Source organism: Methanobrevibacter sp., assembly GCF_045112895.1.
In the GTDB taxonomy this organism is placed as follows: Archaea; Methanobacteriota; Methanobacteria; order Methanobacteriales; family Methanobacteriaceae; genus Methanocatella.
In genome coordinates, this window is the sequence record NZ_JBGUIH010000023.1 from 57,376 (window position 1) to 114,001 (window position 56,626).

Annotated in this window: 63 protein-coding genes and 2 tRNA genes (2 of these 65 running past the window's edge); 44 read left to right on the forward strand and 21 right to left on the reverse strand. The window is 37.9% G+C overall.

Annotated elements, in window-relative coordinates:
* A protein-coding gene (locus tag ACJMLD_RS05115; RefSeq protein ID WP_405268713.1) for a DNA polymerase domain-containing protein crosses the window boundary here: on the reverse strand, positions 1–18 show its start. The gene continues 675 nt to the left of window position 1, outside the view; 18 of the gene's 693 nt are visible here — the first part of the coding sequence; it begins with the start codon at positions 16–18; the stop codon falls past the left edge of the window.
* Positions 19–198: 180 nt separating this feature from the next.
* Here ACJMLD_RS05115 and ACJMLD_RS05120 point away from each other — a divergent pair, with 180 nt between their 5' ends.
* From ACJMLD_RS05120 to ACJMLD_RS05150, 7 genes are all read left to right on the forward strand, one after another.
* A complete protein-coding gene (locus ACJMLD_RS05120) occupies positions 199–543 on the forward strand; it encodes a hypothetical protein (RefSeq protein WP_405268715.1) in 345 nt (114 codons plus the stop codon).
* Between the two features lie 83 nt (positions 544–626).
* Positions 627–1,100 carry a hypothetical protein gene (locus tag ACJMLD_RS05125; protein ID WP_405268717.1) on the forward strand — a complete coding sequence of 158 codons (474 nt, stop codon included), beginning with the start codon at positions 627–629 and terminating at the stop codon, positions 1,098–1,100.
* A gap of 9 nt (positions 1,101–1,109) precedes the next feature.
* Entirely contained in the window at positions 1,110–1,349 is a 240-nt protein-coding gene (locus tag ACJMLD_RS05130) for a hypothetical protein (RefSeq protein ID WP_405268719.1), read from the forward strand.
* A gap of 194 nt (positions 1,350–1,543) precedes the next feature.
* Positions 1,544–1,918, forward strand: a complete 375-nt coding sequence (locus tag ACJMLD_RS05135; RefSeq protein WP_405268722.1) for a 30S ribosomal protein S8e — start codon at positions 1,544–1,546, stop codon at positions 1,916–1,918.
* A gap of 106 nt (positions 1,919–2,024) precedes the next feature.
* A complete protein-coding gene (gene hypE, locus ACJMLD_RS05140; protein WP_405268725.1) occupies positions 2,025–3,047 on the forward strand; it encodes a hydrogenase expression/formation protein HypE in 1,023 nt (340 codons plus the stop codon).
* A gap of 9 nt (positions 3,048–3,056) precedes the next feature.
* Positions 3,057–3,455: an RDD family protein gene (locus tag ACJMLD_RS05145; protein ID WP_405268728.1), complete on the forward strand. Its 399-nt coding sequence runs from the start codon at positions 3,057–3,059 to the stop codon at positions 3,453–3,455.
* A gap of 31 nt (positions 3,456–3,486) precedes the next feature.
* Positions 3,487–4,125, forward strand: a complete 639-nt coding sequence (locus ACJMLD_RS05150) for a hypothetical protein (protein ID WP_405268730.1) — start codon at positions 3,487–3,489, stop codon at positions 4,123–4,125.
* Here the strand turns inward: ACJMLD_RS05150 and ACJMLD_RS05155 are convergent, their stop codons facing one another.
* Both ACJMLD_RS05155 and ACJMLD_RS05160 read right to left on the reverse strand, forming a co-directional pair.
* On the reverse strand, positions 4,126–4,590 hold the full coding sequence (locus ACJMLD_RS05155; protein WP_405268732.1) for a thermonuclease family protein: 465 nt from the start codon (positions 4,588–4,590) through the stop codon (positions 4,126–4,128).
* A gap of 6 nt (positions 4,591–4,596) precedes the next feature.
* The gene (locus tag ACJMLD_RS05160; protein ID WP_405268735.1) at positions 4,597–5,283 is read right to left on the reverse strand and encodes a PD-(D/E)XK nuclease family protein; all 687 of its coding nucleotides are present in this window, start codon (positions 5,281–5,283) and stop codon (positions 4,597–4,599) included.
* An 86-nt stretch (positions 5,284–5,369) separates the two neighbouring features.
* On the opposite strand from ACJMLD_RS05160, the gene ACJMLD_RS05165 reads away from it, so the two are divergent.
* Together ACJMLD_RS05165 and ACJMLD_RS05170 are read left to right on the forward strand one after the other, a co-directional pair.
* Complete coding sequence (locus ACJMLD_RS05165; protein ID WP_405268738.1) at positions 5,370–6,230, forward strand: radical SAM protein; 861 nt, start codon at positions 5,370–5,372, stop codon at positions 6,228–6,230.
* A 27-nt stretch (positions 6,231–6,257) separates the two neighbouring features.
* Complete coding sequence (locus ACJMLD_RS05170; RefSeq protein WP_405268741.1) at positions 6,258–7,529, forward strand: DEAD/DEAH box helicase; 1,272 nt, start codon at positions 6,258–6,260, stop codon at positions 7,527–7,529.
* Here the strand turns inward: ACJMLD_RS05170 and ACJMLD_RS05175 are convergent, their stop codons facing one another.
* The 5 genes from ACJMLD_RS05175 to ACJMLD_RS05195 are packed head-to-tail and all read right to left on the reverse strand — an operon-like array spanning position 7,530 to position 11,949.
* Positions 7,530–8,333 (reverse strand): winged helix-turn-helix transcriptional regulator, encoded by an 804-nt coding sequence (locus ACJMLD_RS05175; protein ID WP_405268895.1) that lies wholly within the window; start codon positions 8,331–8,333, stop codon positions 7,530–7,532.
* 59 nt (positions 8,334–8,392) lie between these two features.
* Positions 8,393–9,799: a single-stranded-DNA-specific exonuclease RecJ gene (gene recJ, locus ACJMLD_RS05180; protein WP_405268744.1), complete on the reverse strand. Its 1,407-nt coding sequence runs from the start codon at positions 9,797–9,799 to the stop codon at positions 8,393–8,395.
* Positions 9,800–9,804: 5 nt separating this feature from the next.
* On the reverse strand, positions 9,805–10,074 hold the full coding sequence (locus ACJMLD_RS05185; RefSeq protein ID WP_405268747.1) for a signal recognition particle subunit SRP19/SEC65 family protein: 270 nt from the start codon (positions 10,072–10,074) through the stop codon (positions 9,805–9,807).
* A gap of 11 nt (positions 10,075–10,085) precedes the next feature.
* Entirely contained in the window at positions 10,086–11,186 is a 1,101-nt protein-coding gene (locus ACJMLD_RS05190; protein WP_405268750.1) for a glycosyltransferase, read from the reverse strand.
* Positions 11,179–11,949: a uroporphyrinogen-III synthase gene (locus ACJMLD_RS05195; protein WP_405268897.1), complete on the reverse strand. Its 771-nt coding sequence runs from the start codon at positions 11,947–11,949 to the stop codon at positions 11,179–11,181. The genes ACJMLD_RS05190 and ACJMLD_RS05195 overlap by 8 nt, the downstream gene beginning before the upstream one ends.
* Before the next feature lie 163 nt (positions 11,950–12,112).
* On the opposite strand from ACJMLD_RS05195, the gene ACJMLD_RS05200 reads away from it, so the two are divergent.
* The 6 genes from ACJMLD_RS05200 (at position 12,113) to ACJMLD_RS05225 (ending at position 15,076) form a co-directional block, all read left to right on the forward strand.
* On the forward strand, positions 12,113–13,075 hold the full coding sequence (locus ACJMLD_RS05200; protein WP_405268753.1) for a methyltransferase domain-containing protein: 963 nt from the start codon (positions 12,113–12,115) through the stop codon (positions 13,073–13,075).
* 59 nt (positions 13,076–13,134) lie between these two features.
* Positions 13,135–13,599 carry a flavodoxin gene (locus tag ACJMLD_RS05205; protein WP_405268756.1) on the forward strand — a complete coding sequence of 155 codons (465 nt, stop codon included), beginning with the start codon at positions 13,135–13,137 and terminating at the stop codon, positions 13,597–13,599.
* Positions 13,592–14,107, forward strand: a complete 516-nt coding sequence (locus ACJMLD_RS05210) for a flavodoxin family protein (protein ID WP_405268758.1) — start codon at positions 13,592–13,594, stop codon at positions 14,105–14,107. Before ACJMLD_RS05205 ends, ACJMLD_RS05210 begins: the two co-directional genes overlap by 8 nt.
* A gap of 106 nt (positions 14,108–14,213) precedes the next feature.
* Positions 14,214–14,450: a hypothetical protein gene (locus ACJMLD_RS05215; protein WP_405268761.1), complete on the forward strand. Its 237-nt coding sequence runs from the start codon at positions 14,214–14,216 to the stop codon at positions 14,448–14,450.
* A gap of 35 nt (positions 14,451–14,485) precedes the next feature.
* Positions 14,486–14,689, forward strand: a complete 204-nt coding sequence (locus ACJMLD_RS05220; RefSeq protein ID WP_405268764.1) for a hypothetical protein — start codon at positions 14,486–14,488, stop codon at positions 14,687–14,689.
* Positions 14,690–15,076: a type II toxin-antitoxin system VapC family toxin gene (locus tag ACJMLD_RS05225; protein WP_405268767.1), complete on the forward strand. Its 387-nt coding sequence runs from the start codon at positions 14,690–14,692 to the stop codon at positions 15,074–15,076.
* Between the two features lie 30 nt (positions 15,077–15,106).
* On the opposite strand, the gene ACJMLD_RS05230 is transcribed toward ACJMLD_RS05225, so the two are convergent.
* From ACJMLD_RS05230 to ACJMLD_RS05250, 5 genes are read right to left on the reverse strand one after another with little or no spacing between them, the layout of a single operon-like run.
* Complete coding sequence (locus ACJMLD_RS05230; RefSeq protein ID WP_405268769.1) at positions 15,107–16,600, reverse strand: hypothetical protein; 1,494 nt, start codon at positions 16,598–16,600, stop codon at positions 15,107–15,109.
* A gap of 50 nt (positions 16,601–16,650) precedes the next feature.
* The gene (locus ACJMLD_RS05235; protein WP_405268772.1) at positions 16,651–17,649 is read right to left on the reverse strand and encodes an acyltransferase; all 999 of its coding nucleotides are present in this window, start codon (positions 17,647–17,649) and stop codon (positions 16,651–16,653) included.
* A gap of 8 nt (positions 17,650–17,657) precedes the next feature.
* Positions 17,658–18,362, reverse strand: coding sequence for a 2-C-methyl-D-erythritol 4-phosphate cytidylyltransferase (locus ACJMLD_RS05240; protein ID WP_405268775.1), 705 nt, complete (start codon positions 18,360–18,362; stop codon positions 17,658–17,660).
* Entirely contained in the window at positions 18,363–19,328 is a 966-nt protein-coding gene (locus ACJMLD_RS05245; RefSeq protein ID WP_405268778.1) for an NAD(P)H-dependent glycerol-3-phosphate dehydrogenase, read from the reverse strand.
* 16 nt (positions 19,329–19,344) lie between these two features.
* Entirely contained in the window at positions 19,345–20,178 is an 834-nt protein-coding gene (locus ACJMLD_RS05250) for a phosphorylcholine transferase LicD (RefSeq protein WP_405268781.1), read from the reverse strand.
* A gap of 139 nt (positions 20,179–20,317) precedes the next feature.
* On the opposite strand from ACJMLD_RS05250, the gene ACJMLD_RS05255 reads away from it, so the two are divergent.
* The 4 genes from ACJMLD_RS05255 to ACJMLD_RS05270 all read left to right on the forward strand — a co-directional run bounded on the left by ACJMLD_RS05255 (position 20,318) and on the right by ACJMLD_RS05270 (position 24,862).
* A complete protein-coding gene (locus ACJMLD_RS05255; protein WP_405268784.1) occupies positions 20,318–21,022 on the forward strand; it encodes a class I SAM-dependent methyltransferase in 705 nt (234 codons plus the stop codon).
* Positions 21,023–21,058: 36 nt separating this feature from the next.
* The gene (locus tag ACJMLD_RS05260; RefSeq protein WP_405268787.1) at positions 21,059–21,883 is read left to right on the forward strand and encodes a phosphorylcholine transferase LicD; all 825 of its coding nucleotides are present in this window, start codon (positions 21,059–21,061) and stop codon (positions 21,881–21,883) included.
* A gap of 29 nt (positions 21,884–21,912) precedes the next feature.
* Positions 21,913–23,400, forward strand: coding sequence for a sodium-dependent transporter (locus tag ACJMLD_RS05265; protein WP_405268790.1), 1,488 nt, complete (start codon positions 21,913–21,915; stop codon positions 23,398–23,400).
* Between the two features lie 190 nt (positions 23,401–23,590).
* Positions 23,591–24,862, forward strand: coding sequence for an ATP-binding protein (locus ACJMLD_RS05270; RefSeq protein WP_405268793.1), 1,272 nt, complete (start codon positions 23,591–23,593; stop codon positions 24,860–24,862).
* A 3-nt stretch (positions 24,863–24,865) separates the two neighbouring features.
* Here ACJMLD_RS05270 and ACJMLD_RS05275 read toward each other — a convergent pair whose 3' ends face one another.
* Positions 24,866–25,075, reverse strand: a complete 210-nt coding sequence (locus tag ACJMLD_RS05275; RefSeq protein WP_405268796.1) for a hypothetical protein — start codon at positions 25,073–25,075, stop codon at positions 24,866–24,868.
* A gap of 98 nt (positions 25,076–25,173) precedes the next feature.
* Here ACJMLD_RS05275 and ACJMLD_RS05280 point away from each other — a divergent pair, with 98 nt between their 5' ends.
* From ACJMLD_RS05280 to ACJMLD_RS05315, 8 genes are all read left to right on the forward strand, one after another.
* Entirely contained in the window at positions 25,174–25,539 is a 366-nt protein-coding gene (locus ACJMLD_RS05280) for a flagellar protein, FliL (protein WP_405268799.1), read from the forward strand.
* Positions 25,536–25,829 (forward strand): hypothetical protein, encoded by a 294-nt coding sequence (locus ACJMLD_RS05285; RefSeq protein ID WP_405268801.1) that lies wholly within the window; start codon positions 25,536–25,538, stop codon positions 25,827–25,829. The genes ACJMLD_RS05280 and ACJMLD_RS05285 overlap by 4 nt, the downstream gene beginning before the upstream one ends.
* A gap of 84 nt (positions 25,830–25,913) precedes the next feature.
* Complete coding sequence (gene purC / locus ACJMLD_RS05290; RefSeq protein WP_405268804.1) at positions 25,914–26,642, forward strand: phosphoribosylaminoimidazolesuccinocarboxamide synthase; 729 nt, start codon at positions 25,914–25,916, stop codon at positions 26,640–26,642.
* Positions 26,643–26,909: a phosphoribosylformylglycinamidine synthase subunit PurS gene (purS, locus tag ACJMLD_RS05295; protein WP_405268807.1), complete on the forward strand. Its 267-nt coding sequence runs from the start codon at positions 26,643–26,645 to the stop codon at positions 26,907–26,909.
* A gap of 8 nt (positions 26,910–26,917) precedes the next feature.
* Entirely contained in the window at positions 26,918–27,562 is a 645-nt protein-coding gene (gene purQ, locus ACJMLD_RS05300; RefSeq protein WP_405268810.1) for a phosphoribosylformylglycinamidine synthase subunit PurQ, read from the forward strand.
* Positions 27,563–27,571: 9 nt separating this feature from the next.
* Positions 27,572–28,288, forward strand: a complete 717-nt coding sequence (gene cobA, locus ACJMLD_RS05305) for a uroporphyrinogen-III C-methyltransferase (RefSeq protein ID WP_405268816.1) — start codon at positions 27,572–27,574, stop codon at positions 28,286–28,288.
* Between the two features lie 4 nt (positions 28,289–28,292).
* Positions 28,293–30,077: a glutamine--fructose-6-phosphate transaminase (isomerizing) gene (glmS, locus tag ACJMLD_RS05310; protein ID WP_405268818.1), complete on the forward strand. Its 1,785-nt coding sequence runs from the start codon at positions 28,293–28,295 to the stop codon at positions 30,075–30,077.
* A gap of 441 nt (positions 30,078–30,518) precedes the next feature.
* Entirely contained in the window at positions 30,519–32,339 is a 1,821-nt protein-coding gene (locus tag ACJMLD_RS05315; protein ID WP_405268821.1) for a hypothetical protein, read from the forward strand.
* On the opposite strand, the gene ACJMLD_RS05320 is transcribed toward ACJMLD_RS05315, so the two are convergent.
* Positions 32,340–33,557, reverse strand: a complete 1,218-nt coding sequence (locus ACJMLD_RS05320) for an MnmC family methyltransferase (protein ID WP_405268824.1) — start codon at positions 33,555–33,557, stop codon at positions 32,340–32,342.
* Positions 33,558–33,844: 287 nt separating this feature from the next.
* Here ACJMLD_RS05320 and tgtA point away from each other — a divergent pair, with 287 nt between their 5' ends.
* The 9 genes from tgtA (at position 33,845) to ACJMLD_RS05365 (ending at position 43,106) form a co-directional block, all read left to right on the forward strand.
* Complete coding sequence (gene tgtA / locus ACJMLD_RS05325; protein ID WP_405268827.1) at positions 33,845–35,824, forward strand: tRNA guanosine(15) transglycosylase TgtA; 1,980 nt, start codon at positions 33,845–33,847, stop codon at positions 35,822–35,824.
* 4 nt (positions 35,825–35,828) lie between these two features.
* The gene (locus ACJMLD_RS05330) at positions 35,829–36,491 is read left to right on the forward strand and encodes a class I SAM-dependent methyltransferase (protein WP_405268830.1); all 663 of its coding nucleotides are present in this window, start codon (positions 35,829–35,831) and stop codon (positions 36,489–36,491) included.
* Between the two features lie 10 nt (positions 36,492–36,501).
* Positions 36,502–37,929, forward strand: coding sequence for a flippase (locus ACJMLD_RS05335; protein ID WP_405268833.1), 1,428 nt, complete (start codon positions 36,502–36,504; stop codon positions 37,927–37,929).
* A gap of 53 nt (positions 37,930–37,982) precedes the next feature.
* Positions 37,983–38,056: transfer RNA gene (locus tag ACJMLD_RS05340), tRNA-Gly, on the forward strand.
* A 9-nt stretch (positions 38,057–38,065) separates the two neighbouring features.
* Positions 38,066–38,139 (forward strand) — tRNA-Gly (locus ACJMLD_RS05345).
* Between the two features lie 146 nt (positions 38,140–38,285).
* Positions 38,286–39,323, forward strand: a complete 1,038-nt coding sequence (locus ACJMLD_RS05350) for a hydroxymethylglutaryl-CoA synthase (protein WP_405268836.1) — start codon at positions 38,286–38,288, stop codon at positions 39,321–39,323.
* A gap of 12 nt (positions 39,324–39,335) precedes the next feature.
* Positions 39,336–40,493, forward strand: coding sequence for a thiolase domain-containing protein (locus tag ACJMLD_RS05355; protein WP_405268839.1), 1,158 nt, complete (start codon positions 39,336–39,338; stop codon positions 40,491–40,493).
* 25 nt (positions 40,494–40,518) lie between these two features.
* Complete coding sequence (locus ACJMLD_RS05360) at positions 40,519–41,442, forward strand: DUF1848 domain-containing protein (RefSeq protein ID WP_405268842.1); 924 nt, start codon at positions 40,519–40,521, stop codon at positions 41,440–41,442.
* A gap of 227 nt (positions 41,443–41,669) precedes the next feature.
* Complete coding sequence (locus tag ACJMLD_RS05365; RefSeq protein ID WP_405268845.1) at positions 41,670–43,106, forward strand: hypothetical protein; 1,437 nt, start codon at positions 41,670–41,672, stop codon at positions 43,104–43,106.
* 182 nt (positions 43,107–43,288) lie between these two features.
* Here the strand turns inward: ACJMLD_RS05365 and ACJMLD_RS05370 are convergent, their stop codons facing one another.
* The 5 genes from ACJMLD_RS05370 to ACJMLD_RS05390 form a co-directional block, all read right to left on the reverse strand.
* On the reverse strand, positions 43,289–45,046 hold the full coding sequence (locus ACJMLD_RS05370; RefSeq protein ID WP_405268847.1) for an MATE family efflux transporter: 1,758 nt from the start codon (positions 45,044–45,046) through the stop codon (positions 43,289–43,291).
* Positions 45,047–45,324: 278 nt separating this feature from the next.
* On the reverse strand, positions 45,325–46,575 hold the full coding sequence (locus tag ACJMLD_RS05375; protein ID WP_405268850.1) for a DUF3100 domain-containing protein: 1,251 nt from the start codon (positions 46,573–46,575) through the stop codon (positions 45,325–45,327).
* A gap of 160 nt (positions 46,576–46,735) precedes the next feature.
* Positions 46,736–47,629, reverse strand: coding sequence for a PhoU domain-containing protein (locus tag ACJMLD_RS05380; RefSeq protein ID WP_405268853.1), 894 nt, complete (start codon positions 47,627–47,629; stop codon positions 46,736–46,738).
* Between the two features lie 445 nt (positions 47,630–48,074).
* On the reverse strand, positions 48,075–48,638 hold the full coding sequence (locus ACJMLD_RS05385) for a sugar O-acetyltransferase (RefSeq protein ID WP_405268856.1): 564 nt from the start codon (positions 48,636–48,638) through the stop codon (positions 48,075–48,077).
* A gap of 53 nt (positions 48,639–48,691) precedes the next feature.
* Positions 48,692–49,666: an alpha/beta hydrolase gene (locus ACJMLD_RS05390; protein ID WP_405268859.1), complete on the reverse strand. Its 975-nt coding sequence runs from the start codon at positions 49,664–49,666 to the stop codon at positions 48,692–48,694.
* Between the two features lie 113 nt (positions 49,667–49,779).
* Here ACJMLD_RS05390 and ACJMLD_RS05395 point away from each other — a divergent pair, with 113 nt between their 5' ends.
* The 3 genes from ACJMLD_RS05395 (at position 49,780) to ACJMLD_RS05405 (ending at position 52,077) form a co-directional block, all read left to right on the forward strand.
* Positions 49,780–50,220, forward strand: coding sequence for a cyclophilin-like fold protein (locus ACJMLD_RS05395; protein ID WP_405268863.1), 441 nt, complete (start codon positions 49,780–49,782; stop codon positions 50,218–50,220).
* A gap of 106 nt (positions 50,221–50,326) precedes the next feature.
* Complete coding sequence (locus tag ACJMLD_RS05400; protein WP_405268866.1) at positions 50,327–51,364, forward strand: aldo/keto reductase; 1,038 nt, start codon at positions 50,327–50,329, stop codon at positions 51,362–51,364.
* Between the two features lie 158 nt (positions 51,365–51,522).
* Entirely contained in the window at positions 51,523–52,077 is a 555-nt protein-coding gene (locus ACJMLD_RS05405) for a flavodoxin family protein (protein WP_405268869.1), read from the forward strand.
* A gap of 25 nt (positions 52,078–52,102) precedes the next feature.
* Here ACJMLD_RS05405 and ACJMLD_RS05410 read toward each other — a convergent pair whose 3' ends face one another.
* Entirely contained in the window at positions 52,103–53,311 is a 1,209-nt protein-coding gene (locus ACJMLD_RS05410) for an MFS transporter (protein WP_405268872.1), read from the reverse strand.
* Between the two features lie 104 nt (positions 53,312–53,415).
* Between ACJMLD_RS05410 and ACJMLD_RS05415 the strand changes: the two genes are divergently transcribed.
* From ACJMLD_RS05415 to ACJMLD_RS05435, 5 genes are all read left to right on the forward strand, one after another.
* Positions 53,416–53,829: a winged helix-turn-helix transcriptional regulator gene (locus tag ACJMLD_RS05415; RefSeq protein ID WP_405268874.1), complete on the forward strand. Its 414-nt coding sequence runs from the start codon at positions 53,416–53,418 to the stop codon at positions 53,827–53,829.
* A gap of 59 nt (positions 53,830–53,888) precedes the next feature.
* Positions 53,889–54,467: a flavin reductase family protein gene (locus ACJMLD_RS05420; RefSeq protein ID WP_405268877.1), complete on the forward strand. Its 579-nt coding sequence runs from the start codon at positions 53,889–53,891 to the stop codon at positions 54,465–54,467.
* 32 nt (positions 54,468–54,499) lie between these two features.
* Entirely contained in the window at positions 54,500–55,390 is an 891-nt protein-coding gene (locus ACJMLD_RS05425) for an ABC transporter ATP-binding protein (protein ID WP_405268880.1), read from the forward strand.
* A complete protein-coding gene (locus ACJMLD_RS05430) occupies positions 55,383–56,165 on the forward strand; it encodes an ABC transporter permease subunit (RefSeq protein ID WP_405268883.1) in 783 nt (260 codons plus the stop codon). The genes ACJMLD_RS05425 and ACJMLD_RS05430 overlap by 8 nt, the downstream gene beginning before the upstream one ends.
* Positions 56,166–56,317: 152 nt before the next feature.
* A protein-coding gene (locus ACJMLD_RS05435; RefSeq protein WP_405268886.1) for an acyltransferase crosses the window boundary here: on the forward strand, positions 56,318–56,626 show its 5' portion. The gene runs 231 nt beyond the window's last position; 309 of the gene's 540 nt are visible here — the first part of the coding sequence; its start codon is at positions 56,318–56,320; its stop codon lies beyond the right edge, outside the window.

Below are 56,626 nucleotides of genomic sequence, written 5' to 3' on the forward strand. Positions count from 1 at the left end.
AACTATCTCATCGCACATTGATTTTAGTTTTGATTAACCTATTAATAATACTTTTCTAAATCAATTTTTCAATTTTATCTCAATTTTGTTGCTTTGAAATATCTTTATTTACTTTATAATGGCTTCAAATTACTTTTCAAATGCTCTAAGGCATTTTTTATATGTCAATGGTAACATATTATGTGTGAGGTTGATACAATGAAAAAAAGATTGATTTCAAGTTATGATGAGGTAAGCGATACCTTTGTTGGAAAAGTTGATGGCGAAAACGGTTTTTGTGCAGACTATGACATTTCAAACGGTGTGTTTCTGGGAATCGATGATGACCATTTCCCAAACTCAGTGTTTGTAGGAAATGCATCTGAAGTTTTGAACACTTCAAAGCAAACCTTGGAGCATTCGAATGTTAAAATCAGCATCGATTGCGACAGCATCTGCCTGTACTTCAACATGTTCATTGAGGATTTGAAGGTCTGCTCAATCAGATGCAGAAACAGTTACGGTATTCCAAATATCAGCTTTGAAATGGATAGCAACCACTAGGTTGCTATCTCAATTTAAGCAATATCTATTTAAGTATAGGCGCTCAAATAGTAATATCAATTACAAATTGTCGAGGTTATGTGATGGTAGAGATCAATTATTGTCCTTCATGCGGTAGCGAATTGTTAAAAGGAAGCTTCATTTGCCCTTCCTGTAATTTGGATATTGAAGAGCTGTTCGCCAAAGGCTATCTGCTTGCCAGCAATGAATTGGATAATTCAATAGAGTTGTTTGATGGGAATCTCGGCAATGTGATTATGGATGATGTTGATAGTATGGATGAAAAAATAAATTTCAAATCTGGTGATGAGATAGTCATTGTCATTCCCGAAGGTGCCGACGAGGATGAGATAGTAATCGATTTGGACGCATTGGGCATCGATGTTGAAAATCTGGACGATGATGTGAATATCATAATCCAAGTTGAAGGGGCCGAAGAGGTTGAAGAGGATATTCTTGACGATGAGGACTATCTGGATGAGCCAAATGAATGGTATTTCGATGATGACCCTTACGGAATAGTCTATTATGAGTTTCCAGAAGAAGATGATGATTAGGTGGAATTAATGGAAAAGAATGTTCCTTATTACATATTGGATGAAAATGGTGCTGCTGAAAGCATATCCTCAAATAAAGAGGCATATATTGATGATAATGACCTGAAGGAGTTATTGATTGATTTTTTAGGTGATGATGTTTCAAGCGAAGACATACAGAAAATTCTTGAAGCGGCATCCGATGAAAAGCTTAGTGAAGAGGACTTCGACAGGCTGGTCGATGAATTCATTTTGAAAAACAAGAAATGAATTTCCTATTTTTGGCCTTAAAAATAAAACATTTATATATAATGATAAATTAATATTTTATTATCATTATTCATTAAGGCTCTTTTTTTGCTCTCAAAAATTAAGCTATCATTTATCTTGCCGATAGTTTGATTGAAAAGAGGCTTGGTGGCAGCGATTACTAATTTATAGATTATATTTATTAAGGTGAAAAAATGTCAATTTCTCAAGGAAAATCAACAAGGAGTCCTTCCGGTGCAAGAAATGTTGCACACCGTGGAAAAAGGAAATCAGAATTAGGAAGAGACCCAGCGGAAACTAGATTAGATGAAAAAAAATTAAGAAAGATCAGAACCCGTGGCGGTAACGAAAAACTCAGATTAGCAACTGCTAACAAAATTAACGTAACTGACGCTAACGGAAAAACCAAAGTTGTAGATATCCTTAACGTAGTTGAAAACACTGCTAACCCTAACTACGTAAGAAGGAACATCATTACCAAAGGTGCTATTGTAGAAACCCCTGAAGGTAATGCTAAAGTAACATCCAGACCTGGTCAGGATGGAGTTATTAACGGAATTTTAATTTAAGATTAATTTCTTAAATTCTCTTTTTTTTTAAATTTTTTTTTAACTATATTAATATACTTGTTTTTACAAATATTATTTCATTAATTATTACTAATTAGGAGATATAATGTCAGACGATAAAATCAATATGAATCATGGTGCCGGCGGAGAAGTAATGGCAAATCTGATTGCCAGCACAGTTTTAGATAATATCACCAAAAAGAGTGTTAATGGTGGTATTAGTCTCGATGCCCTCGATGACGGTGCATCAATCCCTATTGGAGATGATTATGAAATTGTTTTTACAACTGATGGCCACACTATAGACCCTCTGTTTTTCCCTGGAGGTGACATAGGTAGGATTTCAGCTGCAGGAACAATCAACGACGTTTCTGTAATGGGAGCTCGTCCATTGGCAATTTCCAATGCAATAATCATGCAAGAGGGATTTCCGATAGATGATTTGGACAGGATAATGAAATCATTAAACGAAGCATGTGAAGAAGTTGATGTGGCGGTCATTACCGGCGATACTAAGGTAATGCCTCAGGATAAGCTTGAAGGAATTGTAATGGTAACTACCGGTATAGGATTGGCTAAAAAAGGCGAAGTAATTCGCGATTCAACTTTGCAGGTAGGCGATAAGATTATCATTACCGGTACTTTGGGCGATCATGGAATGAGTTTGATGTCATTCAGGGAAGGATTCGGTTTTGAAACTGATTTGAAATCTGATGTTGCTCCAATGTGGAATATTATTAAAAAGGCTTTGGAAATCGGTGGAGTTACCGCCATGAAAGACCCTACCCGAGGAGGCTTTGCAAATGCCATTAATGAGATGGCTTCAAAAGCGGGCGTTGGAGTTGTGCTTGAACAGGATGCAATTCCAATCAGGCAAGAGGTTCATGCGGTATCTGAAATGCTGGGCATTGATCCATTTGAAGTAGCTAACGAGGGAAAGGTCGTCATGGGTGTCAAGGCAGATAAGGCTGAAGAGATTCTTGAAGCTATCAAAGGCGAAAAATATGGTGAAAATGCAGCCATTATTGGCGAGGTTGTTGAAGGGGACTACGTTGTAGTAAACACCCCAATCGGTGGTGAAAGAATCCTCGAGGCGCCAATTGCAGATCCGGTTCCTAGAGTTTGTTAGGTGATAATTATGGTAAGTGTATTTACAAGAAGAGTTATTGCATACGTAATGGATTTCTTTGTAGTTTCAGCATTCATGTGGATTATTGCTTATTTGCTGTCCTTGATTATAGCGCCATATTATACATATACTGTCTATCAGTATTTCCCGTATATCCTGCCTGTTTTGATTCTGCTTTATTTCATATTATGTGAAAAGGCGGCAGGGGCCACTGTCGGCAAATCCTTGATGTATCTGCAGGTAAGGTCTAGAAACGGCTCATATATTTCATGGCCTCAGGCCATTGTGCGCAATCTGACAAAAATATACTGGTTCCCGATTATTTTTGACTGGGCTATTGGAAGAGCGCTAAATGCTGACAGGCTATTTAACAACATTACAAAGACCGTTGTAGTTGATGAGCTTTAAACAGCTCACTTTTTTAGTTTTTTGGATTAAAATGATAAAGAAAGTTCAGGTTCTCTGGTATCTAAACAAGGAAGATTTGGAAAACTATTGCATAGACTTTAAGGAATATAAGTCCCATAAGCTCGATGGATATGAAATCGTTGACGTTGATGAGGATTTGATTTATGACTTATGTGATAGGGACCCTGATAGGCTGGAACCGATAGGATACTTTAAAAACAGAAAGGAAATTGAAAACTATCTGTCTGATTTTATTACAAACAATGAATATGATTTGGAAATCGGTTCTCCTGAGCTTACAGGTAAGATTGATGCTGCCTGTGCCAGCATTGAATTTTCTGGCGAGGACTATTACATTTCAATCGGCGAGGGAATCGGAAGTGAAGGCAACAGGATAGCCAGCTGGTTTGATTCTCTTAAAAAGGAATATGACAGCGCTTCCAGAGACAATATCTGGGTCCTGATGGTTACGGGCTATGACCCTTATGACCTGTCGCTGACCGGCAGAACGTTATCATTTGTTTTGGCAGACATATTGAACGTGACGGAATCGTCACTTGACGGTCTGATTCCAAACAAGGGACGCATCAGCGTCGAAGAATGGAATGAAATATTGGAAAAAGTATATAAGAAAAATAAAATCTATTTAGGCTTGAATCGGGCTGTTTAGCTATACTTCTCCTTTTTCAAATTCGCTCGGCTCGAAATAGGATATTCTGGCCAAATCATTATCGAGCAGTTCTCTGTTTATGTCATCGCTGTCAGTGTAGACGATAGCCAGTGTGCGTCCGTACTTATCTTCAGGCTGCTCGTCGTCTATATCAAGATAAACCATTTTTCCAAGGCATTTGTCTTCAACGAATTTTTTTGCCTGGCTGTATCCTGGCTCTTCATTTGGCGTATCCACCTGAATCAGTTGGACTCTGCCGATGCCGTAGACTTGAATCGTATTTCCGTCAATGACTTCCAGGCATTTTCCCGCATTTTCATAGTGGATTGTTGTGTTGTTTATCGTCAATGTTCCGTTTTGGCTTTCGATGGTGTTGTTGTCCTGCATAAAGACATTTGCAGCAGTCAATGCCAGTGTAATTATGAATGCCGCCAATAGGATTAGGGATATTGTTTTTTTGTTCATGTTGATCTATTTTGCATGTTCGCATTTGCTTTTGAATCTGCAGGAATTGCATTTCCTATGGTTTTTTGTCGGTATGAATGGTTTTGAACCTTCAAACAGGCCATGCATCCTGTCGATTGTAAACCTTATTTCATTTTCAACATCCGGTGTGAATACTTCAATCCAGAACAGGTTATTGGTGCCCCGTTCCCTTAGAGCCCCCTTGATTTTCCTTTCGTCTCCTGTCATGTCCTTGAATGCAAGGCAGTATGCCCTTACCTGATTCATTGTGGATTGGTAGGGGGTCCTTCCAGGCTTGTCGTCGATTATCACGATTTCATCGGGCTTCATCCAGATTTCATCGATATATCCTCGGATTCCATATTCGGGGGCTATCACAAAGCATTCCCTCGACATGGATGCGTCCTTTTTGGATGCCTCGAGGGCATCTTCAAATGTGGACTGTTCCGAATCCTGCTTGAATATCTCTTCCAGCTGATGATGGATTTCACTTCCGTGTGTCATTTCAGGTGTTGCAGGCGTTTCTATGCCTTTCATGTATTGGAGATATAGCTGGTATTCGCAATATCCCTGCTGGTTGAGCCAACTAATCGGGAAATTGTTTTTTCCTTCAATTATTTGAAGGCCTTTGATTGAAGGATGCTCTTTAATATCATACTCCGTTGCATATCCTATAATGTTTTTTTGCTTCATAATTTTATTCTGTCCTTTTTGATATCTAATACTTTTCATATGCTCTGGCAATCCTATTAAATACCTTTAAGGCTAAAAGTAATTTCATGCATTACGTCAACTCCAAAAGCATACTGTCTTCAAAAAACGGAATGAATCTCTATAGGGGATGCACCCATGGATGCATATACTGCGACTCCAGAAGCGCCATATACAATATGGACCATGAATTTGAAGACATCGAAGTCAAGGAAAACTCTTTGGAGCTGCTTAAAAAGGAGCTTATCAAAAGGCCTAAGGCAATGATTGGAACCGGAGCGATGACCGACCCCTACATTCCCCTTGAAAAGGACTTGAAATATGTCCGGAGGTCTTTGGAGCTGATCTACCGCTATGGCTTTGGATTTACATGCATCACAAAATCTGATTTGGTATTAAGGGACTTGGACCTTCTTAAGAAAATCAATGAGAAGTCAAAGGCTGTCGTTCAGATGACCATAACCACTGCCGATGATGAGCTTTGCAGGATTCTGGAGCCGAATGTATGCACAACCTCCCGCCGATTTGAAGTTTTAAGGGCTCTGAATGAAAACGGCATCCCTACTGTCGTGTGGCTGTGTCCGATATTGCCTTACATCAACGATACTGCCGAAAACATCAATGGAATCCTCGATGGATGCATTGAAGCCGATGTCCATGGAATCTTATGCTTTGGTATGGGCCTTACCTTGAGGGATGGAAACCGCCAGCATTTCTATAAGAAATTGGATGAACACTTTCCGGACCTGAAGGAAAGGTATGTCAGGGAGTTTGGTGAGAGCTATTCGATTCCATCTCCAGATGAGAAGGAGCTGATGGAAATCTTCAAAAGAAAAACTGCAGATAATGGAATTCTCAACGATACCTATGAAATCTTGAACTATCTGGCCGAATTTCCACAGAAGTCCGTTCAGAGCAAACTACTTTAAATAACTTGTTTTTTAAATATTATATTAATGAATTTCAATGATTTCAACATTCAAGATGATATCAAAAAGGGCATTGATGATATGGGTTTTACAAATCCGACCCCAATTCAGAGGATGGCGATTCCCGATGCTTTGAGGGGCATTGACATTATAGCTCAGGCACAGACAGGTTCCGGGAAAACCCTGGCCTTTGCAGTGCCTGTCCTTGAAAAGATTTTCGTTCCGGACAGATCCCCTCAGGCCATCATATTGTGCCCGACAAGGGAGCTGTGCATGCAGGTTGCAGATGAGATTGCCAAAGCCGGCTCCAGAATAAAAAAGCTCAAGGTTTTGGCTGTTTACGGCGGCCAGCCTATTGGAAAGCAAACCCGTGTACTCAAAAAGGGAGTTCACATTGTTGTCGGAACGCCAGGCAGGGTAATAGACCACATCGAAAGGGGAAACCTGGACTTGATAGGCATTGAAAGCGTTGTTTTGGATGAAGCCGATGAAATGCTGGAAATGGGCTTTAGGGAGGATATAGAGAGAATTCTATCAGACACTCCTAGCCAAAGGCAGACGCTGCTTTTCTCAGCTACAATACCAAAGGAAATCAGGGACATTGCCGGAAAGTATCAGAAAGATCCTAAATTCATTAAGGTTTCAAACAGAAAGCAGAACATTCCAAAGATAACACAATATGCTTTCAAATGTGATATCAAAGACAAGTTTGAATCATTGACTCGTTTAATCGATGCATATAATGTTAAGCTGGTTCTGATATTCTGCAATACTAAAAAAAGCGTTGATTTTGTCAAAAAGCACTTGAAAAAGCAGGACTTCAAGGCCGATGCCCTTCATGGGGACATGACCCAGCAGGCAAGGGATAAGGTAATGAACAAGTTCAGAAACGGCAACATAGACATCCTGGTTGCAACGGACGTGGCGGCCCGCGGACTTGACATTGACGGGGTAGATGTCATTATTAATTATGATGTTCCGCAGAACTCTGATGATTACATCCACAGAATCGGGCGAACCGCTCGTGCCGGAAAAACAGGCTTTGCGTTTACCCTGGTATCAAAGGATGAGATGTCAAGGTTTGACAATATCAGAAAGTCAAATAGGAATATTGCATATAAGGATATCCCCACGCTTCGGGAGATAAACGAGATCAAATCAAATCTAATCTTAAATGAAGTAAAAAGTTCAAGGGATAGTCTGGATGAATACATTGAAATAATAAAAAAGAATGAAAATAAGGAATTTGGTTCAACTGAACTGGCAGCTGGACTATTAAAGAAAATGAGGGAAAATTAATTATTTTGCCCCATCAATAACATTGTATTTAATTTTTTCGGCTTCAAGCTCACGTGTAAAGGCTTTGCTCATGTCACCAACGCAAATCGCCAAGACGTTCAGTCCTTTGCGGGCGGCATTTGCAGTTGCTTGCGGTGCGGCGTATTCGATGTCAAGAGGCAGTCCTAATTTGTTTATGACGGCACGTGAAACGGTACCGGCTGCAGCCACCTTGTCGATTTTCTCGCCGCTGTTTGTTCCTTTGTCGTAAACGTTTCTGATTAGCTCTAAATCGCAGGCTTTGGAACCGCCATTCTTGATGGTCGGAACATTGATGACAGTAACTTCGCCGATGCTCATGTCAATAATGCCTGTGAGGTTGGTTAGTGACACATCCATGTTTGCTTCGGCATCGTCCAAGACAACACCTGTCGCATTTTCTTCTTTTTTGTGAGCGTATAATACTCCGTCTTCCATGAAAAGACCAACAATATCATCTTTTTTAAGGTCTTCTTTTGCAATAGCCGGCCAGATAGTTTTATAATGATTCATTGTTTCCAATACTGAATCAGAGTATTTCCTTAAGCTGATTGCATCTTTTTTAACTTTATCGATACCCGCTTGGGTGATTTTATAAGGTGATCTTCCGTCTTTTGAGGTGATGTATCCTAATTCGATTAGTGTTTTAATGTTTTCGGAAACAGCTTGTATTGTAATTCCCAGTTTATTAGCCAAATCTTTCTGTTTGAGGTGAGGGTCCTGTTTTGAAATTTCACTCAAAATTTGGAAATGTGTTAGTGCACCTCTTTTTTTAAATGCTTTCATCATATTCATTCCTCAATTAAAATTGATTAATCATATATTTCTTCTTTATATTATATATACTAATTAGTTATCACGCCATTTAGTTTAGCATTAAATAGTTCAAGGAATTCTGATTTTTTATCAATTGGAATGTAGGCGCCACATGCCATTGAATGCCCGCCTCCGGTTCCTCCAACTTCGCCTGCAACATCTCTTATGATGTTACCGAAGTGAATTCCGTCGTATGACAGTAATCTTGAACATCTGAGTGAAACTTTAAGCCCTTTTTCATCAGTTTGTGTAAAGCCTATAATTGGTTTTTTCCAGTTGCAGCTGCCTAAAATCATTCCTGTTACTGTTCCAACAATCTCAGGCTTTATTCCAGTGCCATCGAAGTACTGCAGATTTTCCATTTCAATGATGTTTGTTTCATCACTTTCAGTTATTCGTGCAATTGACTGAGCGAGGTTGCGTCTGTGATCCAAGCTCACAGCTTCAAGTTCATCAAGCGCTACAAATCTGTCCCCTTTTAAAACTTCCATAGCTATCTTCTCTTCGCGATTCCGGCCGCATGCGTTCATTGCTGTCGAAAATTCGGAAGCATCTCTTAGAAAGCTATCAGGGTCTTCTTTTAAAAATGTATAAGAGTCGCCAATGATTAGTTGAGGGATATATCTTACATATTTTCCCGGAACCACTTTTGAAAGCATTCCAACAAGGTATTGGTAGAGTTTTCCTTTTTCAGCCATTGTCAGCTCATTTAGGGTCTTCCTTTTATGTTTTTCATCGATTCCCAATTCTTCCAAAATGGCCATTGTTTCGGTCGTATTATTTGTAATTGGGAGTTTTACATCACTGAAATATGAAAGAGCTACAAATAAAGGCCTTGTATTTCTACCGTAGATGTTTAAATCATTTTTAGTTACTTCAAGGTATCCTCCGTCGATTGCGTCTTGCTGGATGATTTCGTTCAATCCTTCAAAATGCCCGCTTCTGGTGTTTTGCATGTCTCCGATAGCGGAAAGAACTCCAATCCAGCTTAAATCATCATATCCAAATTCCTTTGCTAAGAAGTAACATAGTCCTCCGCCGCATACATAATAAGACCCGTCAATACCGTGGTGTAGCGGATTAATCTCCAAATAGGTATAATCTTTGTCATTCCCGTAATCTAAGCCTCTTAATGGAGGGTGATGATCTAAGATGATGATTTTCTGACCTTCTTTTGCATTGGCATCTACTAATTGTCCTGAACCCAGGTCAGAAAAGATTGTAAGCTCATGTGTAAGGTCAATATTGTCTAAGACATCTAAATTCACGAATTCGATGTCATGCTCTTTATTTTGTCGGTCAAGTATGGTTGATAAAATTGCGCCTGAACAGATGCCGTCGCAGTCGATGTGTGAATACACCTTTATGTCGCTTGAATCTTCAATGATTTCCTTTGCCTGACGGTACTGTTCATGCATTTTCTGTGGTATTTGCATAGTAATCAGTTTCTAATCTCTTTTATTTTTAAGCTAACTTCACGTATAAGTTCCAATTTTGTTTTGTCCCATTCGACAAGGACTCTTCCGGATTTTTCATACCATTTGCCAGGATATGCGCTTTCCTTTTGGAGGCTGTATTTTAGTCCAAGTCTCTTCAGGGCTTTTTCTATCTCATTGATTGAAGGGTCCTTCACGCAATCTTCCTTTGCAATCTTGCGGCCCTCCTTAAGGGATAGGTTTTTGTTCAAGTATTGTGGCCATATTGTAATCATTTTTACACCTGTTATTTTTGAATCTGTATTTTAGCTTCAATGGCGGTTGTCATTGATGACAACAGCATTCTTGTTTTCAAATCGCTTTGATGAATCTCCTTAAGCTTGTTGACTTTGCTCAACAGCAGCTTGTTTTCCTCTTTTGTAAATGGGGAGTTCTTCCAGGAATTGGTCCAGTGAAGCAGATGCGGATTGACAGATACTGTCTGTACATATTTGGAGTACCCTTCAGTGCACTGCCTGCAGTAGATGTAGGATTCCATCAGCTCGTCGAGAAGCCTTACGTTGACTGTATTTGTAATGGATTTGTCGTCCGGCAAATCTCTGATATAGTAGTCGTAGCATATGAAGTTGTTTAGAAATACGATGCCGTCGGCGTGCAGCAGGGCTTCCAGGGAAAACGCCATGTCGTCTCCTGAAACGAAGGGCTGGAATGTGATGTTGTTGTCCATCAGAAGTTCCCTTCTGTATATTTTGCTCCATACTGCGGGAGCCATTTTAAGCAAGTCAGGCTCCTGTTCAATGTTGTCCACATGAATTGTGTCTATCGGTATGTTCCTTGGATAGGTAACCTCCAATGTCTTTCCGTAGAGGAACCTCTCTACAAAGTTGTCCCATACGAAATCAGGAATGTCCAGGAAGTTTGCGGTTTCCAGGTTTTCATCAGGATAGGCATTTTCCAGATTGTCCAAATACGGTGAAAAGGATTTCTGGACTTTGCCTCCATATTCGAATATCCTTCTGAAGCGTCCGAATGCGACATCAGCGTCATTGCTCTTGACTGCATTGAATAATGTCTCGCAGGCGTCAGGAGTATATCTGTCATCAGGATCCAAAAACATTATATAATCGCCTGTGCATGCCTTGAGGCCGGTATTGCGGGGAGTATAGGCAGCACCGCTGTTCTTTTCATGGTGGATTGCCACGCAGCAGTCGTACTTTTCGGCATATTCGTCGATGATCTTATCGGACCCGTCTGTTGAGCAGTCGTTAACCATGATGATTTCAAGCTTGTCTTGACCGATTGTCTGGTTGATGAGGGAGTCGATTCCTCCCCTGAGGTGAGGTCCGACATTGAAAATCGGCAGGATTATGCTTATCTTTTCACTCATTTTCTTCTCTCCATGTCTTGAATAACAGTTCCATCATGTCCGGAACAGTGTAAGTGTCTGGGTAGATGTGGGCAATATTGTACTTTTCCAAAACCTTTGCGGTAATCGGACCGATGCAGACTGTCAGCAGGTTTTCTGACAATAGTCCGGCTATTTTTTCCTTGTCCCTGACGATTTCAAAGAAGTTTTCAACAGTCAATGGGCTTGTAAATGTAATCGCATCAATTTCCCTATTTTCGATTTTTGATATCAGCTCTTCAACAGCATTTTCATCCATCGGGGAAAGTGATTTATATGCTTCGGCTAGGATTACGGTATTTCCAAGCTTTTCAAGCTCTTCCGGCAGAACGGCTCTTGCAGATGCTGTTCTAGGAATTCCAATGGTCTTTCCTGTAATCCCTCTTTTTGCAAATTCTTCAATCAACCCTTCGGCTGTAAAGTTTTCAGGCATCAAGTCAACGGTCATGCCTTCCTTTTCGGCCAGTTTTCCGGTTTTGTTTCCAATGACAGCTAATTTGCAATCTAAGCTTTTCAAAAATTCCGGATGGAATTTTTTAAGTGAAACGATTGTTGTCGGTGATGTGAAAATGATCCAGTCAAGCTCGTCCTTTCTTTCAACCAGGTCCTTTAGGGATTGCGTATTGACAGGTTTCAAGTCAAGGGTTGGTGCCAGAACAGCCTCACCGCCCAATTCCTCTACAATTTCACAGGCTTTTTTCGCTCTGTCTTTTGGTCTTGTTATTGCTACGACAGGTTTTGACATTAATATTACCTTCATCAGTTAATAATGTTATATATTTTAGTATTGCTTGTTTATATTATTTGTCAATTGAAAAATCATTGATATTAACATAGGTTTAGTTCGTATATTTATATTAATCTGATGACATATAATGAACTATATAGAGTGAATATGTGGTTATAATATGGATGATAATGAGTTTAAGCATAGGCACGAACTGAAATTCTGGTCAAAGAAGGTCATGGAGGAAAAGACCTTAAAGCAGATTTCCGGTGGTGCCCCATATGAGAAATTCTACATTGATGATTTTGACCTGACCCATGAGGACTATGAAGGCAAGTCAATTCTGGACATCGGATGCGGCCCAAGGGGAAGCCTTGAATGGGCTGACATGGCCTCATTGAGGGTAGGCCTCGATCCGCTGGTCAACGACTACTATAAGCTGGGCGGAGGAACACTGTTCCACAAGATGCACTATGTAATGGGATACAGCGAAAACATGCCCTTTGAAGATGAGACATTCGACTTTGTATTCTCCATAAACTCCCTTGACCATGTGGACGATCTGGATGAGACCATATCAGAAATCAAGCGTGTAGTGAAGGTCGGCGGAATCTGTGGCATCATTGTAGACGTAAATCACAAGCCGACAAAAACAGAACCATTGACCATTAATTTGAATTTGAAAGACAATTTCTTGGATGTTTTTGAGGTTGTTGAGGAAAGGGTCTATGAAACTGTCTTCAAGACAGGTTTTCGTGAAAACTTGGACAATCCTACCTTTTATGATTTTGACAATAAGGAAATCCGTCCTGGCATACTGCTTTTGAAATTGAAAAAAATTAAAGAATTTGAATCTGAAGGCAAAGGCGGCGCAAAGGCCAATGCCGATGTGTTCAACAGTTTGGCCGATGAAAACCTGAAGCTCAAAAAGGAAAATCTGAAATTCAAGAAGCAGAATTCGAAATTCAAAAAGGAAAACGCCAATCTCACCAAGGAAAACGAAAAACTCAGCAAGGAAAATGTAAAGCTCGGCAAGGAAAATGCAAAAATCAAAAAGGACTGTAAAAGTTCAAAAGAGGAATTGAAACTGTTCAAGAGAAGAAAGATTGTCAGGATAGTAGACAAGATTAAGGACCCTAAATAAATGTTGCAATTGTAAACAATTAAATAGCATCACCATTATATTAGTTATTAGGTGATAACATGACTAATGTATTGGTGGCATACTTTTCGGCCAGCGGAGTTACAAAAGGGGTAGCTGAAAAGATAGCCGATGAAAACGGATATGACATTTTTGAAATAGTTCCGCAGGAAATCTACACTCCAGCGGATTTGGACTGGACTGACAAGAACTCAAGATCAACAAAGGAAATGAATGACAAGGCTTTCAGACCGCCGATTGCAAAAACATGCGACGTTTCCACTTATGATACTGTCGCAATAGGCTTTCCGGTATGGTGGTATACCGCACCTACAATAATCAACACCTTCATCGAAAGCGTGAATTTGACAGGAAAATCAATTAAACTGTTCTGCACCTCAGGAGGGTCCGGAATCGACAAATGCGTAAGCGATTTGCAGGGCACCTATCCCGAACTCAATTTCACAAAGGGAATGAGATTCATGGGCGATGTCTCAAAAGCCAGGGAGTGGATTGAAGATGAGTAAAAAGGTAATTGTTATTAGTTCTTCACCAAGAATAGGTGGAAATTCAGATACTTTATGTGATGAATTCGTAAGGGGAGCGCTTGATGCGGACAATGCTGCCGTAAAATACAATCTGGAAGAAATCAGATTCCATTCATGCAAGGCATGCATGAAATGCAAGACCTCTGAGATGAAATGCTTCCAGGAAGATGGGCTTGCCGAAGTCCTTGACAAGATGATGGAAGCGGACGTAATAGTCTATGCAACCCCGATCTACTATTATTCAATGTGCGGAACCCTGAAGAGGTTCTTTGACAGATGCTATCCGATATTCAATCACTTGGAGGATAAGGATTACTACATCATAACATCAGCCGGATCTTCAAACGGAAATGCATTGACAGGAATCAGGGATTTTATAAGCTTTTCCAAAAATCCGACCGAAAAGGCAGTGTTTACTGTCATCGGTGATGCAAAATCCCAGCCGGAATTGCTGAGGGAAGTTTATGAGGCAGGATTTGACTGCTAATTTTTTCTTTTTTTCTTTAATTAATTTTTTTCTTTACTATTTTTTCAAAAATACATAAATATTTATATTTGGTTAGGTAATTAAATTATAGTTAGGAAGTGTTTTAATGGTTAGTGTAACAAAAATTTACGATAAATTTCAAACTGTTATTCCTCTTGAAATCCGCAATGAATTTAATTTGGACAAATCTTATAAAGTGGAATGGAGAATAAACGATAATGGAAAAGTTGAATTAGATTTTATTAAAGAATTAACATTGGATGAAATGATTGGCAAGTATTCTGCAGAAGAAAAAATTGATTCTGTTAAATTAAAACATGACTTTAAAAATAATAATTTGTAATTTCATGAAAACATTTATATAGTTAGGTGATTAATATGAAGTTAGGTGATACTGTGAATGTTTCTAACTATAAAAAAAGAAAAATATCTTCACCTAAAATTTTAGGAAAACATACAATGTATCGTAAAAAAACACCACAAAATAAAATCTGCCTGGATGATTTCATTGGAAAATTCAAGGCAAATGAGAAAATAAATAGCTTAAATCTAAAAAAAGACTTTAAAAGGGGTGTGTTTTAATTGATTTTTTTAGACACTACTTTTGTTGTGGGGTTATTTGTTTCAAATGATGATTGGCATGAATCTGCAGTTAAAGTTTACAATGAAATTAAGAATGAAGAATTAGCAATATCTAATTTAGTCATTGCCGAAACAGTTACAATATTGAAAAATAAGCTTAAAACAAAGGATATTCTGGAAATCTATAGGAATATTCCAAACTTTTTTCATGTAATTGATGATAATTTCTTGTATGATAAAGCAATGGATGAGTTTGTCAAATATGATTCATCAATTTCCTTTTTTGATGCAATGTATGTGGCAATAATGAGAAAAGAAGACATTATTAAAATTGCTAGTTTTGATAGTGATTTTGATAAAGTGGATAATATTATAAGATTATCTTAAAAATTAAAAATTAGGAAAGTAAAATCTTTCCTATCCATTAAATGGATTTGAACTGTCGTATTTTTGACCATCTACTGTAATTGAATACTCACCATATTCGATGTTGCCTGAAACGGTTAGGTCGGACACGGTGCTGTCGCCGGTCAATGTCCAGGTGGAGCCGTCAGCCACATCAACGGTAGTGTTGCCGGTTGAATTTATTGTTCCTTTAAATTCAGTATTTTTCATGGTCCAGTTCAGGGAGCTGATTGAGTCGACAATGACGTTGCCGTCTATTTTTTCGTTATTGGTGTTTAGTTCAGCTGTTCCGCCGTTGGAGCCTGTGTTTCCCCATTGGTTCTGGCTGGAAACTTCTAAAAATGTTCCGCTTCCGAAGCTCAATTCTGTATTGTCCAGATTGATGACGCAGGCGGTATTGGTTACATGAAGCATAGGGGCTTCTGCATAGACCGGTGAGTCTTCGGGAATTGTAAGTTTTGAGTTTTTGGCACAAAACAGTGATGTTCCCACATCAGCGTCTCCGCTCATGCTCTGATAGATGAACACTCCTCCCAGATCAACATAATTTGAACCATCCTGACGGTTTCCTCCACCGTAACCTTTCAAATCACAATCAGTAAGCTCAATTGAATTTTTACCTTCAATGCAAGCTATTTGGGATACGTAGGAAGTACCTTGTGTGTTTTCAAGTGTAATGTTTCCCGTTGAATAGATTAAAGGTGAACCCCTGCCGCTTTCCTTGCTGACGCCGGTGTTGATTTGTGAGTTTTTAACATGCACCTGTCCTTCTCCGCGGTCTGTTGCTAGGGCAGCACAGCTTTGCCCGTCGGTGTTTATAATTACATTCTCTGCATTGATGATGCCGTTGTAGGTTGCATCAAGGCCTCTTGACTTGTCTGAATGTGTTGTGATTTTCACGTTTTTGATTGTAGCTTCAGTAGTTCCTTCAACGCTAGCTTGGCCAGGCTCTCCTCCACCTTGGCCGTCAGGCATTTCTGGTGGCTGTCCTCCTCCGTTGCCTTCCGGCATTTCTGGTGGCTGTCCGCCATCACCTGCAGCTTCAGGAGGCTCTCCTCCTTCACCGCCATGGGATGAATCGCCGCTTCCTGAAACTTCGGCATTTGTCACGAAAATGCCGTTGGATCCTTTGGAATCGGTGTTTATCTCAACATTGGAGATGTCCAATGTGCCGTTGGTGTTTACAAGAATCGCAGAATTGGTTCCATAAAAATCAGCATCATCACCAGTAGATGCAGTGTCTCCTGTTTTGTTGACAATGGAGTCGATGAGCTTTAGGGTTCCTCCATTTTTAACAAGAATTGAATTGACATCTGCACTATCAGTGTGGTATAGTCCGTTGCTTTCATCCAAGTTTTCAGAGTCAACAACAAGGTTGCCCCTGTCCTCCAGTGCATTTGCATCAATGCTTGTTGAAGCATTGCTAGATGAGTTTGTGAGTGCAAAGGCGCATCCACAAATTATTAATAGGATTGCAATAACTGCAATGATGTATTTTCTGTTCATGAATTTAATTAATCCAATGTCCTATTTAAATTTTGACTAAAAGAAGGGAATCATGCACCGCTGAATATTTTGATGTATGGTATTTTGCTTAGGACATACGGCATCAGCCATGATAGGAATATTATCACTACAAACATCACAGGAAACATCATATGTGTCTGGGGATTGTGATAGGACAAGAATTTCACGACCAGAACATGTGAGAAGTACATTCCATAGCTGTAGAGGCTTAATGAAAGGATTATTTTTCCAATGAAGTTGTTCTTGATTGAGTCAAATCTATTTAATTTGTCTAAATATTGGACAAATAGGAATAATCCAGTGCCCATAAAGACTATCGGTACATTCTGATAGATTAAGCTAATCATATTGCTGCTTTGGTAATTGAGATAAACAAAAACGCTAAATGAAACCAGAAGGGTAACGAATCCCAAAAGGCAGACTTTAGCATCGCTCATTTTGAACTTCTTATTGGCCAAATAATATCCTAAAACCGGATAACCTACATAGCCAGCAAAGTAGCTCAAATCGAAATAGCTCCATAACGGGTATGAATCGAAGGTTTTAAGAATCATTATGATGAACCAGATTGCCAAAAAGTATTCCAAACCTTTCTCGCCATATTCCTTGACGAATGAATTGAGCACAGGTAGGAACAGGTAGATTCCAATCAGGACCCAGAAATACCATGTTATAGACGGCTCGCCGATAAAGACTTTCCACATAAATCCAGTATTGTAACCGTAATAGTATAATTGGCCTAGAATCAGAATAATCCAAAAGATGAAGGGGTAAATGATTCTTGCAAATCTCTTCTTTAGAAACTGGCCCAAATCAGGATACTCACGGTTTAAAAGAAGAGCGCCGCTAATCATTAAAAAGATGGGAACACCGATTCTTCCAATGTCATGGAAAGCCATCTGCGCGACCACTTGTGTAGTGCTTGTCAATGGACCGAAGAAATGGTCTACATGACAGATGATAACGGCTATTATTGCAAATGCTCTCAATGCATCATAGTAGAATATTCTTTCCTTTTTGGCTTTCATCTTATCATTTAATCTTTGTTTTCTGTTAGGTAAGCCTCGGCTATTATCAAATCAATATTTCTAGTAATCTTAAAATTGGCAGGTTCTCCTTCAAAGAGTGAAATATCGCCATCTCTTAAGAAAAATAACATCATGGCTTCATCTAATTTATTTATTTCCTCTTCATTTAAAGTGCTATATAAATCAATAAATCTATTAATCTTAAAACTTTGTGGAGTTTGGGAATGAACTAAATTTTTACGTAGGGGGATATCTGTCAGTTTTCCTTCTTCTTTGCTTTCAAAAATCACATCAATGGCAGGAATCACAGGACTTGCCGCATCATGAGCTTCAACATTAGTAATGCTTTTTTTTATCAGCTCCGGACTAACGAATATTCTTGGAGCGTCATGAGTTATTAGAATGGGATCTGCATCATCATAATGGGCTTTAACATACTCAATTGATTTTAAAATCGTACCATTTCGAGTTTCACCACCTTCAATGATAACAATTCGTTCATTTTTATTAAAATAATCTTCAACAAGCTTTTCTGTTGTTTCAATATAATCTTTAGGGGAAGATACAATTATTTTATCAATTTCATCGACTTTTAAGAACTTATCAATGGAATGAACTAAGATGGGTTTATCCCCTACAATTTCGAATTGTTTAGGCTTATCCAAACCCATTCTTGTTCCAATGCCTCCAGCCAGTATTGCCGCAAAAATCATTCATAAACCATCCCAAAATTTATTGAAGGCTAATCTAGGATTTTCTTTATCCACAATAACCTCATAAACAAAATCAACGGTTAGACTGTCAAGACCATATTTTTCACAAATGCCTTTCATAATCACGGTAGTGTTTCTTCCTTCGAATAAGATTCCTGATGACTGTTCATCTACAACAATGCCTTGACCATATAAAACGCCTAAAGTGTGATTCCTGCTCACAGATAAGGTTGATGCAGTGATTATATCTCCAAAACCACAATAATCGTCAACAGTATCTCTTTTCCCGCCAAGTGCTTCAATAATCTCTTTTACTTCACTATAACTTTTGGTAAACAATGCGAATCTTGCATTATCATTGATGTCCAATCCTTCACAGATTCCTTGGCTGATAGCCAATACATTTTTCACAATACCACAAAACTCAGTACCGATTACATCGGTATTTGCATTGACCTTAAATTTCTTTGTTTTTAGCACATTTTTGACAGAATTCAAATAGTCTTCATTGGAACAAGCAATGGTTGTTGCTGTAGATAAATTTTTCGCCATTTCAGAAGCGATATTAGGTCCGGATAAAGCAACAGCAGGTCTTCCGGTAACCTCTTCGATGACTTCAGTCATGCGCTTATTACTATTGGCTTCAATTCCTTTAGCTGTTGTTACTATTACACAGTCTTTAGAAATTATGTTATTTAGTTCACCAGTCACTTGCCTGACTGTAGATGATGGAATGCATAGGAAAACGATATCAACATCTTTTAATTTATCGTAATCATTTATGCCTATGATATTTTCTTTTAATTTTAAATTAGGATAATACTGTGAATTGTAATGGCTGGAATTGATTTCATCACATATTTCTTCTTTTCTAGCATATAAAAATAAATTATCTGCATTTTCCGCAATAGATTGTGAAATTGCGGTTCCCATGGCACCTGCGCCAATTACTCCGATATCTGTCATTTTATCACCTTTTTGTTTAATACTCGCCAAAGTCAATTTCCTCAGGAGCTGGACGGAATCTAGCTTCTTTTGGAGGCAATTTCATATAATCTCCATATGTTCTTGTTAACACTTTATCATAATCGTTTGGAATATTTACCTCAATGTCTTCAAATTGCGCTTTCTTTGGAGGTAACCAGTCAGTTTTATAGTACACTGGCATTTGGCATATTGCTGGGAAGTCACATACTTGTTCGCAGTCTTCATTTTGATATTTTCTGAATGTTTCTACACATTTCTTTTTAATAGTGTAAGGTGAAACAGGAATTATTTTTAATATATAATGTAACGTCTGTTGAATGATTTTTTTGATTTTAGATTTGTTATCAAACTTAATGAAAGCAAAGATTGTTAACTGATTAAGTGAAAAACTAGTCCATTTATGGATAAATCTTTTAATTTTGTTATTTGGAATATTATCTAAGATAAAAATATCAATAAAGATATTTGGAGTGTAATCTACTTGGTTTGCCCACCATTCTTTGAATAATGTATGTTTCAGTGTTAATCTATCAAATGTATGAAAATAAGTCTCTTCATTCAATACATCAAAAAAATTGTATCTTTCATCCAAATCGTTCTTTAAAATGGTTTCTAATTTATTAACATCTTCCCTAAACATGATTACATCAATATCGTCATCCCATGGAATAAACCCGCCATGTCTTATGGTACCTAATAAACTTCCACCATATATGAAGTAAGTTAAATCATTATCTTCACAAATCTTGATGAAATCTTTAAGAATCATCAATTGAACTTGCTGTAAATGTTTCAAAGTTTCATCATCGTATCTTTTTGACTTAAACATATAATATTCACCAATATTTGCATGTTGCATTTTCTTTAATTATTAAATTATATATATTAGCATCATTTATATAATATATATTGTTTATATTTATCAATTAGATTTTTTAATCAAAGATATTAATTTTGAGGATGTAATAATGGCAAGATTATATGGTGAACATGAAGATATTAATTCCAATAAGGTTAAAGGTTTTTTCAGCGATAGAGCTAACCGTGAATTAGAAAGCGATTTATCAATTGTTTTATTCCAAGATAAGGAAACTTCTGAAAAAAGACACATTGAAGAAAAAAATGCATTCCATGAACACATTGATTGTTCTGGTAAAAAGATTCTTGAAATTGGTTGTGGTATTGGTCGTTGGGTTGAAACCTTACATGATAAATGTGAGTCTTATATGGGAATTGATTATACCGAAGACATGATTGACATTGCCAATGAAACTATCGATTATGATAACTGCAAGTTCCAAGTCATGTCCGCTACAGATATTTGTGAAAATGAGTTATTAATCGAACCGCCATTTGATATCATAATCATCAGTGGAGTTTTGATGTATATCAACGATGACGACTTGATTAAAGTCATGGAAAACATTAATCGTGTCGGTTCTGAAAATAAAAAATTGTTTATTATGGAACCAATATCTCGTGAAACCAGATTAACACTTAAAGACTTTTATTCTGAAGGATTGGATGCCGATTACAACGCTATCTATAGAACTGAAGATGAATATGTCGAATGCTTTAAAAACTTGAATTATAATAAACTATTCTCAGATTATATTTTTGAAGATATAAGTCATCATAGTGAAACTACAAATAAATTCTTCATAATAGAATAAATCTGATTTACTTTTTTCTATTTTTGGGTGCTTTAAATGGATAATAATTCAAATGATGAAACATTAAATCATATTAAAAATGTTGAATTGATGATTTTAGAAGATTTCATTAAGATTTGTGATGAACACAACATTGAATATTATTTGATTTATGGAACTCAAATCGGAGCTATTAGACATCAAGGGTTCATTCCTTGGGATGATGATATCGATGTTATAATGTTTAGAGAGGATTATGAAGAATTCTTAAAGGTAATGGAAGAAAAGCCTAATGAAAAGTATACTATCTTTGATTCCAGATATGATAGTGAATATTTCTTCCAATTTGGTAGAATGTCATTGAACAGCACTTATTGGGCAGAATATTGGGATGAACAGGTTTCCTTTAAATTAGGCATTCATATTGACTTATTTATTTTGGACAATCTTCCAGACAATAAACTTAAAAGAAAATTATACATTCAAAGATGTTATTTATTGTCAAGGATGTATTCTATTTCAGTTTTAAGATTTAATAGTTTTTCTCCAGTCATAAACCTTATTTTGAATTTAGCTCATTCTTTTTTAAATTTTATTATGTTAAATCCCGATTATTTTCATAAAAAGCTTTTTAATCTATTTACAAAATATGAAAATAATAATGGGGAGTATGTCACTGATTTAACTTTAATTGAAAGAGTATCTTTTAGAAGAGATGATTTTAAACCATTTAAAAAAGCTAAATTTGAACATCTTGAATGCAATATTCCAAATAATGATTATAATACTTTAACTCCAATATATGGTGACTATATGCAGCTTCCTCCTGAAGAAGATTGTGTAGCCCATATTCTAAATGAAATTGATTTTGGCAAATATTAAACCTATAATTTAAAAGGAAAATTGAAACTATGGCAGATAAAAATGAATGGGGCAGCAACCTGTCGTTCATATTGGCGATGATTGGTTCTGCAGTTGGTCTTGGAAACATCTGGAGATATCCATATGTGCTGTATTCTAATGGTGGGGGAGCATTCTACATCCCGTACATTGTAGCAATTCTATTGATGGGAATTCCGTTTTTGATTCTGGAGTATGGAGTCGGTTACAACTACAAATCCTCCTTTGCAAAGGCAGTAAAAACTATCAATGCCAAATGGGAGTATGTAGGCTGGTTCCTGCCGGTTGCAGTATTCATGATTATGATTTACTACTCAGCTATTCTTGGATGGGATGGAATCTATATGATTTTAAGCTTCACAAAAGGCTGGGGAGCAGACCCTAACGCTTTCTTTACGACCACCCTTCTGCAGTCTACAGAATCGGTATCCGGACTGGCAAATTTCATTCCGGTGATTGCCGTTGCCATGCTTGTCGGGTGGATAATCATCTGGCTTATTTCTCATCGTGACCTTGAAAAGGGTCTGGGTAAGGTATCAAAGATTTTAGTCCCATTATTGTTTGTCATCATGGTTGTAATTGTTGGGTTTTCACTCACTCTGCCGGGCGCTTCAATTGGCCTTACTGTATTGTTCAGTCCTGATTGGTCGCTTTTAGGCAATTTCAACATTTGGATGGCTGCTTTCGGACAGATCATTTTCTCATTGAGTCTGGGAATGTCAATAGCATTTACCTATGCAAGCTATACCAAAGACGATTCCGATTTGATTACAAATACCATTTCCATCGCTCTTGCCAATTCGCTGTTTGAAAACTTCGCCGCATTGGGAGTATTTTCAATTTTGGGATATATGTCAATGCAGTCCGGAACTGCAGTATCCCAGCTGGTAACTCAGGGAACAGGCCTTGTATTCATCGCATATCCTACAGTATTTAATGTATTGGGCAACTGGGCATATGTATTAGGTCCATTGTTTTTCATAACAGTTTACCTTGCAGGCCTTACAAGTATTCTCTCCACAATCGAACCGTTATCTTTTTCAATCCAGAACAAGTTCGGACTTTCAAGATCTAAGACAATGACCATATTAATCATTGTAGGTGCGGCCATTTCAATGCTTTATGCAACCGCATTCGGCGGGTACCTCTTGGGTGTTGTCGATACGTTCGTCAATCAGATTGCAATATTGATGGGTGTTGTAATAGAATGTATCGTATTTGCATGGCTGTTCAATGCCGAAAAGCTAATCGGCTTTTTGAATGCAAGAAGCAAAACATTAAAGATAGGCAAATGGTGGCTTGTTATTGTTAAATACATCCTGCCGATATTCATAACAGTCATTTGGATTGGCGGAATGATTGATGTTGTAAGCAACGGTACATTTGAGCAGCTGGTCTTTACGATAATTTCTGCTGCGGTTTTATTGATTGCATCTTTGATATTCACCGTTCGTCCTGCTAAAAATCCGGATTGGGATAAGGCTGATGAGAGGGTATGAATATTTAAATTATTATATTTTTTCTTCTTTTTTCAATTATTGCTATCATTTCGTAAAATTGATTTTTAATCCAACAAAAATTATTTGCTATTTGAAATTAAATCTTATTTATGGTTTAATGTGAATATTTTAATTTTTATAGTTAAAGTATAAAATTATTTATAGTTAAAGTATAAACTGGAGAATTTAAATGAAATCAGAATATTTGAAACGCTACATCGATGAAGATTTAAAAAAATATTTGAATGCAGTTGGTGCAGTTCTGATTGATGGTCCTAAATGGTGTGGGAAGACAACAACTGCAAAACAACATGCAAATAGTGTTTTGGAACTACAAGACCCTGATAAAGCAGAATCTTATTTGGAATTAGCTAGTATCAAACCATCAAAATTATTGGAAGGCGATACTCCCCGCCTTATTGATGAATGGCAAATGGCTCCAGTAATATGGGATGCTGTTCGTTATAGTGTAGATAAACTTGGTGGTCAAGGATTATATATATTAACCGGATCAACAAGTGTGGATGAAAGTAAAATAATGCATTCAGGTACTGGAAGAATTCATAGGATGCACATGATGCCTATGAGTTTATATGAAAGTAAAGATTCAAATGGTAAGATATCTGTTATGGATTTATTTGATAATCCTGAATTGGATATTGATGGATTGACCTCTGATTTATCAATTGAAGATTTAATATTTGTTACTTGTAGAGGGGGATGGCCCGAAACATTGAACATCGATGATGATTCTTCAAAATTATTAATGGCATATTCTTATATTGAGAGTATTTGTGAAAGTGAAGCATCTACAATTGATGGGGTTAAACGTAATCCTGAAAGAGTAAAAGTTATTTTAAAATCCTATGCAAGAAATATTTCAACATTGGCCAGGGATAAAACAATCATGAAAGATGTATTTTCTCAATTTGGAGATATTAGTTATCCTACTTTTATTTCTTATGTCGATGCACTAAAAAGATTATATGTTATTAAGAATATTCAGTCATGGTCTCCAAATATTCGTTCATCAAGAGCTATTAAATCAACTCCTAAAAAAGAATTCATTGACCCTTCAATTGCTGTTGCTTCATTAGAACTAACTCCCGATAAACTATTATTTGATTTAAAGAGTTTTGGTTTTATCTTTGAAAATTTGTGTTTTAGGGATTTAGCTGTTTATAGTTATTCTCGTGGTGGGAAATTATATTATTATCATGATAGATATGATTTGGAAGTTGATTGCGTATTAACATTAAGTGATGGCAAGTATGCATTAATTGAATTTAAAGTTGGTCGTAATGAGATTGATGATGCAGCCAATAACCTTAAAAAATTAAAAAATGTGTTAATTGAAGATGGAGTTCAAGAGCCTAGTTTTTTAGCAGTTGTCTATGGGGGTGAATTAGCTTATACTCGCCGAGATGGCGTTAAAGTATTGCCAATAGGTTGTTTAAGATAAATATTAACTAATGAATTTATCGATAAGGCTTTGATTTTTTTCCTTAGGTTCCAAGGTGATGGTAATAGTACCGTTTGAATCCTCAAGGACCACTTCTTCAGTGTCATTTGAGGTTTTCTCGATATTATCCGCCTCGGTATAGCAAACGCCCATTATCAGGCCCAAAACGGCAAGCAGAAATATCAAAAGAATTGCGGTATTTTTCATGTTCATATTTAATAATATTTGATTTAAGGATATATAAATCCAATAGAAAAGTATTTTAATGGCCATACTCAAATAACTATTGAAAAGTTTAATGAGGTGATAATATGAAAAACGCAATTATAGTCTTGATAGGTGTTATCATAGCATTATTGATTGTTGGCGGAGCCATAGCATTAACCAATACAGGTTCTGACGATAACCAAACAGATGACACCAACGCTTCAGTAATTGAAGATGCAAATGACACTGTAAAAAACGCAACTTTCAGGGATGATTCCAACTCCTCATCAGATGATGATGATGTGTATGTTGTCAGTGAAGAGGTCAAGTTCAATGCACAGCAAGGTGAAGGATATTACCGTGAAGTCACATACAGCGACGGAGGTTTCCGTCAGTTTGATGTGGATACAGGCGAATTGATTGGTTCTTCATATGATTCAGATCAGGATAAACTTCCGAGCATGGAATGATTTCAATGATTTTAAGGGAGCTATTGGACCATTTCAATATTGAAGAATCATTCCCGAATTATCTTTTAGAGCAGTCCTTCAACGAAGTATTCCTTGACGGAAAGTTGTCTAAAATTGATAATAACTATAAGATAGTAGTTAAGACAAGGCAGGATGTTACCCATCAGATGTTTTTAAAGCCGGATGAGGAATATCCCGTACTCATCTTATCCGAACTTCCAAACGGCTCGTTAAACGGCATGAAATTCGGACTAACAAAGGATGATGTAACTTACATTAGCGAGTTGTAACTACTACTTTTTTTCTTTTTTTAACCTATTTTTATATAATATTAATGCCAAAAATTATATTATAATAATTTATTTGTTGATATCATGAACAAAAAAGAGTTAATCAATTCTGGAAAAGTAAAAAGCGTATACGCTACTGACAATCCTGATGAGGTCATCATCGAGTTTAGGGATGACATGACTGCAGGTGACGGTGCAAGAAAAGAGGTAATGAACAATAAGGGAGCTTACAATGCCGTAATCTCATCCAAAATCTTTAAAGTATTGGAAGACAACGGTGTCGAAACCCAATTCATTGACTTGCCGGAACCTAACGTAATGATTGCAAAAAAACTCGAAATGATTCCTATTGAAGTCATCGTAAGAAACATTGCTACAGGAAGTCTGGTGCGCAAATATCCGTTTGCAGACGGCACTAGATTGGATCCTCCTATCGTTCAGATGGACTTCAAGGCTGACGAATATCATGACCCTATGCTTAACGATTCCCTTATCAAGGCATTGGGCATAGCCACTCAGGAGGAAATCGACACCTTAACCGAAAAGGCATTGAAAATCAATGAGATTCTATCAGAATTCCTTAAGGATGCTGGAATTATACTTGTTGACTTCAAGGTTGAGTTCGGAAGGGACAGCGAAGGAAATATCCTTTTAGGTGATGAGATTTCTCCGGACAGCTGCAGATTGTGGGACAGCAAAACCCTGGACATGCTGGACAAGGAACTGTTCAGAAAAGGAAAGGACGATGAAGTTATGGATGCTTACATAGAAGTGTATAATAGAATTATTCCAGATGATGAAAAGGTGATTTAAGTGTTATTTGATATTGAAGTTAAGATCTCTTTGAAAAGCGGTATGTTAAACCCTGAAGCGACTACAATCGAAAGGTCTCTTGATTTGCTTGGTTATGAAGTTAAAAACGTAAAGACTGTTGAAATCATCAAATTCCAAATGGAAGGCGAAGACAGGGAAGCAATCAGGGAAAACGTAGTTGATATGTGTGAAAGATTGCTCTGCAATCCTGTTATCCATGATTATAAAATCAATGTCATTCCGCAGAACATGGCTTGCGGCAAATAGGTGATTGGATGAAAATTGGAGTAATTAGATTTCCGGGAACAAACTGTGACAGGGATGTTTTTCAGGCCTGTGAGCTTGCAGGACTTGAGCCGGAATACGTTTGGTGGAGCGAAGAGAAACTGGCTGACTTTGACGGCATTGTAATTCCCGGCGGATTTTCATATGGAGATTACCTGAGGGCAGGTGCAATGGCTTCAATCACACCGGTGATTGATGGAATCAAGGAATTGGTAAAGGAAGAAAAACCGGTTTTGGGAATCTGTAACGGAGCTCAAATTTTAGGTGAAATCGGATTGATTCCTGGAATTTTCATTACAAACGAAAACCCTAAATTCAACTGCGAATGGGTTGACTTGAAGGTTACAACCAACAGGACCCCATTTACAAAAGCATTCAAGAAGGACCAGAAGATTGCCCTTCCGATTGCCCATGCAGAAGGAAGGTTCTACACAGAAAACATGGACCTGCTGAAGGACCAGGACCAGATTGTATTGCAGTTCGAAGGCAAAAACCCTAACGGTTCAATGGAGGCAATCACAAGCGTATGTGATGAGTCAGGACTTGTAGTTGCAATGATGCCTCACCCTGAAAGGGCATGTGAGGAAATTTTCGGTTCAGATGACGGTTTGAACTTCTTTAAAGGATTTTTATAAAGTGATAAGATGGTAGTTTATTTGATTGGTGCAGGACCTGGAGATGCTGATTTAATAACTCTTAAGGCTGTAAAGGCTTTGAATAAAGCTGATGTTGTTTTATATGATTATCTGGCCAATGATGAAATATTGGCTCATGCTCCGGAAACTGCTGAGAGAATTTATGTAGGTAAGAAGGCAGGCGAGCATTACAAGACTCAGGATGAAATCAATGAGTTGATTGTCCAGCAGGCCAAAGCTCATGAGAATGTAGTGAGACTTAAGGGAGGAGATCCTTTTGTCTTTGGCCGTGGCGGAGAAGAGATATTGGCTTTGATGGAACATGATATCAAATTTGAAGTTATTCCAGGTGTAACTTCAGCTATTGGGGCGCCAACATATTTAGGACTGCCGGTAACTCACAGGGGAGTTGCGACATCACTTACAATTGTAACCGGCCATGAAGACCCGACAAAGCCTGAAAGCCAGGTTCATTGGGACTATACTGCCGATACATTAATTATTCTAATGGGAATAGGAAATATCAAGGAAAACACTGCCGAAATCATGAAATATCGTCCGGCTGACACTCCGGTATGTGCTTTGGAAAGCGGAACCCTGCCGAATCAGAATCTGGTGTTCGGAACATTGGGCGACATTTCAGATAAGGAAATCAACACTCCGGCTATTCTAATAATCGGGGATGTTGTAAAGATGTACAAGGACATTTACGATTATCAAAGGTGATTAGATGTGTGGAATTGTAGGTTGCATATTGAAGGATGATGAGGATGTAGCACCCATCCTTTTTGACTGCATATCCAAACTGGAATACAGGGGCTATGATTCGATAGGCCTGGCCACTTTTTCAGATGAAAAGATCCATATCAAAAAGGACAAAGGTAAAATTGAAGAGGTAGACAGAAGCCTGAATCTTACTGACATGCCTGGAAACTTCGGCATTGCGCATGTAAGGTGGGCAACACATGGAGATCCATCTAAATTAAATTCACATCCTCATGTTGATGAAGAAAATACTGTGGCCGTCGTTCACAACGGCATTATTGAAAACTATCTGGAAATTAAAGAAAAATTAATGCTTGAAGGCCATATATTCAAGTCAGATACAGACACTGAAGTCATTCCCCATTTAATACAGAAGTTCATGGATGAGAAATTTGATCTCGAGCATGCCGTAAGGAAAACCATCGATGTCATTCAGGGAGCTTATGCGATAGCAGCAATCTCCACAAAGGAGCCTAATAAGATCGTTGCAACACGCAAAGACTCTCCTTTAATCATAGGAATTGGCCAGGAAGGATATTACCTTGCTTCAGATTCTCCGGCCATCCTAAAATATGCTCGCGACATAATCTATCCCGAAAGGGGAGAGATTGTAATCCTTGACAAGGACGGTGTTGTCGTTCATGACGAGTTTGACAATGTGGTCAACAAGGAAATCGATACAATCAACTGGACGCCCGAAATGGCTGAAAAGGAAGGCTATGACCACTTCATGATTAAGGAAATCAACGAGCAGGCAATAGCCGTCAGAAATACATTAACCCAAAAGGACAACATTCAGGAAATCATTGATGATTTTGAAGACATTCAAAGAATCTGCTTTGTCGCCTGCGGAACATCATATCATGCATCATTGACAGGCAAATACCTGATTGAATCACTTGCAGGCATTCCGACAGATGTCATTCTGGCATCGGAGTTCAAATATTCTGCTAATACTTTAAATGATAAAACTTTAGTTATATTTATTTCTCAATCTGGTGAAACTGCTGACTCACTTAAAGCATTGGATGTGGCAAATGAGACATCAAAGACCCTTGGAATCGTCAATGTGGCAGGCTCATCAATCACAAGAAGGGCTCAATATGTAATCCAAACCCAGGCAGGACCTGAAATTGGAGTTGCGGCAACAAAAACATATGTGGCGCAGCTGACTGCAATTTACTTGTTCGCCGCATTGCTTGCCAAAAACATGGAATTGCTCAGGGAGCTTGACAAGGTTCCGGACTTCATCGACGAGACATTGGAAAATGTCGAATTCATCAGGAACATCTCAAAGAGATACAATTTTGCAGAAGATTTCTTCTACCTCGGAAGGGGATATTCCTATCCGACAGCCTTGGAAGGGGCCTTGAAGCTTAAGGAAATCACATACATTCACGGTGAAGGATATGCCGCAGGAGAACTCAAACATGGGCCTTTGGCTTTAATCGACGAGGGAATTCCTGTTGTGGTAGTCATACCTCCAGGAGACACCTACAAAAAGACCATGAGCAATTTGGAGGAAGTAAAATCCCGCGGAGCGCATGTCTTGGCTGTAGGCTCTGCAGATGACGAAACCCTGAAGGTGAAGGCAAATGACGTTATTCCAATCAACCCCGACGTCAAGGAGATCATTGCGCCTTTAGTCTACATAGTGCCATTGCAATTGATTGCATATTACATCACCCTTGAGAAGGGCCATGACCCTGACAAGCCTAAGAATTTGGCAAAGTGCGTGACTGTAGAATAGGGTTTTTTCAACCTTATTTGATTTTTTCTTTTTTTTCTTCTAATTTTCTTTTATTTTAAATATAAAGCTGTTTCCTTCGAGTTTGATATTATCTTATTAGATTGTATTGCATTTTCTAATTTTGTTTAATTAATCAAAGCTTGATGGATAAAACATTGTTTGTTTGTTATTGAGATTTATATCAAATATGAAATATTTTTAATTTTTAGATTTCACTTAAATTTCATCTTTTGTTGATAGTTTCATCATTGTTAAATTATTCAATATATTTTTAAACCTATAATTGCTTATTTTTCTTAAATTAAGCTTATTTAAGCTTTTTTTAAAAATCAAAAGCTTTTTATACAAAAAGTAAAATAAGAATATACACGAACAAATGTTAAATGGAGTTAACGTATGTTTAATAAAAAAATTAGTTTAATTTTATTAACACTAGTTTTTATGTTGTCAATTTCAGCTGTTGCAGCTGCCGACTCAAACGGCACTGATGATATAATGACTAGTGATGTAGATGAAGAACCCCCATCGGGAATTTCTGAAGTGTCTACAGATGAAGTGCTCACTGCTTCAAGTCAAAGCAAGAGCTATGTTTTGACAGGCAGTGACGTAGAGATGTATTACAAGGGTGGGTCCAGTTACAAAGCGACTCTGTCCAACGAAAAGGGTTCAGTTAGCAATGCTAATGTTACTTTAAAGGTTGATGGAGTTACCTATACCAAGACAACCGATAAGAACGGAAAGGTGTCCCTCCCGATTGATTTGGATGCCGGAGATTATGTAATTTCCGCTTCCTATGGAAAGTTAGCTAGTTCTAAAAATAACATCAAGGTTTTGCCTGTCATCAAAGGAAAGGATTTGACCAAACCTTACAAGGGATCCCAATCCTATTCCGCGACATTCCTTAAAAGCAATGGTAAGCCATTGGCCAACAAGGACGTCAAATTCAAAATCAACGGCAAGACATACACCAAGAAGACAAATTCAAACGGTGTTGCCAAGTTGGCTATCGGCTTGAAGCCTGGAACTTATAAGGTCTATGCAATCCATCCCAACGGATTTGAGATTTCAAATAAGGTTGTCGTTAAGTCTTCCATTGCCGCTAGCGATTTGAAGAAGCATTATCAGAGTTCAAAGAAGTTCACGGCAACTTTTTATGACAAGAACGGCAAGCCTTTGAAGAATAAGCAGATTAAGTTCTATGCAAAAGGAACTTACTTCTACAAGAAAACCAATTCAAAAGGTCAGGCAAGCATTAAAGTGATTTCAAAGCCTGGAACCTATAAGATTGTTTCAATCAATACAAAAACAGGTGAGAAAAAGACAAATACTTTAAAAGTTTTACCGACATTATATGCTGATTCTATGACAGTATTTACAGGTACAACTTCCAAATTTAAAGTAACACTTTATAAAGGCGAAAAGTTAGCTAAAAACGCTAAAATGACCGTTTATGTAGATGGTTCTAAAAAAACCGTTAAAACAGATTCAAAAGGTGTTGCAACCGTAAAATTCAAATTGGGAAAGGGAGTTTACAACTTCAAGTGTGTAGACCCATATACCAAATATACTTTAAACAAGAAGGTAACAGTTAAGCTGGCTTCCCTCAAGGCAACCGATGTTGCGGGCATAGACAATGAGGATGGAATATATCAGGTTCAGGTTTTGAACCAGAACGGTAAGGCTGCAAAGGGCAAAAAGGTGCAGATTACTTTCAACGGCGTAAGTCATGTCGTAACATCAAATTCCAAAGGCCTTGCTCATGTCAACTTCAAATTGCCTGTTGGCCAATACAAGGTTGTCTGTAAGGATTTGGACACAGGTTACGAAATAACCAAAAAGATCACTGTCATAAAAGACAGGTATGCAGTATCCTATAATAAATATGGTGTTTCTGAAGATGGAACCACTATCCTGGCTATCGGAAGGCCATCCGCTCCAGGTGAGGAATCAAAATACGGCTGGACTTGGTACATGACCGAGTTTGAAAGAACCTGTCCGTACTGTCATGGCCACAACTTGTATTGGGACGTATTCTGGGCCGGAGATGAAGTGACTGAAGTGGGAATTTTCCCTGCAACAGGCCATAGGGAGCCTGGAAGTACCGAAGGTATGATATTCTGTGCCGACTGTGACTGTGACTTTTCAATATTCGGAAAAGAGCACGTTACATCAAATCCGATGCATCTGAATGTTTTGATACAGCCGGTCAAATCTTCAAAAGAAGCGGCTTATTTGCTTAAAAGCGGAAGTTTTGTTAAATAATCAAACAGAATTTCCTTTCTTAACTTTTTTTAATCTTTTTTCCATATCTAGAATTCTGGTTGTCGAATTGTTTTCGCCGTCCTGTTTTTCTGAGTAATCCTTTTCGCATTCGATAATGTAGAATGCCTCATCTGATGTGGTTGACGGTATGTTCATTTTCGCAAGGTTTCTCTCGACGCGCCTTTTGAGTTTCTCGTCATCCATCTCATCGCCTAGAAATATCGGTGTTTTCACGGCTGATGATATTTTGGTGTTATGGCGGGCCTCATGGCGCTCTTCTGTTCTTGAATCCAGAATGAATTCGCTGGTGTTGTTCAATCCGGGATCTCTGAATGGAATGCCGACATCAGAAAGGGCAATTCTGATTTCATCATTCTTTGGAAGTGACCAGTCAAGCATTGACGGGTTAGGGCTTGCCAGTGTTCCTCCCTGTTTTCTTCCGAAAATCGGTCCAAGGCCGATGTAGAAGCCTGCTTCAATGAATCCTGCCCTTACCGGCGCTGATGAGGTGTATGTTGCAACGATGCCGTCATCCTTGATTATCCTATGGAATTGCCTGAAGAATTCCACGGAGAACAGTTCAGGAGCCATGTTTTGGCTGAACGGGTCCAGGAATATCGCATCATATGTGTTGTCCTTAAGCTTCTGCACGGTCTGTCGGGCATCTTCAATGAATACGTTAATGAAAATATTTTCCGGAATTTCCCCTTTCTCTAGGGACAGTGCGGCATAGTCCTGTCTGATCAGCTCATCTTCAATGGCCTTTTTGGTGATGTCATGTTCAGGTATCGGTGATGGGACCAGAAGACCGCAGGCGAATGTTGCCTTTGATATTTCGACCATGTCGATTTGCAGATTTGACTCAGCGCTATTCTTCAGAAAGTCAGATATTGCCGCTGATGAGTTGTAGCCCAGTCCAGCACAGATGTCAAGAATGGCGATATCATCATCATAATTGAACTTCATCGGCTTGATAAACTTCTCAAATGACTCACTTATTGCACCTGTAGATGTATGTAACGTTTCAACTTTGTTATTTATTTCCTTTGAATTAATAGAATAGGATCCATCATCGGTTAAAACAAAGTAATCGTTGTAAGTATCAAAAAAATTAAGTCTGCTTTCATTATTTCGACCACTTCTTTCCTTGGCGAAACATTCATTGATCAGATCGAAGATGTCGTCATTGATTATCCGGGCACTGTTTTCATAACTCATTTTATCTAAACTTAACTTTTGGATTTTATTGATTATAAAACATTTCATGCATAATCAATTTTTTTTCCAAGATTGACTAATTCAAACTGGATTAAACTTTTACCTGTCAGATGAGCAAAATTTATATAATTTCTAATTAAAAGTTTATTTAGATGTTTGATAGTCCAAATGATTTTTTTTGGAAATGACTTTTGATGGAACTCATATTACAAATTTTCTTCTAATTATGACAAAGCAATCAATTCAATATGGGTTCTTGCTAATTAAAGATTATAAGGTTAAATAAAATGTTTGAAATTAAAGCTAAAGATAATATGGGACGTGTTGGAGTTTTGAAAACCAAGCATGGCGATGTAAAGACTCCTGCATTGATGCCGGTAATTCATCCGCGAAAACAGGCAATCGATGTCAAGAAATACGGTGCCGATATAGTTATCACAAATGCATACCTGATTTATAAGGATGAGGAGCTCAAGAAAAGGGCAGTTGATGAAGGGCTGCACAAGCTGATTAACTTCGACGGTCCTGTCATGACAGATTCAGGGTCATTCCAGCTGTCCGTCTACGGAGATGTTGAGATAACAAACAAGGAAGTAATCGAGTTTCAGGAACTCATCAAAACCGACATCGGAACCAGCCTTGACATTCCGACAGCGCCTTTCGTTGAAAGGGAAAAGGCTGAAAGCGATTTGGAAATTACTATAGAGCGTGCAAAGGAAGCGGTCGAATTCAAAAAGGAGCAGGGCATGGAAATGCTTCTCAATTCAGTTGTCCAGGGTTCAACATACATTGATTTGAGAAGAAAATGCGCAAGGGAGCTTTCAAAGCTCGATGCGGACCTGTACCCGATTGGAGCTGTCGTTCCGCTGATGGAATCCTACCACTACAAGGACCTGGTCGATGTTGTGATGAACACGATGAAGGACCTCTCGGATACCGTTCCCCGCCATCTGATGGGTGCTGGACACCCAATGATATTTGCACTGTGCGTTGCAATGGGATGTGACCTTTTCGACTCAGCGGCATACATCCTGTATGCTGAAGACGACAGGCTTCTCTCGACAAGGGGAACATTCAAGCTTGAAAACCTTCAGGAAATGCCATGCTCATGCGAGGTGTGCACCAAATACACTCCGGATGACTTGAGGGCAATGCCTAAAGAGCAGCGCAGAGACCTGATAGCCCAGCACAACCTGCACGTTTCATTTGCTGAGTTGAGACTGATAAGACAGGCCATCTATGACGGAAACCTGATGGAGCTTGTAGAGGAAAGATGCAGAGCCCATCCTGCACTTCTTGAAGGTGTAAGGCAGCTTGGAAACTACTCAAGGGATCTGGAAAAGTATGACCCGAGAAGCAAAAAGTCAGCATTCTTCTACACAGGACCTGAGTCACTGTGCAGGTCTGAAGTGTTGAGGCACATGCAGAAATTGCGCAGTATGCCTAAAAAGAGGGATCTGGTCATTCTGCCACCTACAAGAAAGCCTTACTCAAAATTCATATCAGGCAAATTGGGCGAATTCTACACCTACGGCGAAGAAATGCAAATCGATTTGGACGATACTGATTTCATGGTGCTGGACATCCCGTTCGGATTGATTCCATTGGAAATCGATGAAGTCTATCCGTTAAGTCAAAGCGATGCTCCAAAAACCCGTGATGTAGATGCAATCGAGTTCGTGGAGGATTTCATTGATGAATTCGTCGAATATTACGATCAGGTATTCATCCACAAGCGCATTAATGAGGATTTGGAATTGGGCCTTTTAAACAGATTTGAAGATTCAGATGAAATAAGATATCAGAAGGATGATATCAAAAAGATTAAGGCAATTGCAGACTACCAGTTTGGAGTCGGTGCAGGCGAAGCATTGTTCAAAGGAAAGATCAACATTGAAAAAAGCAAAAAGACAGGAAAGATCAGGCACATCTATGACGGAAAGGTTTTAATCGTAAATATGAGGGCATCAGATTCATTACTAATATTGTCAAAGGAAGGAGCCAAAAGGCTTCACAATAAGATGCCATATCTGCACAACAGGGTTGTAGTGAACAAGGACTCAGAACCATTTGCGCTTGACGGAAAAAGCGTATTCTGCAAGTTTGTAGTGGACTGCGATGATGATATAAGGGCAAGGGATGAAGTCTTGATTGTCAATGAGGAAGATAAGCTATTGGCATATGGAAAGGCATTGCTGGGTGCCTGCGAGATAAAGCAGTTCGAAACAGGTCAGGCAATCAAAACCCGTAAAGGAATGAAAAAGTGATAATATGGATGATAAGGTAAACACAGGTCATCACATTGAAGATAAGGAACTTATAAGAAATGCCAGAAAGCCCGTTGGGGATTTGGGCCATCAGATACTGGACAGGATGAACAGGTCCCATGAGGCAATGGCACAATGGGGCGTAAGCCATTTCGAAATCAATGAGGACAGCAAAATATTGGACATCGGATGCGGCGGAGGAAGAAACATCCAGAGATTTGCCGAACAGATTTCAGATAACGGCAGGGTTGTCGGAATCGATTATTCCGAGGTAAGCGTTGAAAAGTCCATTGATTTGAACAGGAAAGCCATCGAAAACGGAAATGTCAATGTCCTGCAGGCTTCAGTTTCGGACATGCCATTCTACGATGAGACCTTTGACATCGTAACTGGCTTTGAGACAATCTATTTCTGGCCGGACTTCATCAACGACCTGAAGGAAGTCAACAGGGTTCTCAAAAGGGACGGTCTGGTATTCTTCTGCAATGAAGCGGTCTACAGGGAAGGCGAAATGGAAAAATTCGATGACCTGGTAGAGCTTCTGGACATGAAAATCTATTCGGAGGACGTCTTGAGGGAATCTCTTGAAAAGACAGGATTTAAGGATTTTAAGGCATACATCGATGATGAGAACGATTGGATTTGCATAACCGCAAGAAAGATTTAAGGTAATATAAATGGCTAACAAAGTGAAAACGATATTTGCAAACATGAGCTGGCTTATGGTTTCCCAGATACTGACCAGTGTCTTTGCATTTGTCTGGACTATCCTGACTGCAAGGTATCTTGGACCGTCAGATTACGGTATCTTCGGTACTGCAGTTTCATTTTCAACAATATTCGGGGTATTCGCCACCTTCGGTATCTTCACATATCTTGTAAGAGCAATCTCGACGGATTTCGAAAATGAGGACAAGTACTTGAACAATACGTTATCACTTAAGATATTCTTGGCCATATTCTATTTGGCTATAGTCGTTTTGGCTGCGCTCTTCCTTGGCTGGAACCGTTATGTCATAGGAATATGTTTGCTGTTCGCATTCGAGTATTTAATCAAGACATATCATGATGTGTTTTTCTCATCATTTCAGGCTCACGAGAAAATCAAGTATCAGGCCATTACAAATATTATAATAAATTCACTAACACTGATATTCATCATTCTTGTCATTGTAACCGATTACGGCCTTTTGGGTATTGCCTTTGCTTATATCCTGGCGAATTTCATCGCACTGCTCTATGCGATATATGCAATCAGAAAGCATATCATAAAGCCAAGGCTGACATTTGATTTCAGATTCTATAAGGTCCTCATCAAGGCGGGAATCCCATTCGCATTGACTGGGCTTTTCTACACAATATACTACTCAATCGACATTGTCATGATTACCCAATTCGCGTCCACTTACGATACAGGTCTTTACAATTCGGCCTATAAGCTCATAAGCGTTCTTGCGCTATTCTATACAATTTACTCTGCGGTAATCTTTCCTGTAATGAGCAAGCTGTTTCAGGGCGAGAAGGACATGCTCAACCTCAGCTTTGTAAAGTCAATCAAATACCTGTCCCTGGTTACAATTCCGATAGCAGTATTCACTTCATTTTATGGCTATCAAATCATTGCAATCTACGGAGCCGAATTCGGTGAAGCCGGAGGAGTCCTGCAGATTTTGATTTGGACGGTATGTTTCCTGTTCATCAATGGGGCATGCTCCCTTGTGTTGAACGCATCACATGAGGAGTATTCAGTTACAAAAATCTATTCGATTGCAGCTGTGTTCAACGTTATATTGAACCTGTTCATGATTCCGAAATATTCAGTCTACGGCGCTTCAGTCGCAACTGTTCTAAGCGAAATACTCATCTTGATTTTAGAGTTGTACATGATTAGGAAAATCGGCCAGCTTCCTGACAGGCACTTGGTTTATGACATCTTGAAGATCTGTACAGCATCCTTAATCCTAGGAATTGTCTTATATGCCCTCAATTTGAATATGTGGGTAGCTATGGCAGTATCTATAGTCGTATACTTCGGTGCAATCATTTTGCTTCAGACATTTGATCAGGAAGACAAACTTATAGTTAAACAAATCCTTGGGCGTTGATGCAAAGATTTATATATTATCAAAACATAAGTTTATTTGTTGTTTATTTTTATGCGGTGTTAGTCCAGCCTGGTTAAGACTCTAGCCTGCCACGTTAGAGACCCGGGTTCAAATCCCGGACGCCGCATTTTTTTATGCAGTCGTGGTATAGTCTGGTTATTACTTGGGCCTTCCAAGCCTACAACCCGGGTTCGAATCCCGGCGACTGCATCCTGATATAAATTCTTTTTTTAAAATACTTATTTTGTTTAAAAAATACTCCATTTTTAGTTAATTTTATATAATAATAGAAATATAATAGTAATAATTAAATTAATTTTTAATTATCGTTTAAGATTATAATTTAAGGTGATTTAATGGTAGGAATAGTAGGATATGGGGCGCACGTACCCTCATATAGAATTAAGGTAGAGGAAATTGCAAAGGTATGGGGAGATGACCCTGTAGCCTTATCAAACGGATTGGTCGTTAATGAAAAATCCGTTCCTTCTCCTGATGAAGACACTGCAACTATTGCAGTTACTGCTGCCAGATATGCTCTGGCAAGAGCTCAAATTGACCCATCAAAGATTGGTGCCGTCTATGTCGGTTCAGAATCACATCCATATGCAGTAAAGCCAACAGCTTCAATTGTTGCCGAAGCGGTTTGCGCAACCCCTAAATTGACTGCAGCCGATTTGGAATTCGCCTGTAAGGCAGGAACCGCAGGCATTCAAATGTCCATGGGTTTAGTTGAGTCCGATATGGTTGAATATGCACTTGCTATTGGTGCTGACACTTCACAAGGAGCTCCTGGTGATGCATTGGAATACACCGCATCCGCCGGTGGTGCTGCCTACATTATTGGAAAGGAAAATACAATAGCTGATATTAATCACACATGCAGTTTCACAACAGACACTCCTGACTTCTACAGAAGGGAAGGACAGGACTACCCGTCCCACGGTGGTCGTTTTACAGGAGAGCCAGCTTACTTCAAGCATGTATTGAGTGCTGCAAAAATGCTGTTCGAAGAAACTGATTCAAAACCTGAAGATTATGATTATGCTTGTTTCCACCAGCCAAACGGTAAATTCTACCTGAGGGCAGGTAAGAAATTAGGATTCACATCAGAGCAAATCAAGCAAGGATTGCTCACTCCTAATATCGGAAACACCTATTCCGGTGCTGTTCCTTTGGCATTGTCCAATATATTGGATGTTGCTGAACCTGGTGACAACATATTTGTCATCTCCTACGGATCAGGTGCCGGAAGTGACGGTTTCACAATAACCGTAAAAGATGAGATTGTAGAAAGAAGAGAATTAGCTCCAAAAACACAGGACATAATTGATCAAAAGACTTATGTCGACTATGCTGTTTATGCTAAATTCAAAGGCAAAATTAAAATGTAAGGGGGCTTGAATATGAGAGATGTTGCGATTATCGGAGTTTCACAGACAAAATTCGGTGAATTATGGGATTCATCATTCAGAGATTTGATTGCCGAAGCCGGTGTAAAGGCATTGGTTGATGCAGGCATTGATGGTGACGACATTGAAGCGATGTTTGTTGGAAACATGTCCTCAGGACTGTTTGTAGAACAGGAACACATTGCCGCTTTGATTTCAGACCACGTTGGTCTTAATCCTATCCCAGCCACAAGAGTTGAAGCTGCTTGTGCATCAGGTGGTTTGGCCTTAAGGCAAGGAATCATGGCAGTCGCATCAGGATTCCATGATGTTGTAATTTCCGCAGGTGTGGAAAAGATGACTGATGTGGTTGACGCCACTCCAGCTATTGCCACTGCATCCGATCAGGAATGGGAAGCACAGCAAGGCGCTACCTTCCCGTCATTGTATGCAATGATTGCAAAAAGGCACATGTATGAATACGGAACGACCCGTGAGCAATTGGCACAGTTTTCAGTAGTGAACCATAAGAATGCTGCCAAAAACCCAAATGCTCAGTTCCCATTTGAAGTAACAGTTGATAAGGTAATCAACTCAACTATGGTGGCTGATCCATTGACACTCCTTGACTGCTCTCCGGTAAGTGACGGGGCAGCGGCGGTTGTAATGGTGCCTGCCGAAGATGCAAGAAAATACACTGATACTCCAATTTATGTAAAGGCTTCTGCACAGGCTTCTGGAACCTTGACCTTACACGATAGAAAAGATATCACTACCATTGAATCCACAAAGGTCGCATCCAGAAAAGCTTATGAAATGGCAGGAGTTACAGTAAAGGACATTGACGTGACTGAAGTGCACGACTGTTTCTCAATCAACGGACTATTGGCGGTTGAAGACTTAGGATTTGCCGAAAAGGGTAAAGGAGGAATAGCTATTGAAGAAGGTCAAACTGAAATCGATGGTGATTTCCCAATCAACTCATCCGGTGGTCTTAAGGCTCGTGGACACCCATTAGGCGCTACAGGTATTGCTCAAGCTGCTGAAATCGTATGGCAGCTTAGAGGAGAAGCAGGCGGAAGACAAGTGGATGGTGCAGAAATCGGTATGACCCACAACATTGGAGGAACCGGTGGTACTGCAGCAGTACACATTTTCGGAAGAGATTTATAAATCTCTTTTACTTTTTCTTTTTTTTATGATAATCAATACTGGTACAAAAACAGATATTCCAGCTTTTTTTAGTAAATGGTTCTTGAATAGAATCGATGAAGGTTTTGTCTGTACCAGAAATCCCTATAATAATGATATTTACAGATATCCTTTGGATCCTAAAATTATTGACTGCTTGTGCTTCTGCACAAAAAATCCAAAGCCGATTTTAAGAAACATTGATAAGTTAAATGATTTTAGCCAATTCTGGTTTGTGACAATAAACCCTTACGATAAAGATGTTGAAGTTAATGTTCCTGGCTTTAGAAATGTAATGAAATCTTTTAAGGAGCTATCTGAAGAGTTAGGCGTTAACAAAGTATCCTGGAGATATGACCCGATTTTTGTAACGGAAAAGTACTCTCTTGATTTTCACATTGAAAAATTTGAGGAGATGGCATCTGAATTATCCCATTACACTAATGACTGCACAATCAGTTTCATTGATTTGTATCAGAAGGTTTTAAGGAATTTTCCCGAAGCAAAAGAGGTAACAACCGAGGAAAGATTAATCATTGGTGAAAATTTCTCTAGAATTGCCAAGGAATATGATATTCAGATGAAAACATGTGTTGAAGGCACTCTTTTAGATCAGTTCGGATTTGACTCATCAGGGTGCATGACCAAGCAGGTAATCGAAAAGGCTATCGGGAATAATCTAAAGATTCCTAAAGGAAAATACAATATTCGCGAATGTGACTGTGTATTCGGAAGGGATATCGGAGCATATAATACCTGTTTGCATGGATGTAGATATTGTTATGCAAATGCCAATATGAAGTTGGTTAAACGAAATCAAAAGATTCATAATCCTGATTCTTCACTATTGATTGGCAATATTAATGATAGGGATGTTGTAAAGGAAGTTAAGGAGCCTAGCTATATCGATTTTCAACAGAAATTATTTTAGAAATTTTTTTAATAATTATCAATTATTGTTCTCATAATACTTTTTGTCTTACTGTTTAATGCTGTATATTGGATTCTTTAATATACATTTACATTTTTTAACATCATGACAAAACCCGAAAGGTTCAAACTGATTAAAAATATAATGAAAAATTTATAAATTATGTTAATTGATATTATTTATTATAAGAATGTTTATTTTATTACATTAAGATAGTGGGGACATTTATGAAATTTAAAGCAACTTATATTATGATTATTATTTTCATAATATGCTCATTATCATGTGTTGCCGCAGTTGACGATAATGGAACCGTTATAAGCCAAAATATTAACTATGATGATAATGTCAGTTTAAGTATAGAAAATGATTATGTTGGAAGTTCAGATATTCAAAGCGAACCTTTGTCTTATGAAGGCAATAATTCAGATAATCTATCTTCTCCACATATAAAAGATACTAATAGTTTATATGGGATTGTTGATGTTGGATCTAACAGTCTGTCACTCAATATCTATAAGGAAGATAACGGTAAAATCAAACAGGTATATGCTGAAAATAAAGATTCTGTTATAGCCAAATATAAAAAAAATAATGTATTGACTGAAGATGGAATCAATCAACTTATATTAATCCTCAATGATTATGATAAAAAGATGAATTCAAAAAATGTTGATATTAAATATTATTTCGCAACTGCAAGTTTAAGAAATATTGGGAATAGTGGTGAAGTTGTAACCGCTGTAAAAAACAGTTTAGGCATTGATTTACATGTATTAACTGGGGAAGAGGAAGCATATATGGGATTCAATGCAGTAAAACGCATGGATTTAGCAACTGATGATGGATTGCTTGTGGAAATTGGTGGCGGAAGTTGCCAGATTACTATTTTTGCAAACAAAAATCCAGTTATAGAAAAATCTATGCCTATTGGATCATTGGCCTGTTATAATGAATATATCAGTTCAATATTTCCTAATGAAAGTGAAATGACAAATATCCAAAATAGGGTGATAATGGAATTGAATAAACTCAAAATCACTACTTCTCTGCCCATATATGATTTATACGGAAACGGAGGAGCCATTTACACATTTAAAAAATTGTTGATATATTTGGGCGAAATTGATGATGATACTGATGCTATCCCAGTATCAATGGTTGATTCGACATTAAACAAGCTCTTAAAAAACACTACCGAAACCTATAGAATAATGTCTAATGTAGATTCTAGCAGAATCACTACATTAATCCCCGGAATTATTATTGCAAAGGTGATTTTAAATTATTTTCAGGTAAGCTATTTGCATTTCTGTAAAAGTAAAATGGAAGAGGGAATCGTATACGAACTGATTGAAAATAATACGCACCATTTAAATCCAAATGATACGTCAGATGATTATTCTAATGATGTAGAGGATAATATTTTAAATACTGTTAAAGCAAATACCGTTAAGGCAAGTGTGGATGGCATTAATATTAAAGCGAATACTGTTAAGGCAAGTGTGGATGACAATAATAGTATAGTTAATAACATTTCCCAAGTTAATAGGCAACCTGTTGAATCCACAATAAAAAACATTAATTCAAATTCACTCCCAATTATAGCCATAATTTTATGTTTAATGGTTATTTTAGGCATGATATATAAGAAAAAGAGGTAATTTACCTTAAATCCAAGAATACCTCGTATTCTTTTAAGTTGTCGATGAATTGCACAGTCAGGTGCACATTTATTTTTGGAATGTAAAATTTTTTTTCATCATAATGGACTCTGCTGTCCAGATTTCGGACTCTTGCATACTACCTTTCTAATTAAATTTTCAATTAATTATTAATATTTAAACTAAAAACTTTTATAATTTATTCGGATATATGATTTGTTGAATCCCAATATTTCATCATAGTCAAATCTACAGTTCATTTTGGATAGCTTTGCCATATTGGCTGATTTCATCAGACCCTCATTTGAAAATGGGTTATATATCGTTCCATCCGTAGTTAATGCAATATAAAGGTCCTCATCCATTAGCCTGATTGTAATGTCTATGTCATCGATATCGGTTTTTTCAAAAATGTCGTTGCATATGTCGGCTATCGAATTTGAAATGGTCACCGAATCCTCTTTCATGTATTTTTCTATGCAGAGCAATATTTCCTCGGATTCTTCATCGAGATATTTGTCGACATTGCCCTCACTTTCCCTGTTATATGTCCATGTGATTAGCTTTGAATTTTGAATCATGAAAAATCGGTTGATCTTGTCCTTGTAGCTGTTTCTAAGTCGAATCGTGTAAATGAAGTATATTATTACAGGTATACATTCAGCCATAATTATTGAAATCCAGATGCCTATTCCGCCGATTATCCTTGTCAATATTAACGCACCGACAACTGCAAATAAAAATTCCTCTAAAAATGTAATAACGGATGAAATCTTATTCTGTTCAATTGCTTGGGCATAATTTGCCAAAAGATATGACATGCAGCGGCCAACAAGGGAAAAGGCGGTTATGCGTATGGCCAAAGAAACCACTTGGGCATGATGGGGATCAACAACATTGAATAATTTCAGCAATATTTCAGGATAGATGAATAATAATATGCTTACCGGCACGGAAATGAATAACACGTGCCTCATTGAATGTAGGATAATGTATCGCACAGCCTCAGCATCATTCTCCTTATGAAGAACAGTTACAATTGGAGACATGGTTTTCATGATTCCCGATAGAAATATGTAGACGAAAGTTTCGCTGTTGTCATATACTAAAAATGCCAGAAGTCCTGCAACGCCCAGATATGTGGAACATAAGTATGTCAACACGCTCATTTTCAGGGCGAAAAATATTTTTCCGATAACTTCCGGCGTATTGAGCATGAATTCCTTGATTGAAAGAATTATCTCATTGAGTTTGTATCTGGCCAGCGGGATTAATCTGTAGGAACCTTTCTTCTTGAATAGGTATGTTGAAACATAGATTGCACCGGCAAGATATCCCAATACGGATGCCAAAGCTGTATATGCAATTGTCAAATTCAATCCTTTCAAAAATAATATGTCAAAGAATATGTTTAGGATATTTGCTAACAATACTGCATAGAAAGGCATTTTTGGAAATCCGTCTGAACGAATGAAAAATGAAATGACCAGGATATAACAATTCAGCGGGAAATAAAACATCAGCATCAATAGATATTCTTTGCTGAGGTCAAAAATCTCTGCGGGAGTATTGAAAAACATCAATATGTTGTCAACGAAAAGGAATATTATAAGAATGTATATTATGGACACCAGACAAATTCCTAAAATTGCTATGGTAAAATAGAAATTCGCCTTTTCATGTTCCAGCCGTGATTGGGCCCTTAACGCCAGCAGGTTACCTCCCTGACCAAATAAAATATAGAATATGCCCGTAATGTAGATCATTGGGGATGCCAAATTAATCACTGATAATTGCGCAGAGCCTAATATGAAACCTATGATAATCACATCGATTACCGCACAGACCTTTTCAGACATCACCATTAAAAATGTGGGCAATAGCAGCTCATTATATTTGTTTTGTAAAAAAGTATATTTTCTTTCCAGTTTGGCTTCCATATGCAACACCAATTTCTTACAAGAATCTTATCAAAATCTCATAATTTGGTATTCTAAAGTCATACAAATAGACTAATACGATTTTATTATAAGCTTATTTTTAATTTTCCCGATTAAAAAGTTTTCAGTTTTATATAATATTTTTTGAAAGCCTTTGTGTGGCGCGAATATATTTTATCTTTTGCATTGAAAATATTCGTTTTAACTTAAAAAAGTTGTTTTAAAGAGGATAGTGGATATGCCTTTTTTTAGTTTTAAATAATGAAAAAATTGATTTTTTAAATCATGCCGGTTACAAATAAAACCAGATTTGCAATACTTGCAGAACCAAGGTAAGTTCCGGAAATTACAATTATTGCTATAATGATTCCTTTCCAACCAATCTTTTTAAACTCTTCCCAATCGTTACCGATTGCAATACCGACATATGCTAAAAATGCAGTGCAGATTGTAGTTAATTCAATTTGGGAAACATAAGGAATTATGATGTCTGAGGTTGGAACTCCCGGAATGGCTAAAAAAATACCAATTAAACTTATATAAATGATTGATGGGATATCCCATGGAATTATCCTCTCAAGGCACATTCCGATAAGGGTAATAATTGAAATGATCAGCATTCCAATGAATACATCAAGCAAAGGAGTATGGTAACCTATGAAATTTCCAACTGTGACAATGATTGAGAACAGTACAAGGAAAGTGGCCCATCTTTCAATCTTACCTGAACTTAAATCCTCAGAAGTGGCATATTTGTCGTCTTTTACTCCTTCAATAGCATATTCGTCATCAATGGTTTTCCCCTCACCTTTGCCTATGATTGGAGATAGCCATTTATACAATTTTTCTGCAAGAGGCAAGGAAACGAATATGCACATGTAAATGCCCAAACAAAATGAAAGAATGTTACTGCATCCCGCAAAGGCCTCCAATTGGGTAGCCATAGCAGGGTACATATGCACCAATGGAACCAACGCTGCAGCATTCATACTTGCACTTCCTATACCTGAAGCCATTGCAAAGGCATATGGATGGTAAGGTATGAGTGAAATGCTTATGCTTGACAAAAAGCTGATATACGGAGTGCCGATAATGGATCCTATAACAAAAATGGCTAAAACTCCCCGAGTCTCAGGGGATTTGAAACCATACTTGTCAATAATGACTCCCAAGTTAGGTTCACGGCAAATGGAACTTGCCATACCGATTACTTCTCTTCTAAATCCTAAAAGCAAAGCAACAGGCAATGCTATAAGAGTACCTAAATCCCCCAAAAGCTGTAAGATCAAGGCAGGGCCGACATTAAAAATAATATCAATAGATTGTCCGCTTGAAATTGCTAATTTGGCAATTAAAACACCTATAAATAAAACCATGGCTCCTTCAGCTACTTTTGATTGCTTTTTACCTACAAACTTTATAGGTTTTGCTAAAAAGAGGGCCAAACCCATAATTAAAGCATATATCAAAGGCAATAATAAAACACTTATGGTATCAGTGATTCTAATCTCTTTAACTCCAATGGCCATTGAAATGGCAACTAGAACAAAACAAACTATGTGCAGGTTATATTCCTTCCATGGGGGTCGTTTCTTTATTGCCCTATCAGTTTTTCCCCTAAAGGTCTCTTGTGGTTTATTATCTGATATAAAATCTCCTCCTAAAAGAAAAGAAATTTGTCATTGTCTTTTAAATTTTTTCTCTAAATGAACGTGGAGTTGTTGGTCTTGGAATATCCTTATGAAATTCAGCGGCCAAATCCATAATTTCCACTGAGATATCGCCCATTCTTTCGAATGATTTCACTACACGTGATATGTAGATATAATAATTAGACATTTCAATATCCTCAAAAGAAGTTTCAACCATTTGATTAGCGATAAGATTCATAGCTTTTTGTTGAGTTTCATGAATTTTTTCTTCTGTATCCTTCAAATTTCCACGTGATTCGATATTACCATTGATAAAAGCATCAGTTGCATATGAAATTGATTTTTGTGTATATTTATGCATTTTTTTTAATATCTCTAAAAGTTCATCATCGACGGGAGACTTCTCATTAATGACAAATTTGGCAATATGGCCTGAATAATCTCCAATGCGTTCATAATTGTATGCAGCTTCGCTGAATAATAAAATTTTAGAAAGTTTGGAATGGGGATCAACATCAATGATAGTTTCGACAGAGGCACGAACTTTTTCATACATATTATTTGTGGTAAAATCCAGTTTTAAAGCTTCTTCGGCTAATTCCTTATCATTATTCAGAATAGCATCAAAAGACATCTGAACCTGTTTTTTAACGTGTTCGCTCATGCTGCTTAGCATGTTTTCAATTAAAAAAAAGGCTGAATGTTGTTTGATATTGAAAATGGTGTTTGAAGAACCATATATTTCATCATATTTATTCAAATCGATGACATAAGCCCTTTTGACAATGTCTTCTTCAATTAATGGTTTAAGCAATTGAGTAACATATCTACGACTGATTTTTAATTTTTCAGCAATTTCATCTTGAGTAGCCGGTTTATCATAAAAAATAACATCTAAAATATCTTCTAAAGTCTTATCGCTCCGCGCCATTAAAAATCATCTCCATCAATTAATTTTAAAAAATTAACTTCAAAGAAATTTTATTGTGAATGCAAACATTTCCATATTTGCATATAATAAGAACAATGATTTTGGACTATTTAAAGTTTGCTAAAATGTGAATTTTTATTCACAATAAGTGAATGATATTGGATGAAAAGCATATTCCAAAAATCAGGATTTCAGATAATGGGAATAAAAAATAATGAAAATTTATTTAAACGAAATAAAAGGACATGGGAGTTTCAATATGGTTGCATTGAAAGAATTATTGCATTTCAAAAACATTATCAAAAAAAGATTTCCATGCTGCTGTTTAAAATATGATTCAAATAGTAAAATCGAGTTGATGTTAAAGTTACACAGTAAACTAAAAAAAGAGCATATTTCGCTGTTTTAAATAATATATTTAAAAAAATAAAAGATTGATGAGCTGTTATTCATCAATTCTTTTAATGAATTTGGCGGGATTTCCGGCAACTATGGAATTGTCGGGAACGTCTTTTGTAACTACGCTTCCCGCTCCAACTATTGAATTTTCCCCGATTGTTACTCCAGGAAGTATTGTTGAAGCTATTCCAATCCATGCGTTTTTCTTGATGTGGATAGGTTTTGCAATTGTCGCACTTCTGTTTTCTGGGTTGAAATCGTGGTTTAAGGTAGTCAAGTTCACTTTTGGAGCTATGAAAACCCCGTCTTCAATTGTTATTCCTCCACGGTCCATGAATGTACATAGTTGCTGGATTACAACGCCTTTTCCTATTGTTATGTTTTTCCCGTAGTCAACGTAGAATGGCGGCATGAAAAACACTGATTCATCCACTTCCTTTCCGATTATTTTGCTTAGATATTCTAGATTTTCCTCTGCTGTGTGAATTCCGCTGTTCAGTTCACGGCAGATGTTCATGGTTTCCAAGATAATGTTCAATATTTTTTCATATTCGAGGTCATCGGTTGAGATTACCTCTCCTGCGAGTTCTCTTTCAAAAATGCTTTTCATAATAATCACTATAATTTTTCCTAACAAAATAATTAAGTTAGTTTAAAAACTAATTATAGATTTTCACGGTAAAACTCTGCAATTTTTTCAAATGGAATCACATCTGTTTTATAATACAAATCGGTGTGAACCGCATCAGGTATAATCATCAGTTCCTTGTTGTCTCCGGTTAATTTGGCGAATTCGTCTTCTGAGAAATATCTGGAGTGTGCGTTTTCACCGTGAATTATTAAGACGGCTGACCTGATCTCATCGGAGTATGCAATTATAGGCTGTGAAATGAATGACATGCAGCCGGTCATGTTCCATCCGTCATTTGAGCCGGGAGATCTTGGATGGTAGCCTAACTCTTCAATGTAAAAGTCATGATAGTCCTTTACGAATTGAGGCAAATCGTCAGTGACTTCTTTAACCACTCCTCCCATTCTTGCATATTCACCATTTTTGTAGTCTTCGGTTCTCTGATTGTTCAGGGCAACTTTCATTTCATATCTTGCATCGGCATTATCCGCTTCATCATAGTATCCCTTTGCAATTTGGCGGGTCATGTTGTACATTGTAGATGTAACTGTAGCTTTGATACGGGTGTCTAAGGATGCTGCATTCAATGCCATTCCTCCCCATCCGCAGATTCCGCAGATTCCGATTTTATCTGGGTCCACTTCGTCATTGGTTGCCAAAAAGTCTACTGCAGCCTGGAAATCCTCGGTGTTGATGTCTGGGGATGCCATGAAGCGTGGTTCGCCTGCGCTTTCTCCGGTAAATGATGGATCAAAAGCTATTGTTAAAAATCCCATTTCAGCTAATGTCTGTGCATATAGCCCTGAAACCTGTTCCTTAACCGCACCGAATGGTCCTGCACATGCAATGGCCGGCAACTTACCATCGGCATCCAATGGTTTGTATAAGTCTGCAGCCAATGTTATTCCGTAACGGTTTATGAATGTTACTTTTTCATGGTGCACCTTGTCGGATTTGTCAAAGACCTTGTCCCATTCTTCTGTCAGTACTAAATTTTCACATTTCATGATTATCACTTGATGTCAGTTTCTTAAACAAAATATTTAAAATGTTGCACTTGCCAACAATAAATATAGTATTATATATAAATTCAAATATAAAAAAATAATGTGGAGTTAACATGTTTTTATTTAAAAAAATCACTTTAATCATTATGATTTTAACTTTGATTGCTTTATCTCCAGCCGGTGCAAAGGATATGGATGATAATATGATTAAAATAAAAATAAATGATGATGTCTTTGATGTTAAGTTGGAAAACAATTCCGCAACACAGGAACTGTTGAAGGTATTGGAGAAAAGCAATGTCACTGTAAATGCAACAGACTATGGAAATTTTGAAAAGGTTGGGAATTTGGGTTTCACTCTCCCGACAAACGATGAAAACATCAATACCTCTCCGGGAGACATTGTGCTGTATCAGGGAAATCAGATATCATTATTTTACGATTCACACTCATGGAGCTACACAAAAATAGGCAAAATACAAAATGCTGATTCAAATCAGCTAAAAGATATTTTGGGCGCCGGAGATGTGGTCTTGGAGCTAAGTTTAAAATAGATATGAGTTGATTTTAATCATTTGGATTATCAAATAACCTTAAATGATATGGGAAATGGAAATGAAATAATTTCCTTTATTTAATTAAATACTGTTGTGTGGTAATATGAAATATGTTAAGTTGGGAAATTCGGATTTGAAGGTCAGTAAGGTTTGTATGGGTTGCATGGGATTTGGAGACCCGAATAACGGAATGCATACCTGGACATTACCCGAAAGGGAATCCATTGAAATCATCACTCAGGGGCTAGACAGTGGAATAAACTTTTTCGATACTGCTATAGGCTATCAAAACGGAACTTCAGAGCAGTACCTGGGAAAGGCAATACGGGAAAATGTCGTAAGGGATGATATTGTCGTTGCAACCAAATTTCTGCCGAGATCTGAAGAGGAAATCAAAAACAATATTTCAGGCCAAAGGCACATTCACAATTTTGTTGAAAAGAGCCTTGAAAATTTGGGCTTTGACTACATTGACCTTTATATCTATCACATGTGGGACTATAATACTCCAATGTATGACATTCTCGAAGGCTTGAATGAGGTCATAGATGAGGGAAAGGTAAAATACATTGGCATTTCAAACTGTTTTGCATGGCAGCTTGCAAAGGCAAATGTGCTTGCAGAATCTGAAGGATTTGCCAAATTCGTCTCTGTTCAGGGCCATTACAATCTGATTTTCAGAGAAGAGGAGCGTGAAATGATTCCGCTTTGTAAAACAGATAACATTGCAACAACCCCCTACAGTTCGCTTGCTTCAGGAAGGCTTTCAAGGCTTCCCGGTGTCGAATCAAAAAGGCTCAATGAGGATTTCTATGCCAAACTGAAATACGAGTCAAACGAATCCAAGGATTTGGAGATAATCAAAAGGGTTGACGAACTGGCACAGAATTATGGCGTTTCAATGACTGAAGTGTCTCTGGCCTGGCTTTTGACCAAGGTGACTTCCCCTATTGTCGGGGCCACCAAAACACATCATGTTGAGGGTGCTGTCAATTCAGTGGATCTGGAATTGTCCAATGATGATATTGGTTATCTGGAGGAGCCATATGTTGCACATGACCTTGTTGGGGTCATGGCAGACAATAAGGTTACCGCAGGTGATGACGATAAGGTATGGGCCAAGCATACCAAAGCGATTTGAAATATATTGACCCATACAGATTAAGTAGTTCCATTCATGCATTTCAGAATTTATTGCATTAACCAATAGTCCTTGTGGAATTCAAACGGTTTTGGTTACTTCTTCAATACAAAATCTATTTTAAATAATTTGATTAAAATATTAATTGAGGTATTATCATGAAAGTTTTGGGAATAAATACAAGTCCAAGAGAAAACAGTAATGTGAGATTTGCCCTTGAAGCCGCTTTGGAAGCTTCAGCAGAAAAAGGGGCAGAAACAGAAATCATTGATGTAAATCCTTTAACCATCTCTCCTTGTCAGGCGGACAATTACTGTAAGGCAAACAACAGCGAATGTGGATTGAACGATGATATGGCGGATATCTACAAAAAGATTGAAGAGGCCGACGGCATCATTCTGGCAAGCCCAATCTATTTCTTTGATGTAACAGCACAGGCTAAAGCAGTCATCGACAGATTGTACTGCTACTTCGGAAATGAGGAGTTTGCTAAACTGTTCTCAACCAAAAAGGTATCAATTATCACAACCAACGGCGGTGCGCCATTGGAAGCCTTTGAAAGTTCATTGAATACTCAAATGCAGGCATTTGGAGCTTTAGGGTTCCAAACAGGAGACATAATTGCTTTAGGAGGCAATATGCTTCCTGGTGAGATTCAGGAAAAAGAAGACCAACTTGAAAAAGCAAAAGAAGTGGGTAAAAACATCATATAATTACCCAACATTTATTTTTTTTATTTTAAACTACTGATTTTTCATCCATTTCATTGAAGGATTGTCTAGACCATAACCAAACCATCAAGGCTATCACTGATATGGCTGTTGATCCGGCCATGACATATTCCCAGGAACCCAAGGACCATAAAAGTGATGCCAGTGCACTTCCAATGGCTCCAAAAATGAAATTACTGACTACAAATACTGTATTCAGTCTGCTGCGCTCTTCATTTGACAGGTTGAACAGTCTTGCCTGGGCCAAAACGGACACTCCCTGCACGGCTATTGAAAAGACTCCTGCAATAATGATTATGGCTATTATGGATTCCTTGAATATCAATCCCAAAACCATTGAAATTGCGCTTGTCAAAACAAATATTCCCAATGCCGGCACGCTTAAGCCTTTATCCTGCAGTTTTCCAAGGCCAACTCCAAATACTGCCGCCGTAAGTCCCGCCAGACTTACTAGGCCTATCTGGAAAGTATCGTAATTGAAGGGATCTCCGGACAATAGGAAGGTCAAGGATGTCCAGAACATGTTGAATGCCAGGCCGAATATCAATCCGCTGTGCAGCAGTATCTTGGGAAGCACATTATACCGCTTAAAGCTTGTAAATACACTTGCAATTAGTCCATTATAGGATTTGAGCTTGTTTTTCTGTGGAATTTCGGGAAGAACGTAAATGATTACCAATACCATAATCAGGTTTAGAATGGCTGCAATGACATAAACTGATCTCCATCCCCATAATCCTGCAAGAATCCCGCTTGCAAACCTTGAAAACAGTATTCCGGTCGTTATTCCTGAGGACACTATTCCAACAATTCTTCCGCGCTCTTCAGGGCTGCTCAAATCCCCCGCCAAAGGCAGTATGACCTGTCCTGATATTGTGACAATGCCCATGCAGAACAGGGACAGTAACAGTATCATGAAGGATGGGGATAGCGCACAGGAAATCAGGGTCAGCACGGTTAGGCCCATCACTATTGTAATCAATCTTTTTCGTCTAACGTAGTCTCCCAACGGCACAATCAATAGGATGCCGCTTGCATAACCGATTTGGGTTGCGGTAACCAGCAATCCTCCATTGGCTGCAGGCAGGCCGAAACCTTCCATTATTGCCACTAATAAAGGCTGAGCCCAGTACAGGTTGCCTATTGCCAAACCTGAGCATATGGCAAATAGAACTGCCAGGAATGTTGTCATTTTCACCGAATCATTGTTTTCCATATTATCACTTGATTAGCTATTTCATAATTTCACTATTTAAAGATAAGGTGGCATCAATGTCATTTGAGGAAAAATTAAATTGTTGAACTCATATATTAATTAACATGACTTTAAATCCAAGGAAATTGGAATATTATGAGCGGAAATATGAAAGAAATCCTGTTGAAGAGGCCGTCAAATATTTAAGCAACAAATGGACTCTTCATATCTTAAGGGATTTGTTTTTAGGAAAAAGCCGTTTCAATGAATTTAAGGCAAACAGAAAGTCATTGGACAACAAATCACTGTCAAGATGCCTTAAAACGATGGAAAATAACGGTTTGATATATAAAGTCATTGATGAAAACGATTCCAGAAATACCCAGTATTTTCTAACGGATAAGGGAAGGTCATTCAACAGGGTATTTTATGAATTGCTTTTGTTTGCAATCGAAAACGATGAGGACAATGAGTTTTATTCAGATTATGAAAAGGATGACTTGAAGGAGATGTATAAGGAAATTTTGGAAATAGCTTAATTTCAATTTCTTATTTGCAATGTTCTCCTTTATTAAATAGGAAATGAATAGATATTAATATGAAAGTAAATCTGAAACCACGCTCAATGATGTATCCCGCTCCAGCCGTAGTTGCATCAGCGTATGATGAAGAAGGCAATGCTGACTGCTGCACACTCGCTTTTGCCACAATGTGCTCTCATCGTCCTCCGGCAGTAATGATAGCTATCAACACGACATTAAAGAGAAAAACCCTTAAAAGCATCCATTATTCTAAGGAATTTTGCTTGGGTTTTCCGAGCCTTGAGCATGTGGCCGAAATAGATTATATGGGCATTGCATCAGGTTATGATACCAACAAAATAGAAGATGTGAATTTCACATATACGGATGCAGAAATGGTCAACGCACCAATCATTAATGAATTCAAGGTTTCTCTTGAATGCAAGGTAATTCATGTTGCAGAAGTTGGAAGCCACACCCAAATCACTGGCGAAATAGTTAATGTCCAGGCAGATGAGGATGTTTTGGATGAAAAAAGCAGGATAATCCCTGAAAAGCTAAATCCAGTTGTGTTTGATGATGTGACTCATAGCTATTATGAATTTGGCAATCGAATAGCAAAGGCATTTAAAGTAGGTTTGAAGTTTAGAAAATAGGTGTTGGACAAAGGGTGTTGTGAGGTGTTATTATGTCTGTGATTAAAATTGACAATCTGACAAAAGATTATGGCAATCACAGGGGAATATTTGATTTGACCATAAATATCAAAAAAGGGGAGGTATATGGTTTTCTTGGACCCAATGGGGCTGGAAAATCTACAACAATGAGGCATGTCATGGGATTCATCAAACCGGACAACGGGAGCATCACAGTCAATGGTTTGGATTCATGGACAGAACAGGTAAAAATAAAGGAAAATATCGGATATTTGGCGGGCGAGATTTCGCTTCCAAATGACATGACAGGGCTTCAGTATCTAAAGCTGATTTCAAAAATGAGGAAAATGAAATCCTTTGATTATGCAGAGGAACTGCTTGAATATTTTGAAATCGATCCAAATTCAAACATTAAAAAGATGAGCAAAGGGATGAAGCAGAAAATAGCTATCGTAGCCACATTCATGCATGATCCCGAAGTGATTCTTCTTGATGAGCCTACAAGCGGGCTGGACCCATTGATGCAGGAAAGATTCATAGAACTGGTCAGAAAGGAACAGCAAAAGGGGAAAACCATCTTCATGTCATCGCATATTTTCGAAGAAATCAGCAAGGTATGTGGCAGGGTAGGCATAGTCAAAAATGGGAATCTAATCAAGGAACTTGAAATGAGCAGTTTGAGAAATAATGAAGAGAAAACCTACATTTTAAGGTTTAAAAATGATGATGATGCAAATAGGATAATGGAATTGTACCCCGAAGCCAATTTAAACAATGATGAAACAATCATAACAATAAACGATAATGATATCAACAGGTTCATTAGGGATTTGTCGACCTGCAATCTGGCATATCTCAAAGAAAAGGAGGAGTCCCTTGAGGAATACTTCATGAAATTCTATGAAGGTGATGCTGATGATTAGCATTCCATATCTTAAACAGACCATCAAATCAAATTTGTTGTTGTTTTTGGGATTTACTGCCATATTATGTGCTTTTCTGACAGTGATATGCAATATTTTCACCCCAACATCAATGAGTGGAATAGAAACCGCAGTCAATGGGACATTCGCCTCAAATATAATAACAGGAAATACCTTTGTGGAATTCCTCTCCAATTCGTTTTACGCCATTATGGCAATACTGTTCCCGATGCTTTATTCCATTATTGTGGGCAATAATCTTATTGCTTCCAAAGTGGATGACGGCAGCATGGCAAATTACCTGTCCACACCAGTATCCAGAGGCAAAATTGTGGTTTCCAGCGCCCTTTATCTGATATTGTCATTGGCATTGATGTGGATTATTGCAAGCATAGTGGGGATAACAGTTGCCGAAATCGTCCAGCCGGACTCTCTGGACATCGACACGTTTTTGATGCTTAATGCCGGTGCATTTCTGTATCACTTTGCAATAAGCTCCATTTGCTTTGCGGCATCCTGCATATTCAACAGCTCCAAAACTTCACTTGTCATCGGTGGAGGAATACCTCTGTGTTTCTTTATAATAAACTTGCTTGTTAAGATTTCAGAGGACTTGGAAGTCCTGAAATATGCTACTTTGACTACATTATTCAACACGTCAAACATCATTAGCGGAAGCGATTATATTGGTGATTTTATTCTTCTGGCAGCCATAGGAATAGTATTGTACGTTATAGGAATAGAAGTGTTTAAAAGGAAAAGTCTGCCGTTATAACATGTTAAAAACGTGAATAATAATTTTTCAATCATTAAAACAAAATATTTCAGACGGAATAATATTGTATGTTTTTGAAATTAAGGAATTGAGCCTCTGGGAAGGAGTCCCATTGCTTCAACCAACAAAATAATATTAAAGGAGAAATCAAAATGGAAAGAGTAAATCTAGATGAAATCACACCGGAAGAATTTGAGCTGTCAATAAAACAGTCAAAATTGCTGTTCAAATTCAACCACACAGAACCCTTTACCGAAGAATATGTGAACCTGCTAAACGAATTGCTTGACGGCAACATCGGAGAAAACAGCACAATAACAGCGCCATTTGCAGGAGCGGCATTCAATAAGATGAAACTTGGAAACAATGTGTTTATCAATAACAATTGTCTTGCAATGGCAAGAGGGGGAATCATCATTGAGGATGATGTAATGATTGCCGGTAATGTGCAATTGCTGTCA

Excerpts from the sequence above, each read along its gene's own strand:
- ACJMLD_RS05125 (WP_405268717.1), top strand. The coding sequence starts at position 627 with ATGGTAGAGATCAATTATTGTCCTTCATGCGGTAGCGAATTGTTAAAA.
- ACJMLD_RS05405 (WP_405268869.1), top strand. The coding sequence starts at position 51,523 with ATGAAAGTTTTGGGAATAAATACAAGTCCAAGAGAAAACAGTAATGTG.
- glmS (WP_405268818.1), top strand. The coding sequence starts at position 28,293 with ATGTGTGGAATTGTAGGTTGCATATTGAAGGATGATGAGGATGTAGCA.
- ACJMLD_RS05360 (WP_405268842.1), top strand. The coding sequence starts at position 40,519 with ATGATAATCAATACTGGTACAAAAACAGATATTCCAGCTTTTTTTAGT.
- ACJMLD_RS05410 (WP_405268872.1), bottom strand. The coding sequence starts at position 53,311 with ATGGAAAACAATGATTCGGTGAAAATGACAACATTCCTGGCAGTTCTA.
- ACJMLD_RS05265 (WP_405268790.1), top strand. The coding sequence starts at position 21,913 with ATGGCAGATAAAAATGAATGGGGCAGCAACCTGTCGTTCATATTGGCG.
- ACJMLD_RS05220 (WP_405268764.1), top strand. The coding sequence starts at position 14,486 with ATGAAGTTAGGTGATACTGTGAATGTTTCTAACTATAAAAAAAGAAAA.
- ACJMLD_RS05420 (WP_405268877.1), top strand. The coding sequence starts at position 53,889 with ATGAAAGTAAATCTGAAACCACGCTCAATGATGTATCCCGCTCCAGCC.
- ACJMLD_RS05120 (WP_405268715.1), top strand. The coding sequence starts at position 199 with ATGAAAAAAAGATTGATTTCAAGTTATGATGAGGTAAGCGATACCTTT.
- ACJMLD_RS05170 (WP_405268741.1), top strand. The coding sequence starts at position 6,258 with ATGAATTTCAATGATTTCAACATTCAAGATGATATCAAAAAGGGCATT.
- purC (WP_405268804.1), top strand. The coding sequence starts at position 25,914 with ATGAACAAAAAAGAGTTAATCAATTCTGGAAAAGTAAAAAGCGTATAC.
- ACJMLD_RS05160 (WP_405268735.1), bottom strand. The coding sequence starts at position 5,283 with ATGAAGCAAAAAAACATTATAGGATATGCAACGGAGTATGATATTAAA.
- ACJMLD_RS05185 (WP_405268747.1), bottom strand. The coding sequence starts at position 10,074 with ATGATTACAATATGGCCACAATACTTGAACAAAAACCTATCCCTTAAG.
- ACJMLD_RS05320 (WP_405268824.1), bottom strand. The coding sequence starts at position 33,557 with ATGAGTTATGAAAACAGTGCCCGGATAATCAATGACGACATCTTCGAT.
- ACJMLD_RS05245 (WP_405268778.1), bottom strand. The coding sequence starts at position 19,328 with ATGACAGATATCGGAGTAATTGGCGCAGGTGCCATGGGAACCGCAATT.
- ACJMLD_RS05275 (WP_405268796.1), bottom strand. The coding sequence starts at position 25,075 with ATGAACATGAAAAATACCGCAATTCTTTTGATATTTCTGCTTGCCGTT.
- ACJMLD_RS05230 (WP_405268769.1), bottom strand. The coding sequence starts at position 16,600 with ATGAACAGAAAATACATCATTGCAGTTATTGCAATCCTATTAATAATT.
- ACJMLD_RS05215 (WP_405268761.1), top strand. The coding sequence starts at position 14,214 with ATGGTTAGTGTAACAAAAATTTACGATAAATTTCAAACTGTTATTCCT.
- ACJMLD_RS05260 (WP_405268787.1), top strand. The coding sequence starts at position 21,059 with ATGGATAATAATTCAAATGATGAAACATTAAATCATATTAAAAATGTT.
- tgtA (WP_405268827.1), top strand. The coding sequence starts at position 33,845 with ATGTTTGAAATTAAAGCTAAAGATAATATGGGACGTGTTGGAGTTTTG.
- ACJMLD_RS05250 (WP_405268781.1), bottom strand. The coding sequence starts at position 20,178 with ATGTTTAAGTCAAAAAGATACGATGATGAAACTTTGAAACATTTACAG.
- ACJMLD_RS05425 (WP_405268880.1), top strand. The coding sequence starts at position 54,500 with ATGTCTGTGATTAAAATTGACAATCTGACAAAAGATTATGGCAATCAC.
- ACJMLD_RS05375 (WP_405268850.1), bottom strand. The coding sequence starts at position 46,575 with ATGGCCATTGGAGTTAAAGAGATTAGAATCACTGATACCATAAGTGTT.
- ACJMLD_RS05365 (WP_405268845.1), top strand. The coding sequence starts at position 41,670 with ATGAAATTTAAAGCAACTTATATTATGATTATTATTTTCATAATATGC.
- ACJMLD_RS05335 (WP_405268833.1), top strand. The coding sequence starts at position 36,502 with ATGGCTAACAAAGTGAAAACGATATTTGCAAACATGAGCTGGCTTATG.
- ACJMLD_RS05380 (WP_405268853.1), bottom strand. The coding sequence starts at position 47,629 with ATGGCGCGGAGCGATAAGACTTTAGAAGATATTTTAGATGTTATTTTT.
- ACJMLD_RS05390 (WP_405268859.1), bottom strand. The coding sequence starts at position 49,666 with ATGAAATGTGAAAATTTAGTACTGACAGAAGAATGGGACAAGGTCTTT.
- ACJMLD_RS05385 (WP_405268856.1), bottom strand. The coding sequence starts at position 48,638 with ATGAAAAGCATTTTTGAAAGAGAACTCGCAGGAGAGGTAATCTCAACC.
- ACJMLD_RS05355 (WP_405268839.1), top strand. The coding sequence starts at position 39,336 with ATGAGAGATGTTGCGATTATCGGAGTTTCACAGACAAAATTCGGTGAA.
- ACJMLD_RS05165 (WP_405268738.1), top strand. The coding sequence starts at position 5,370 with ATGCATTACGTCAACTCCAAAAGCATACTGTCTTCAAAAAACGGAATG.
- ACJMLD_RS05205 (WP_405268756.1), top strand. The coding sequence starts at position 13,135 with ATGACTAATGTATTGGTGGCATACTTTTCGGCCAGCGGAGTTACAAAA.
- cobA (WP_405268816.1), top strand. The coding sequence starts at position 27,572 with ATGGTAGTTTATTTGATTGGTGCAGGACCTGGAGATGCTGATTTAATA.
- ACJMLD_RS05145 (WP_405268728.1), top strand. The coding sequence starts at position 3,057 with ATGGTAAGTGTATTTACAAGAAGAGTTATTGCATACGTAATGGATTTC.
- hypE (WP_405268725.1), top strand. The coding sequence starts at position 2,025 with ATGTCAGACGATAAAATCAATATGAATCATGGTGCCGGCGGAGAAGTA.
- ACJMLD_RS05210 (WP_405268758.1), top strand. The coding sequence starts at position 13,592 with ATGAGTAAAAAGGTAATTGTTATTAGTTCTTCACCAAGAATAGGTGGA.
- ACJMLD_RS05415 (WP_405268874.1), top strand. The coding sequence starts at position 53,416 with ATGACTTTAAATCCAAGGAAATTGGAATATTATGAGCGGAAATATGAA.
- ACJMLD_RS05395 (WP_405268863.1), top strand. The coding sequence starts at position 49,780 with ATGTTTTTATTTAAAAAAATCACTTTAATCATTATGATTTTAACTTTG.
- ACJMLD_RS05280 (WP_405268799.1), top strand. The coding sequence starts at position 25,174 with ATGAAAAACGCAATTATAGTCTTGATAGGTGTTATCATAGCATTATTG.
- ACJMLD_RS05195 (WP_405268897.1), bottom strand. The coding sequence starts at position 11,949 with ATGTCAAAACCTGTCGTAGCAATAACAAGACCAAAAGACAGAGCGAAA.
- ACJMLD_RS05130 (WP_405268719.1), top strand. The coding sequence starts at position 1,110 with ATGGAAAAGAATGTTCCTTATTACATATTGGATGAAAATGGTGCTGCT.
- purQ (WP_405268810.1), top strand. The coding sequence starts at position 26,918 with ATGAAAATTGGAGTAATTAGATTTCCGGGAACAAACTGTGACAGGGAT.
- ACJMLD_RS05255 (WP_405268784.1), top strand. The coding sequence starts at position 20,318 with ATGGCAAGATTATATGGTGAACATGAAGATATTAATTCCAATAAGGTT.
- ACJMLD_RS05235 (WP_405268772.1), bottom strand. The coding sequence starts at position 17,649 with ATGAAAGCCAAAAAGGAAAGAATATTCTACTATGATGCATTGAGAGCA.
- recJ (WP_405268744.1), bottom strand. The coding sequence starts at position 9,799 with ATGCAAATACCACAGAAAATGCATGAACAGTACCGTCAGGCAAAGGAA.
- ACJMLD_RS05175 (WP_405268895.1), bottom strand. The coding sequence starts at position 8,333 with ATGAAAGCATTTAAAAAAAGAGGTGCACTAACACATTTCCAAATTTTG.
- ACJMLD_RS05155 (WP_405268732.1), bottom strand. The coding sequence starts at position 4,590 with ATGAACAAAAAAACAATATCCCTAATCCTATTGGCGGCATTCATAATT.
- ACJMLD_RS05370 (WP_405268847.1), bottom strand. The coding sequence starts at position 45,046 with ATGGAAGCCAAACTGGAAAGAAAATATACTTTTTTACAAAACAAATAT.
- ACJMLD_RS05200 (WP_405268753.1), top strand. The coding sequence starts at position 12,113 with ATGGATGATAATGAGTTTAAGCATAGGCACGAACTGAAATTCTGGTCA.
- ACJMLD_RS05400 (WP_405268866.1), top strand. The coding sequence starts at position 50,327 with ATGAAATATGTTAAGTTGGGAAATTCGGATTTGAAGGTCAGTAAGGTT.
- ACJMLD_RS05135 (WP_405268722.1), top strand. The coding sequence starts at position 1,544 with ATGTCAATTTCTCAAGGAAAATCAACAAGGAGTCCTTCCGGTGCAAGA.
- ACJMLD_RS05150 (WP_405268730.1), top strand. The coding sequence starts at position 3,487 with ATGATAAAGAAAGTTCAGGTTCTCTGGTATCTAAACAAGGAAGATTTG.
- ACJMLD_RS05330 (WP_405268830.1), top strand. The coding sequence starts at position 35,829 with ATGGATGATAAGGTAAACACAGGTCATCACATTGAAGATAAGGAACTT.
- ACJMLD_RS05350 (WP_405268836.1), top strand. The coding sequence starts at position 38,286 with ATGGTAGGAATAGTAGGATATGGGGCGCACGTACCCTCATATAGAATT.
- ACJMLD_RS05285 (WP_405268801.1), top strand. The coding sequence starts at position 25,536 with ATGATTTCAATGATTTTAAGGGAGCTATTGGACCATTTCAATATTGAA.
- ACJMLD_RS05430 (WP_405268883.1), top strand. The coding sequence starts at position 55,383 with ATGATTAGCATTCCATATCTTAAACAGACCATCAAATCAAATTTGTTG.
- ACJMLD_RS05190 (WP_405268750.1), bottom strand. The coding sequence starts at position 11,186 with ATGAGTGAAAAGATAAGCATAATCCTGCCGATTTTCAATGTCGGACCT.
- ACJMLD_RS05270 (WP_405268793.1), top strand. The coding sequence starts at position 23,591 with ATGAAATCAGAATATTTGAAACGCTACATCGATGAAGATTTAAAAAAA.
- ACJMLD_RS05315 (WP_405268821.1), top strand. The coding sequence starts at position 30,519 with ATGTTGTCAATTTCAGCTGTTGCAGCTGCCGACTCAAACGGCACTGAT.
- ACJMLD_RS05240 (WP_405268775.1), bottom strand. The coding sequence starts at position 18,362 with ATGATTTTTGCGGCAATACTGGCTGGAGGCATTGGAACAAGAATGGGT.